Source organism: Photorhabdus sp. RM323S, from assembly GCF_042879375.1.
Classification (GTDB): domain Bacteria; phylum Pseudomonadota; class Gammaproteobacteria; order Enterobacterales; family Enterobacteriaceae; genus Photorhabdus; species Photorhabdus tasmaniensis.
This window is the reverse complement of sequence record NZ_JBHFKZ010000003.1, coordinates 1-57,456: the sequence shown is the minus strand read 5'-3', so window position 1 is coordinate 57,456 and position 57,456 is coordinate 1. Positions and strand designations below refer to the sequence as shown.

Here is a 57,456-nt window from a genome sequence, read left to right as displayed (position 1 = left end):
TCATCACTGATAATGTCCAGAATAGAATAAAAATCCCGACGACCCAAAAACCGACATTGCCCATGTTGTCGTTTAATGTCCCGATGGTGTTCCAGAAAACGCCATGTAAATTCCACTGTTCAGCGATCAGCCCAAGTGCTTCCAGCCCACCAATGAATAGCGCTACGGCAACGGAAGCGGCGGTAATGGTCATGTTGTAGTAGAGCTTGCGTGTTGGTTGGGAAAAAGCCCAACCATAGGCTCCCACCATCACAAAATTATCCAGTGAGTCGATTAGCGCCATACCGCTGGCAAATAGCGCCGGGAACACCATCAACGACCATAAAGGCAGCCCACTGAGAGATCCAGCGGCAGATATACTCAACAGCCCAACTTCGGTCGCGGTATCAAAACCCAATCCAAACAGGAAACCGACCAGATACATATGCCAGCTTTTGTTTACCAGTCGGAAGACCGAGTGAAACAAGCGGGTCATTACTCCTCCCGGTGTTGTTTCCAGCACAGTTAAATCACTGTTCGCCAGCGCTCTTCCACGTTTGATCTCCTGAAACTTCTGATAAACGCTTTTCAATATCAGTAAATTAATCAGCGCTATCACCAACAGAAAGCAAGCAGAAACCAAGGTACCAACAATGCCGCCATAGTCATGAACCCAACCCATTTGATCTTTAAACGCCATTGAAGTCAGGACAATCGCCAGGCAGGCCAGAATGACAATGCTAGAGTGTCCCAGAGAAAAGAAAGCGCCGACGGCAATAGGAGATTTACCCTGTTGCATCAGTTTACGGGTGACGTTATCAATTGCCGCGATGTGATCGGCATCGACCGCATGGCGTAGCCCATAACCGTAAGCCAACAGAGCCGCTCCCATCATGACTGCGTGATGGCGGAAAGCGATAAATGCCCAAACCCAGGCAAGTATGTTGGCGGCAATCAGAACAACAAGAAGAGAAAGTGCGTGTTTTTTATTCATATAAGAAACCTGTCAGTGTTAAACCCGCTTGCGGATGATTTCTGAAAAACAAAAACGGTAAGCATCCTCTGTACGCAATAATGTACGGTCTTTTGCTAAATCATAATACTAATTAACTTGTAATATTAACTTAGATAAACTTAAATAAAAGGTAAGAGGACTAACCTATTGTAAGGGGAGTAACTTAATTGACATATTATCATTCTGGTGTCAAAACTTTTCTACCAAAAGATATATTTTCCAATATTTAAATTGGTAAAAGAGCAAGTTTTGAATAAAGTTTGTTGGGAACAGCATATTAAGTTATAGCTTATTGACATGACAGTGCAACCGTATGGAATAACCAATTATTAGGGGGTTTTATGCAATTAACGCCAAGGGAAATTGAGAAACTCATGGTATATACACTGGCTGATGTCGCATTAAAGCGTAAGTCCCGCGGCTTAAAACTCAATTACCCTGAAGCCGTCGCTATTATTACCGCGGCTGCTCTGGAAGGGGCCAGAGAGGGGAAAACGCTGGAAGAAGTCATGGATGATTCAAGGCACGTTCTGACTAAAGAAGATGTGATGGATGGTGTCGCTGATCTCATTCCACATGTGCAGGTTGAAGCCATATTTACGGATGGCAGTCGTTTGGTGACTGTGCATGATCCCATCCAATAATTGCTGAAACAAATTATAAATAGCAGGAAAAGTTATCTGGACAAAATATTAATTTATAGTCTTGGCTCACGTATTGACGTGGAGATTTTCCGATGAAAGAAAATAATAAAGAAGATATTACTCCGTTGGGGGGATATATTCTTGCTGAAGGCCCGATATCCTTTAATGAAGATTGTCCGGCTATTCAATTAAGGATCCGTAATTCAGGTGATCGCCCTATCCAGGTGGGATCTCATTTCCATTTTTTTGAGGTGAATAAAGCCCTGCAATTTAATCGTGCGGCTGCGTTCGGCAAACGACTCAATATCACTTCAACAACCGCAATCCGTTTTGAACCCGGTGATGAAATTGAGGTGTCATTAATCCCTGTTGGTGGGAAACAAAACGTTTATGGATTTAATAATTTAGTCGATGGTTGGGTAGGTAAAATCCCGGTTGCCGCTGATGAGTATGTAGAAAAGACCTGGCTGCACGCCGGGTAATAAAACTGGGGTGATAAAACCATCAAATAAATTCAAGGTAGAGTTGACGAACATCGGAAAACTTTTCGAACAAAGGAATAAACTATGCCAACCATTTCCCGGCAGGAATATGTCGGTCTTTTTGGTCCGACTCTCGGTGATAAGATTCGCCTGGCTGATACCAATCTGTTTATTGAAATTGAGAAAGATCTGCGTGGTTATGGTGATGAATCGGTCTATGGCGGAGGTAAATCGCTGCGTGATGGTATGGGTGCCGATAACCGTATGACCAGTGAAAACGTATTGGATTTGGTGATCACCAATGTCACTATTTTGGATGCACGTCAAGGCGTCATTAAAGCCGATGTCGGCATAAAAGAGGGGCGCATTGTCGGGATAGGTAAAAGCGGTAACCCTAGTATGATGAATGGCGTTACACCTGGCATGGTGGTTGGTGTCAGTACTGATGCGATATCCGGTGAACATCTTATCCTCACAGCGGCCGGCATTGATACCCATATTCATTTTATCTCTCCCCAACAGGCTGAACATGCTTTGTCCAATGGTGTGACGACTTTCTTTGGCGGGGGTGTTGGTCCCACTGACGGAACTAACGGCACTACTGTTACCGCCGGTCCTTGGCATATTCATCGTATGTTGCGTGCTTTTGAAGGTTTACCGGTTAACGTCGGTATTTTGGGAAAAGGCCATGCTGCGGTGGCTATGCCGCTGGTAGAACAGATCAAAGCGGGTGTTGCCGGGCTGAAAGTACATGAAGACTGGGGTGCAACCAATTCTGCATTGCGTCATGCCTTACGTGTAGCGGATGAAATGGATATCCAGGTAGCGGTCCATACCGACAGTTTAAATGAAGGTGGTTATGTCGAAGATACCATCGACGCTTTCGAAGGTCGTACCATTCATACTTTCCATACCGAAGGCGCTGGTGGCGGACATGCGCCGGATATCATCAAAGTTGCCAGCCAGATGAATGTGTTGCCCAGTTCAACCAATCCCACGTTGCCTTACGGTATCAATAGCCAGGCGGAGCTGTTTGATATGATTATGGTTTGCCATAACCTTAATCCCAAGGTACCGGCTGATGTTGCATTTTCGGAAAGCCGTGTACGCCCGGAGACCATTGCCGCGGAAAATGTTTTACACGATATGGGCGTATTGTCGATGTTTTCCAGTGACTCCCAGGCCATGGGGCGGGTAGGCGAAAACTGGCTGCGGGTGATGCAAACGGCCCACGCCATGAAAGCCGCGCGGGGCAAGTTGCCGGAAGACGCGACACATAACGATAATTTCCGTGTCTTACGTTATGTCGCTAAAATTACGATTAACCCGGCGATTGCGCAGGGGATAAGCCATGTTCTGGGCTCGGTTGAAGTGGGAAAAATGGCTGATCTTGTGTTGTGGGAGCCACGTTTCTTTGGCGCAAAACCTAAACTGGTCATCAAAGGCGGTATGATTAACTGGGCGGTGATGGGTGATCCGAATGCCTCATTGCCGACACCACAGCCGACATTTTATCGTCCGATGTTTGGCGCATTCGGTAAAACCCTTCAGGAAACCTGTGTGACTTTTGTCTCCCAGGCGGCGATGGAACAAGGAGTGAAAGAGAAACTGGGTTTGGAGCGCCAGGTTATGGCGGTGCGCAACTGCCGGGCTATCTCCAAGAAAGAGATGGTGCGTAATGCTGAAACACCAACCATTGAAGTGGATGCCGAAACCTTTGCCGTCAAGGTGAATGGTGAATATGCCACGGTAAAGCCCGTCAGGACAGTAGCGCTCAATCAGCGCTATTTCTTTAGTTGATATATTTTTTGCTGTCCGGTCAGAGAATCGTTTTCTGACCGGATTAACCGATCCATGCGTTCAGAGGATTTATTTTATGATTGTTATTGAACAGATTCTTGGTAATGCCAAAAAAGATGCTTCTTGGCGAGATCGCTTGCAAGGCATCTCGCCGGATATCTTAGTACTTTCGCAATGGGAAGCGCAAAAAAGCCGTTGCCGCAAATCCACGCTTAACGGGTTGGATTTGGGGATTTCTCTTGACCGCAATCAAGTATTGTCGGACGGCGATATTTTGCTATGGGATGAAACTAAAAGGCTGGCCGTTATTGTGCAGATGAGCTTGCGTGATGTGATGGTGATTCATTTGAAGTCATTATTGTCGTTAGATTCAGAGACAGTAATGAAAACCAGTTTTGAACTTGGTCATGCTTTAGGTAACCAGCATTGGAAGTCAGTAATTAAAAATAACCAGATCTATATTCCGCTGACAGTATCAACCAAGGTGATGGATTCGGTAATGAAAACGCATGGTTTTCATGCGTTGCCTTATTCCTTTGTCAAGGGCGAAGAGATCTTGCCTTACCTCAACAATTCCGAGGCACGCTTATTATTTGGTGGCGCAGAGGATTCCGCGACACATGTTCATGTTGATAACACGTTTCTGAACCAGCATGTGATCAAATTAAAATGAATGCGCTGCGCTTAATCAGAATCATGCAGTTTGCTGATTCCGTGTTGCCTGTTGGCGCGTTTTCTTTCTCAAACGGCCTGGAATCAGCTATTCAGAGTAAAATCGTGCATGACGTGACAACGTTAAGCGATTTTACCCGGACGGCGTTGTTACAAGCGGTTAGCGGTGATGGACGGGCGGTAGCTGCTGCTTGTCAAGCATTGAATAGTGGACAGCGTGACGCTGTTATCTCCCATGATTGGGCCGTATTTAACCGTAAGTTGAATGAAGAAAGTCGCACTATGGTGACGCGGATGGGGAAAAAGTTAGCGGAAATGGCAGTTGAGGTAACTGGTGAGTCGTTGATTGCATGGTGGCTGGCGCAAATAAAGAGCGATATTGCCGCAGGTACTTATCCGATTACCCTGGCTATTGTCATGAGTGCATTAGGTGCTGCCCCGCGTGAAGTTATTGTCATGCATCAATATGGTGTGGCAATGACGATACTCAGTGCCGCTATACGTCTGATGCGCATTACCCATATTGAAATTCAACGTATCTTGTTCTCATTGAATCAGGATATTGAACTGTTTTGTGATGAGGCGGAAAAGGGGGGCGTTGAGCAGATGACATCCTATACACCGGTGACCGATGTATTGGCTGCACTGCATGTCGGTGCGTTTACCCGGTTGTTCAGTAATTAACAACCACGTCTTAATCGTGTGAGGAGATTTCTGTGAAAAAAATTACCCGAATTGGTATTGGTGGCCCGGTAGGTTCAGGCAAGACAGCTGTTATTGAAGTGATCACGCCTATTTTAATTCAGCGCGGAATAAAACCCCTGATTATCACCAATGATATTGTTACCACTGAGGATGCGAAACAGGTCAAACGGACACTAAAAGGCATTTTGGATGAGGAGAAGATACTCGGGGTGGAAACCGGCGCTTGTCCACACACTGCGGTGCGCGAAGATCCCAGTATGAATATTTCCGCGGTCGAGGAAATGGAAGCTCGTTTTCCTGATACAGATGTCGTGTTAATTGAAAGTGGTGGGGATAATTTGACACTCACTTTTAGCCCGGCATTGGCGGACTTTTACATTTATGTGATTGATGTGGCTGACGGGGAAAAAATTCCGCGTAAGAACGGGCCTGGATTGGTACAGGCGGATATTCTGGTGATCAATAAAATCGATTTGGCACCTTATGTCGGTGCCAGTCTGGCGGTGATGGAGAGTGATACTCAGGTCGTGCGTGGCCAGCGTCCTTATATCCTCACCAACTGCAAAACGGGTGAAGGCGTTGAAACGCTGGTAAATATGATCATGCGTGATTTCTTATTTACGCACTCGTTACAGGCGACACAATGACCTCTACCTGCTCGCAGAGAATCATTGGTGAAGCACATAAACGGGTTAATGAGCTTGGTTTCAACGCGCCGGAACTTGCCCTGTTTCAGGATGAACCTCCCCAGATGGCAAGCGGTGATATAGGTAAAAGCGGCTATCTGCGATTGGGGTTTGCCCGGCGTGGTGACCGCAGTATTCTGGCCCGCATGGAACGCCGGGTTCCTATTTGGTACAACGGGCGCTGTATTGGGATGAGGCGCTGCCGCAGATGCCGTGTGTATTTATGATCTCCACATCGGGATGCATATTGCAAGGGGACCGGCTGGCGCTTGACATTCATGTTGCTCAAGATGCGTTTGGCCATGCCACCACTCAATCGGCGACGAAGATTCATTCAATGGTGCATAACTATGCAGCACAGGCGCAAACTATCCAGATAGAGCAGGGAGGCTATTTGGAAATGATGCCCGATCCGGTGATACCTCATAGTGGCTCCCGGTTTATCACTGATACCCAGATAACCATTCACCCAACTGCCACGTTAATTTATTCCGAGATAATTATGTCTGGCCGCAAATACCATCCAGCTGATCAGGGGTTTAAATTTGACGTTTACTCATCACGAATTACGGCAACGGATTTCGATAACAAAATATTATTTGTTGAGCGTTATGTACTTGAGCCTAAAAAACAACCGTTGAACAGTGTCGGGGTGATGGGGCCATTTCATGTGTTTGGTAACGTGATCTTACTAACACCTCCGGTTCACCATGATCGTATTCTGGCGCGTATCACGCCTCAATACGATGCTGAAACCGGCATAGCCAGTGGTGCCAGTCGTTTACCTAATCAATGCGGTCTAATCTTCAAAGTGTTGGGAAAAGAAACTCATCAAGTTAAAGCGGGTATTCGTCTTTTCTGGCGTATAGCACGCGAGGAGATCCTTGGCGTTACACTGCCTGAACCGTTTATCTGGCGTTAAAACTTTATATCAATAAAACCCGGGACATAAAATCTGCTCCGGGTTTTAACACCAAATGGATACTTATCATTTTGTTACTGTGACTCTTTAGCCGCTTTGACAGGATATGCGAAACCGTCAGGTTTGATAGCCAGAAGGTCACATTTTAGATGGTCGATCACATGTTCTGCGGTGTTTCCCAAAAAAGCAGCAGACAACCCTGTTCTGCCCAAGATACCAAAAACGACAATACCCGCGTTCATCTCATCACACATTTCAGGAATAACATTCTCCGGTAACCCTTCATGGATATGAGTGTATTTCTCATCAATGCAGAATTTCTGGCGAAGTTCTTTCATTGAGATAAGATGTTGACCACGCAGTGCATGGTTATAAACGCTTGGGTCGAAATCAGGTAGTTCAATAGCAATATTCAGCGGTGCGACAGGATAAGCGCTGACCAAATGAATTTCGGGATCTGGCATTATCTGGCGTGCCAGTTCCTGGGTTTCTCTGACCAGTTTTAGGTTCAGTTCATAATGGTACGATTCTTCATTAGATAAATTAACCGCAACCAGAATAGAGCCCTGATCCGGCCATATCTGATCTTTTACCATCCATACTGGGCACGGGCATTTGCGTAGTAACTGCCAGTCAAGCGGGGTGAAAATCAAGGACCCCAGCTTGTCATGCTTATGTGTCATTTTCAGAAGCAAATCGTGTTCACCCGTAATGACCTCCTGGATAATGGCTTCATAAGGCCGATTGTGCCATACCACTTTTATTTCAATATCAATACCGGCTTTCAGATAGTAGTGCGCTTGTTGTTTAAGCCAGGCGGTGCGCTGGCTGGTAACACCTTTGCGCATAGCACTGGCTTCTTCAGGGGAGAGCAAGGTTGTCATTTCATAGGAGAGATCATAAATAGGTAAAAAAGCTTTAATCCGGCCACCACTACGTTGCACTATATAAACTGCACGTCTTAATGCCGGCTGATCGTCCTGACTTGGATCAATTGCAACTAAAAGGTTTTGATAGTTTGCCATAATAGTACCCTCATAGAGGCTAGACAAAATACGCTTCAATACTAAAGATAAACCAATATAGGCAAACCGAACAGGTCAGAGGAGAACCAGATCAAAAAATTAAAATGATCTGGTTTTAAGATCAGGTAACTGAAACAGATTTTTTCCCGACTAAGTCGGCCAGTTTATCCATATCTTCAATAGTGATGTATTTGCCTTTTACGCCGAGAGTATTATTGTTCTGGAAGCGTCCAAGCAGACGACTAATGGTTTCAACAGTCAGACCAAGGTAATTACCAATATCACTGCGAGTCATGGTTAAACGGAATTCTCTTGGTGAGAAACCACGTTGAGCGAAACGACGGGAGAGATTATAGACAAATGCAGCTAATCGCTCTTCCGCGTTTTTCTTAGACAGCAACAATATCATTTCTTGGTCGCCTTTAATTTCCCCGCTCATCAGACGCATCATTTGCTGGCGAAGATTAGGCATTTTACCGGACAGGTCATCCAGTGTTTCAAACGGAATTTCACAAACCATCGACGTTTCCAGGGCCTGAGCGAAACTTGGATGCTGAGTATTGAGGATGGCGTCAAAACCCACTAAATCCCCCGCGAGATGGAAACCTGTAATTTGTTCATCACCTTCTTCAGTGATGGTATAACTTTTAATGGTTCCAGAACGGATAGCATAAAGAGATTTCAACTCATCTCCTGCTTTAAACAAAGTTTGCCCTTTCTGGATAGGTTTCTTACGCTCAATGATATTATCGAGCTGGTCAAGCTCGTGCTCATTCAGGGTGAAAGGGATGCACAGCTGGCTAATGCTGCAATCCTGGCAGTGGATCGCACAACCACCAGACTGGATTCGACGAATGACACGTTTTTCCTGGATCATATGGTATGCTCATTAGAAATATTGATATAGCTCAACTTTAGCATCTCTTGATGATTCTGGTAAGAGCTATAATAGTTTTCTGCGATTTATTCGGGAAATAATGTACTATCTTAATATATTGACTATAAGAAATTATTACATTGCGTAAAGTTGATGTTCGGTCATTGCCATAGCAAGACTGTATTCAATACCTATTTTTCCGTTCTCCATAGCAATTATCTTTTAAAATCCATCTATTTTTTATTTTTCTGATAAGTCAGATTATGGCTCCATATAAAGGTTTATAGAGGAATAAGACAAATCTGAAAACATGGCTTGAATTTAAGAGCCTATTTTTGATTTTATTGCTAAATACAACTATTTAAATAATAAAGTAGTAGTATATAAAATATTCTGTAGATTCGGCCTATTGCATTAAGAGAATGGATATGAGAGTTTATCTTTTAATCGATATGTGGATGTTCTCAATAGACACGTTGATGGTCGCGGGTTTATTTGAGATCAAACACAACTGAATAACATTTACCTATAAATATTAGTTGGAGTTATAATGGATAATTATAAAAACGTGCATGTTTTGCCGAAAAGTCAGTATTTGACTTCTTTGCATACAAAAGCGCGTAATCGTAAAGCCGAACAATCGGAATTTGTATTTTATTCTGATCGGATCATTCGTTTATTATTAGAGGCAGCATCTGAGTTGCTACCCTATATCTCTCATAATATTCAAACCCCAATTGGGGATATTTATAATGGAGCGATTTTAAATACTAAGCTTTGTGGTGTGTCGGTAATACGTGCGGGAGAAAGTATAGAGGGCGAGTATCGAAGAATGTATCCTGATTCCCCAACGGGAAAAATTCTTATTCAAAGAGATAAATTGACAAAACTTCCTCATTATTATTATTCGAACTTACCTGATGATATTGCAGAGAGAACTATTTTACTTTTTGAGCCTATGTTGGCGACGGGAGGATCATTAGCTAAGGCTATCGATTTATTAAAAGAAAGAGGAGTACCGGAAGATAATATTATTGTTGTTAATTTTCTTTCTTCTCCTGTTGGTCTTAATAGAATCATGACATCATATCCTAAAATTCAACTGATTACTTCTTCAATTGAGAATGGGCTTAATAAAGATGCTTTTATGAATCCTGGCATAGGTGATTTTGGTGATCGATATTTTGGAACGTATAAACCATCGTGAATGCGATATAACAAAAATAGATTAATTATCTTTTAGATCTGAAAGGATGACATATGCCACATATTAATATAAAACATTTTCCTGCCAATCTCCCACAAGAAGATAAAGATATCTTATCTTTAGAATTGACGAAGGTGGTAAAAAAAGTGTTTGGTTGTAAAGAGGATGTTATTTCCATTTCATTAGAGCCGATCGAAAAGGCTAAATGGAATGAAGAGGTTTATTTTTCTGAAATTAAATTTAAAGAAAATTTGTTGATTAAGTCTCCAGGTTATTAAATTATTTTAGTCATTATTTTTATAATTAATAATTTTTTAAAGGTATTTTTTAATGAATAAAATAATCATTTTCGATTTAGACGGTACATTGTTTGATACTTCTCGAGCAATAGTGGAAACATTCAATGCTGTTTTTAAGGGATTAAACATTCCATTAGTAGGAAATGAAAACATCTGTACTACAATTGGTCTTCCTTTAGAGAAAGCATTTGCAACGCTCTTAAATATATCGCCTGAAGAGGCGTTAATCTCTAAAGCTGTTGAACAATATCAATTACAGTATCGTCGATGTATTCTACCGAAAGCAAAGGAATTGTTATTTCCTGGTGTTGAAGATGGATTAATCTCTTTAAATAAAAAGGGAATAAAATTATCTGTAGCGACCAGCAAATTTACCGCAAGTGCGACAGCATTACTTAAGGCTGCGGGAATAGACGCTGTGTTTGACAGGGTAATTGGTGCTGATCACGTTTCAAAACCTAAACCTGATCCAGAATCAGGAAGGAAAATTTTGGAATATTACGGTGCTGTACCAGAGATGGCTGTTATGGTAGGTGATACCACTCACGATATTTATATGGCAAGTGCAGCTGGCATGCGATCAATAGCAGTGACATATGGTATACATAGTATCGGTATGTTGGAAGAAGCTAGGCCAACCTGGATTGCTGATTGTTTTGATGACGTACTCCATATTATTGAGGAGAATATACTTAAGTGATTAATACAATAAGAAATATCTTATTGGCAGTTATTGGTGGAAGTCTACTGACGTTGATGATTTACACCAATAGCATACTGTCGGAAAGTACAACACCCTTTTTTGCATCATGGGTAGCTCATGGTATTGGCGCGCTTGTTGCTTTGATATTGTTTATTATTGTGGCTAAATTCTTTTCTAGGAAAGAAATAGATGAAAAGAAACATAGGAAATCGAATATTCCTATATGGTTTTATCTTGGTGGTATTCCTGGTGCGCTTACTGTTGTGCTAGCGGCTGTTGCAATTAATGGTGGGTTACCCTTGTCTAGTACAATTTCATTAGGATTAGTTGGGCAAATAGTTTTTGGTTTGGTTGCTGATCATTTTGGACTTTTAAGAACAAGAAAAAGAAAGATAGTGATACAAGATTTATACATTATTTTCTTTGTTCTATTTGGCAGTATGTTAATTCTGTTTGGGGGAAGCAACTAATGCTAAGTTTGATTTTTATTGCCTTTTTAAATGGCATATTTATAGCGGCGACAAGGACGATTAATGGGCAGTTAAGTGTCTCAATTGGTTCTTTTGGTGCTTCGCTTTGGAATCATATAGGTGGTTTTTTTCTCTTAACAGTGATATTGACACTTTTATCGAGCTGGCAATGGAACGAATGGGATTTTGGCTCTATCCCAATAGCGGCTTATATGGGTGGGGTGTTTGGCGCTCTGTTTGTGGCAGTCAGTAGCTATATTTTTCCTAAACTAGGGGCGATGAATGCCGCTATCCTTGTTATTGCAGGGCAAATGTTATCAGCGGTACTGCTGGATTGGCTATATCAGGATATGACTCCTGGATTGGCAAAGATTGTTGGGGTACTGTTTGTATTAGTGGGAATTTATCTAACTAGAAAAACAACTGAGTCAAAATAAGAATAGAATCAACGATAAGGTAAAAAAATGATTAACAAACTACTTAATGATCGTTCATATCATATTGAATTTAACGGTCACCTTACTAATCACGTTAAACAGGCTGTTATAGCGCTGCATGGTTTAGGGATCAGTGCTGGCAGAATTAAAGACTATTATGATAATTATGCTAAATTGACGCCTTATGGTATGGGACTGGAACCCCCTAAAACATTAAAGCATGTGATAGATAGTACGAACTGGAGACATTTCTTGGGTAAGCGAACAAGTTATTCTTCTTACTGTGATTATTTTGAAGAGGAGATTAAAAAGAAAGGGATTGAGCAGGTATTGCAAGAATATATGCCGACGCTTTTGTCTGGGTGGGCTGGTGCATTAACTCACGGTACCATTCATTTAGGTTGGGCATTGGATATTGATCATCCTTGGATGATTATTGAAGGGCTTGCTTACATGGCATTCTCATACGTTCCTTGTTATTCAGAGCGCGCTTTTATTGATAGTTCGCTAAACGATAAGAACGCTTTTGATTCTATATTGAGAATTTCAACGCTGTGGGAGGGGAGAAAAGCAGAATTGACCGATTGGGTGAATTCGTTGATTGATAATGAAGATCTGGCCGATACTGATTTAACACATCCTGAATTAAAGAGATCGGGACTTCAATATCGTATTGCGCGTATCTTAATGCAAGGACACCCAGAAATATATCGTTTGCCGGTTTGGATTGAGACACAAGATGTAGAAGAAAGTTGGGCTCAGTTATTCTATGTCGTAACATTGATTTATCTCGCTAAACCCGGTGATTTTCTGTTTCTTCATTTGGTTACCTCATTGTTTGCAATGAAAAATATCGCTTCACGTTTACCTGTTGAAGAAAGTAAAAATATTATTAAATGTTATTGGGTTGGCATGTTGTGCATTCTGTTTTCAACAACTGATTTATCGAAGCCTGCCAAATTTTCTGCACTTAATCAGGCTTATTCATTCAGGCAAGACGAAATAACTTATCCTGTCTGGGAACAGGAGTGGTCGCATATTATTGCCAGGGCATTAGAGGAAGAAGAAGAACATAACCCGAAACTGGTTTATGTCATGAATCAATTGTGGAAAAAATATGATCTAACCATTTATAGGGCAGCAGCAAATCAATTTACAAGTACCCCTTTGCTTCCTCCTTCTTTCGAAGAAGCACCGATTGAATAATAATTGCTAGGAATAGTCGTATTCTTTTTATTTTTCAGGAGTTATTGAATAATCACAATTTAAATTTTTTGATTTCATAGTCTAATAAATTAATTTTTTTAGATAATCTTTAAGGTATTGTCTTATACAAATGCCAGATTACTTATAGTAATTGGTAGGGATATTCATTTGCCTAGAAGAATGTGTCTTTGTTGAAACTAATTGATTGAGTGATTTTAGTGAAAAATAAACCATAAATCATGAGTAAAAAGACACTTATAATTTCGTAGATAAAATTTCATTTTTAACTACGGCGATATTCATTTTATTATTATATAAAGTTATTGAAAATGTTAGAAAATAATATTACACAATGTGACTCAATTACTGATGTTTATCTTGAAGAAGAAGCAATAACATTGATGGATATGCTTGAGAGTCAACTTAAGCACCAGGCAGATGGATATGCTGTTATTGATAAAGAAGAATCGCTCAGTTACGCTGATTTCTATTTGAGAGTAAAAGAGATTGGGTATTGTCTGTCAGAAATTGGCTCAAAAAATTCGGTGGGTATTGGGCTTTTTTGCGACCCTTCTATAGATTTAATTTGTGGTGCATGGGGTATTTTATCAGCGGATAAAGCCTATTTACCGTTATCGCCTGACTATCCAGCTGAACGCCTCAAATATATGATAGAAGATTCTGGCATTGATGTGATTTTTGCGCAATCGCATTTAAAAGCACAGTTACAGGACATTGCACCAAAATCAGTATTAATTATGACACCGGAAGATGTCGCTCTGACGATAAAAACACGAACAATAGAAGACATTCTGGGTACGGTTCAAGTTCCTAAACCCACCAGTCTGGCTTATATTATTTATACCTCTGGTAGCACGGGTAAGCCAAAGGGAGTCATGATTGAACATCACAGTATTGTAAATCAAATGAGATTTCTTGCAAAAACGTTCAGGTTAGGATCTCATTCTCGGATTTTACAGAAAACACCAATGAGTTTTGATGCGGCTCAATGGGAAATTTTAGCACCGGCAATAGGTGGTCAAGTGATTATGGGTCCTTTAGGATGCTATCGCGATCCGGATGCAATTATCAAAACTATTCTTCAACACCAAGTGACGACTTTGCAATGTGTTCCTACTTTGCTACAAGCGTTACTGGATAATCCTAATTTTTTGGATTGCTTATCACTGACTCAAGTATTCAGTGGGGGAGAAGCGCTGACAACCAAATTAGCCGCGCAATTTTTGAATAGTTTTACTCACTGTGAATTAATCAATTTATATGGTCCAACAGAATGTACGATTAATTCATCGTATTTCCGGGTGACAAATGAGACTTTGCCGAATTATCAAACGTCTATTTCAATTGGTACACCTGTAGATAATATAGAATACTACGTTCTTGATGATGATAGATTACCTGTGGCGGTTGGAGAAATTGGTGAACTTTATATTTCAGGTGTTCAGTTAGCACGTGGCTATTTGCATAAACCAGAAATGACAAAAGATAAATTTATTTGTAATCACCTTGTATCAGGAACTCAACATCAGTGGTTATATCGAACGGGAGATCTGGTGACCAGAGGGGCTGATGGTAATACTTATTTTGTTGGTCGGGCTGATAGCCAGGTCAAGTTACGAGGTTACCGTATTGAGCTTGATGAAATACGTCATGCGATTGAAGAACATAGCTGGATAAAGACGGCGGCAATGTTAATTAAGAAGGATGCCAGAACGGGTTTCCAAAATCTCATAGCCTGTGTGGAATTGGATGAGAAAGAAGCCGCGCTGATGGATCAAGGTAATAGTAGCTCACATCACAAATCAAAAGCCGATAAACTACAGGTGAAAGCCCAACTTTCTAATTCTGGTTGTCGAAGTGAAGAATTGTGTGAAAATCGTCCTACAGTCTTACTTCCTTATCAAGAAGGGGAGATAAAACAAAGAGAATATGCATTTGGGCGCAAGACATATCGCTATTTTGAGGGAACAGAAATAACGGTAGAGAAACTAAAAAAATTGCTGACAGCCACTCAATCGAATGAAATTTACTCTTTGTCACTGAGTCATTTAACCCTCAAAGATTTCGGTTATGCGTTGCGTTATTTTGGTCAGTTTACCAGTGATCAACGTTTATTGCCCAAATATGCCTATGCTTCACCGGGCGCTCTCTATGCGACACAAATGTATTTTGAATTGCATAATGTTCTCGGTTTGGATGCAGGGATTTACTATTATCATCCCGTGACACATAAGTTAATAAAGATTTCAGCATTGCGTCGTCGGCAAAAGCCAACGATAAAAGTGCATTTTATTGGCAAGTATGAAGCCATTGAGCCCGTTTATAAGAACAATATACAAGAAGTTCTGGAAATGGAAGCGGGTCATATGATGGGTCTTTTTGACGACGTATTACCGGAAATTGGCTTGAGTATTGGTAAAAGTGAATATCAAGATGAATGTCCGGAGTGGTATGATGGTGATATTCAGGATTATTATCTTGGTGCATTTGAAATATGCAGCTATGAAAATGGATTGCCGCTATTTGAGACTGACATTTATTTACAAACACATGCCAATAAAATACCTGAGATGCCGTGTGGTTTATATCACTTTTCTAACGGAGAATTTGTACGAATAAGTGATGATATTGTCCGGAAAAAAGATGTTATCGCGATTAATCAGCAAGTTTATGATCGTTCCAGTTTTGGTTTGTCAATTATTCCACGTTGTGTTCCTGAATGGCATTATTATATGACACTGGGTCGTCGGTTACATACGTTACAAAGTAATCCATTGTATATTGGATTAATGTCATCTGGTTACAGTTCGGAGAGCAATAACGATTTACCTTCGGCGAAAAGGATGCGATCTATTCTCAATGCACTTGATAAACCTATGGCGGCATTTTATTTCTGCATAGGTGGGGGTATTAGCCAAGTGCAATATATGTGTGAAGGCATGAAAGAAGATGTTGTTCATATGAAAGGGCCAGTTGAGATCATTAAAGATGATCTTCATCAACAACTCCCTCAATATATGATTCCAAATAAGGTATTAGTTTTCGATAAATTACCCTTGACAGCCAATGGAAAAGTAGATTATCAGTCTTTATCAGAGTCTAAAGCCGTGGAAAATGTTTCAACACAGCGTCCATTGGTGCCATTACATACAGATACTGAATTAAGGCTTGGAAAAATTTGGATGGAAGTACTGAAATGGGATTCAGTATCTGCTCACGATGATTTTTTCGAAAGTGGGGGTAATTCTTTGATGGCTGTTGCTATGGTTAATAAAATCAATGCGACCTTTAATATTCGCTTTCCGCTACAGATACTTTTTCAATCTCCTAATATAGCAGAATTGGCTAAGTGGATTGAACAAACAGATTCTAAAACAATATCAAGATTAATTTTATTGAATCAGGCAAGCAAGGACCCCATTTATTGTTGGCCGGGTTTGGGCGGATATCCTATGAGTTTGAGATTGCTTGCTAATAAAGTTGTCCCGGGCCGGGCATTTTATGGAATACAGGCATATGGGATAAATGAGAGTGAAATACCATTTTCTTCTATCCAGAGAATGGCAGAGGAAGATATTAAAGAGATAAAGAAAATACAACCAGAAGGGCCATATACATTATGGGGATATTCATTTGGTGCTCGAGTAGCATTTGAGGCTGCATACCAGCTTGAACAAGCGGGAGAAGAAGTTAACGCGTTGAATTTATTGGCACCGGGATCTCCCTATCTTCATATGAAGCAAGAGAAATATACGGATAAAGGCGCTGAATTTACTAATCCGGCTTTTGTTCAAATACTTTTTTCTGTATTTTCTCGTTCAATCAATAGTCCAATGGTTAAAACTTGCTTAGAACAGGTGAATAGTGAAACGACATTCATTAACTTTATATGTAGTCGTTTTAAAAACTTGGAGCCATCATTAGTAAAACGTATCGTTAGGATTGTGACTTTGACTTATGATTTCAAGTACAGTGTTGATGAGCTTTATTACCGATACCTAAAGGCACCTATAACTATTTTCAAGGCGAATAGAGATAATGATTCATTTATCGAAAAATCGGATGTGGTTTCATTAATGTCTCCTAAAATAATTGAATTAATATCGGATCACTATCAACTGTTAGAAAAGGAAGGGGTTGCTGAGATTGAGAAAATAATCTAGATTTTAAATTTACCGTAATATAGAAATATAAGCTGAAAGATTCAATAAATAGATATATTATCTCTAATGTTATATTTGGTTGATAATATCAAGAAAATTAAAAGGTATATATAGCATGAATATTAGCAATAAAGTTCCATTTAAGTTCAGCCTTGAGGTAAAAGAAGCACTTGAATTAGGAAAGCCTGTTGTTGCTCTGGAATCCAATGTGATTACCCATGGTTTGGATTACCCGGATAATGTCACAACAGCTAAGAATGTTGAGCGGGCTGTTCGTGAAAGTGGGGCAATACCCGCAACGATAGGAATAGATAAGGGGGAATTTTTGATTGGGATGTCAGATGAGCAAATTGAGAAATTTGCGACAGCATCTCACGTGCCAAAGGTCACGAGTCGAGATATTCCGGTCGTGTTAGCGAGTGGCGGTATGGGGGCGACAACCGTGGCATCGTCAATACTTGCAGCAGAAATAGCGGGTATTAAATTCTTCTGTTCTGCGGGTATTGGTGGGGTACATCGAGGTGCAGAGACGAGTATGGATATATCAGCAGACTTGACTCAGTTAACGCGTTCCCGTGTTGCTGTAGTATGTGCTGGCGCAAAAAATATCCTCGATATTGGATTAACATTGGAGTTTTTGGAGACATGGAATGTGCCAGTCATATCCTATCAGTCGGATGATTTTCCGGCATTCTATTGCCGTTCCAGCGGATTCAAAAGCCCGCAACGTGTTGATGAGCCTGCCGTAATGGCTAAAGCGATTGAAATAAATTGGATGTTGCCGGGAGGAAAAGGAATATTAATTACGACGCCAACCAAGCCCAAGGATGCGATAGAGAGTCAAAAGATTGATATGATTATACAACAAGCGGTATTAGAGGCTAAGAAGAATAATATTGTTGGTAATTCGTTAACAAAATATCTGATGAGAATGATTGACCGAGAAACGGATGGCATCTCGGCGAAAGCTAATATGGCTGTATTAGTGAATACCGCAGAAGTTGCGGGAAAGTTAGCGGTAGCCCACGCCTTTTATAAAAATAGAGGTTGGTCTTAGCCATTATTTTCATCATTTTGGCGTGCTGATTATCATATTTAGCGATTTTCTAATGTGTTAACTTTTCCGTAATGCAGGTAAAAGTCTCATTCAGTGCTGAGGGAGTAAAATCAGCGGTAAATGGCGTGCAAGATCGCCAATATACCGTTGATATCCTCAGCGGTTGATAAGGAAATTAATCGCTGTTTTTGGCATTATGCTTTCTCTGGTACATTTTGTTTAACCACCATAAACAGTTGTCTTTTATATAAGATCGTCAACTTGCCCGCTAATTTTTCAGGTGAAACTTACCTTGGCAGATCCCAAACCGAGTAAGTTAATTTTCAACTGATCACCGGCATGAACAGGCACCATAGTAGCAAGGGAACCTGAGAGAATAATTTCTCCCTGGCGTAGCGTCGTATCCAGCGTTCCTAGCATATTCGCCAGCCAAGCAACGGCGTTGGCTGGATGCCCCAGAGCGGCGGCGCCAATGCCCGTGTCAATTAGTTTACCGTTTTTCTCCAGCGTCATTGTAACGGCAGCTAAATCAATTTCTGATGGCAGACGGGTTCCATTTCCAATCACAAACAATCCTGAAGAGGCATTATCAGCAATGGTATCGGTGATTTTTATTTTCCAATCACGGATACGTGAATCGACAATTTCGATACAGGGCACGACATAATCTGTTGCTTGCAGTACATCTTCTGCGGTAATACCAGGACCACGTAAGTTGCGTTTCAGGATAAAGCCAATTTCACCTTCAGCCTTCGGAGCAATTAACTGTTCAATGGGCACAGTAGCATTATTTTCGTAATACATATCTGAGGTGAGAATGCCAAAGTCTGGCTGATCTACGTCCAATATATCCATCACTGCCTGGCTGGTGATACCAATTTTCTTACCGACAATTCGTTCATCGGTTGTTTCCAGACGGCGGGCAATAACTTTTTGCTGGATGAGATAAGCATCGTGTAATGTCAGTTTTGGATATTCATCAGAAATCGGGGTGATAGCCTGATTATTCCGCCATGATTGAAACAATTTTTCGCCAAGATAGTTTATTACGTTATTCATTGGTTGTTGCTCCTGATCAGGCGACAAAAGTGATATTCCGGGGGGAATATCACTCGTCTGCAAGTAACATTATTTGTTGCCGTTTAGCAGAAAATCGATGTGAATTCGATTGAACGTGTCTGGATCCTCATATTGAGGCCAGTGACCACATTTTTCCATCACGACAAAACGGCTGTTTTTGATAAGTCCGGCAAGTCGCTGGCCTACGGAAACCGCGGCGGTTGGATCGTGAGTTGTCCATAGCACCAGAGTTTCGGCCTGAATTTTTGCCAGCTCATCTTCGGTCAGAAGATTACGCAGGCGGGTATCCATGTCTTGCAGGCATATAATGTTTTCCATTGCAGGTAACATATCCGGCTGACGATAAATTGCAAAACGGGATTCAACCAGGTCTTCTGTCACCATCGCAGGATCTTCCATCAGGAATTCAAGGCGTTTGCGGGTGGCTTCCAGATCCGGGTTTTTCACTGCATTCAGGCTCAGAGTGCGCAAGCGTTCCATCACATTTGGATCGGCAATCATACCTCCCGCGGTATTCAGCACCAGACGGCGAATATATCGCGGATATTTTGCCGCAAAGCGGGCGGCGACCCATCCACCTAAAGATTCACCGGAAAGGTGAATTTTCTTCAGATTTAATGTTTCGACAAAATCCCGCAAGTGTTCTACATAATCGATAATTTCATAAGAGCGGACAGGTTTATCAGTGAAACCATGTCCTAACATATCAATTGCCAGTACGCGAAAATGTGCAGCATGAGGCAGAACATTACGCATATAGGCTTCCAGATGACCACCAATACCGTGCAAGAAAATCAGGGTTTCAGGGCCGCTGCCAGCTTCAAGTACGCGGGTTTTTATCCCTTTCACATCAATATGGTGTAAATGAACTTCACCACCAGCAATGGCTGACCAAAGCGATCGTAACTCAGGTTGTACAGATTTATGTTGACGGCTTGTCGTTGACATAACAATATTTTCCTTACTTGTTTCGGGTTAATTTAATGTTAATATAACGACAACGAGCAATATTAACTAATACTTAGTATGTCTAATCTGAAATGTAAAAACGATAATGCTTACTTTTTATAGATATTTATTTTCAACAATATCTATTAAATGTGATAATAATTCTGATGTGTTGTCTTTTCGCCATGCCATTATTAGCTCTATTGTCGGTGAATATCCTGATAATGGCCGGCAAACAACAGCATCTGTCATGATGCTGGTAATATAGAATGGCACTATGGCACACCCTAAATTCAGGCTGACCATGTTTAAAATTAATAACAGATTGTTAGCTGTTTGAATAATGTTTGGTGAGACATTATATTCAGAAAAATAATTTTCTATAGTCTGTTGTAATATGCCGGATTGTGCTGGATCAGGAATAATAAAATTTTCACCATGTAAGTCTTCGACTGAAATTTTCTCACAATATCTTAGCCTATGATTAGCAGGCATTAGCACTACCAATGGTTCATTAAGAATAACTTTAAAATCAATATAATCACTCTTTATTGGTGAGCGCATAAAAGCGACATCAATGTCACCTTGTAGTAATTTCTCTTCTTGCCCTGGATTAAATAAACTAATAAGTTCTATTTTAGCTTCAGGATGAGAAAGGCGAAACACTGGGATCACTTCAGGTAATACTTTAACTTCTGCTGATGGGACAAATCCAATGGTAAGCACAATTTGTTCTTGTGCTGCTCTGCGTGCCATTTTTTTTGCTTTTTCTGCATTATCAAGAATAATCCTAGCCTGTTGGAGAAAAACTTCCCCGGCTTTGGTTAAAGAGACTCTGCGTTTATTTCTTTCTAATAATGTAGATCCAATATAGTCTTCTAAATCTTTTATTTGCTGGCTTAATGAGGGTTGTGCGGTATGCAATTTTTTTGCGGCTTTAGTAAAGTTTAATTCTTCTGCTACTGCAATAAAGTATCGTAAGTGTCTTAATTCCATTGCCGTTTCCTCTACATATCGAAAAAAAGTCTCAATTTAAACAAACAATGTATTTCACAAATTATTAATCTATTAATAGCATTAATTTTGCATGTTGGCAAAAAGTCAACTTTTCTTTTACATGAGGATCAATAATATGACATTGAGCAAAAACTCAGATATTTACCGCCTGATTGATGCCCGAGCCGGTCGTGTAACTCCTCAGATTTATATTGACCCTGAGCTCTATCAGTTAGAACTCGAAAGAATATTTGGTCGTTGTTGGCTCTTTTTGGCTCATCACAGTCAAATCCCGCGTCCGGGAGATTTTTTTAATACTTATATGGGAGAGGACAGTGTTGTTGTTGTCCGGCAGAAAGATGGTTCCGTTAAAGCCTTTCTAAATCAATGTCGTCACCGCTCAATGCGGGTTTGTTACGCGGATAGTGGTAATACCCGTGCGTTTACTTGTCCTTATCACGGTTGGTCATACGGTGTTGATGGGCGATTAGTTGACGTTCCACTGGAATCGTGCGCCTATCCACATGGGCTTTGCAAAGAGAAATGGGGACTTCAGGAAGTTCCGAGTGTGGAAAGTTATAAGGGTTTGATTTTCGGTAATTGGGATACGACAGCGCCCTCCTTGATTGATTATCTTGGTGATATGGCCTGGTATCTTGATGGCGTGCTTGATCGTCGTGAGGGAGGAACAGAAGTTATCGGTGGTGTACAAAAGTGGATCATCAACTGTAACTGGAAATTACCTGCTGAACAGTTTGCTGGCGATCAATACCACGCTTTATTTAGCCATGCCTCTGCTGTACAGGTCTTGGCTGTAAAAGAGGGCGACAATGAAAAAGCGTTAGGTGCCGGTCAGACTTCCCGGCCGGTTTGGGAAACAGCAAAAGATGCAGTGCAATTTGCTCAAAATGGTCACGGTAGTGGATTTTTCCTGACTGAAAAACCTGATGCCAACGTCTGGGTTGATGGTGCCGTCGCCCATTACTATCGTGAAACCTACGCCGAAGCAGAGCAACGACTGGGGAAAGTCAGGGCACTGCGTCTTGCGGGCCACAACAATATTTTCCCGACACTTTCCTGGCTTAACGGTACAGCGACAATGCGAGTGTGGCATCCACGTGGACCAGGCCAAGTGGAAGTATGGGCATTTTGTATTGCAGACAAAGCGGCTTCACCAGAGGTAAAAGAAGCTTTTGAAAATAGTGCAACCCGTGCATTTGGTCCGGCAGGTTTTCTCGAACAGGATGATTCAGAAAATTGGGTGGAAATCCAGAAGGTACTCAGAGGCTACAAAGCCCGTAACAGCACGTTGTGTATGGAAATGAGGCTGGGACAAGAAAGAGTACGGGACGATGGTATTCCAGGCGTGACCAACTATGTTTTTTCCGAAACTGTCGCTCGTGGCATGTATCAACGCTGGGCTGACTTACTGACCAGTGAAACTTGGGATGAGATAGAGGAAAAAAGCCGGGCTTATCAGCAGGAGTTGGTCAAATGAAAGAGTTAATTGTCAATCAAGAAAAGCGAGTATCGCTAGAGCTGCATTATGAAATAAGTCAGTTTTTGTATTACGAAATAGCGTTACTGGATGACTGGAAATTTCGGGACTGGCTTGAGCTGTTATCAGAAGATCTTAGTTATACCATGCGCACCATTGTTAACGCCCAAACCCGCGACCGCCGCAAAAGTATCCAGCCTCCAACCACTTGGTTATTCAATGATAATAAATTTCAGCTTGAACGCCGGATTGCCCGGTTAGAAACCGGTATGGCATGGGCAGAAGAACCGCCATCCCGTACTCGTCATCTACTGACAAACTTGGTGATTACTGAAACCGATTTGCCAGACCAATTTCATGTTCAGTCCAATTATCTGCTGTACCGTTCACAAAAAGAGAAAGATGAAGCTTTTTATGTGGGTAAACGGCTGGATTGTGTTCGCCGCAATCTGAATACGGGTAGCTGGCTGGTTTGCAGACGTGAAATTACCTTGGATCAAGCCGTCTTAACTTTCCATAACTTGAGTGTCTTATTCTGATGAGCCAGTTATTTGCATGTACTGTTGAAGAATTGCCCGATGGAGAAGCGCGTAAGGTGGAATACACACCGGATATTGCGCTGTTTCACTATAACGGCGAATTCTTTGCTGTTGATGACAGGTGCAGTCATGGTAATGCCTCTATATCCGAAGGGTATCTGGAAGACAATGCGACAGTTGAGTGTCCACTGCATACGGCCAGTTTTTGTCTTAGAACCGGGAAGGCGCTTTGTCTTCCTGCAACAGATCCATTGAAGACGTATCCTGTTGTTGTTGAAGATGGAAAAATTTATATCACTGTTTTGGAGGAACAATAATGAGTTGGATTAAAGATCAAGTCATTTTATTAACAGGTGGTGGCTCCGGTTTAGGTTTGGCTTTAGTAGAACGTTTTATTGCAGAAGGCGCCAAAGTTGGCGTATTGGAGTTATCGGCGGAAAAAGCGACAGCTCTGGCCCATTGTTTTGGCAAAGATATCTGTGTTGTTCAGGGGAATGTCACCTCTTTTGCAGACAATGAGCGGGCAGTGGCTGAAACTGTCCGATATTTTGGCAAATTGGATTGCTTTGTTGGTAATGCCGGGCTTTGGGATCACAAAACCAGCCTGCTTGATGCGTCAGCAGAACAGATTGACAAAGGATTTGATGAACTGATGGGTGTTAACCTGAAAGGGTACATTCTGGGGGCCAAAGCGGCATTACCTGCGCTAACAGCATCAGAAGGCAGCATGATTTTTACGTTGTCGAGTTCATCATGGTTTTCTGGTGGAGGGGGGGTGTTGTATACCGCCAGCAAACATGGCGCAGTCGGGATGATCCGCCAGTTAGCATATGAACTGGCACCGGTTATCCGAGTTAATGGTGTCGCGCCGTGTGGAATGCCAAGTGATCTTCGTGGCCCGGCCACATTATCCCAACAGGATAAATGCATCACAGACAGTCTGCCACTGGAAAGTATTGGTGCAGTTTTACCTTTGCAATTCACGCCTCAGCCGGAAGATTTCACCGGCCCATATGTCATGCTCGCTTCCCGTACAAACAACCGTACCTTAACCGGTGTCATGATAACCGCTGACGCCGGATTAAGTATTCGCGGAGTTCGCCAGACCATTGCGGGGATTATGTCACCGGATAAAAAGGGGAATTCAGATGACCGTTAAATTGATTTGTACTTCACACACACCTTTGATGGATTTTTGTTCTCCACCTGGAACGACAGAAAAGCATGTTCGGCAGGTGTTTCAACAACTGGCTGAACAGGTGAAAGAATATGATCCAGACTTGATAGTGATTTTCGCACCTGACCATTTCAATGGTTTTTTTTATGACCTGATGCCGGCATTTTGTGTTGGGGTCAGAGCGAATGCAGTGGGGGACTGGGATATTGGCAACGGTCCACTCAATGTGCCTGAAAACACCGCGAAGGATCTCATTTCTGCTTTGTACGACACCGGTATTGATGTTGCCCAATCCTGGCGTATGCAGGCTGATCATGGTTTTGTTCAACCATTGATGTTGCTTTGCCAGGATTTACAGCGCTATCCAACTGTCCCAGTCTTTATTAACTGTGCCGCCAATCCATTACCGACATGCCGCCGTACTGTTGCGCTCGGTCGTGCGATTGGACGATTCTTGTTTAAAACAGATCAGCGGGTATTGTTGCTAGGTTCTGGTGGTTTATCACATGATCCACCGATATCGCAGATTGGACAGGCTTCGCCGGAAGTAGAAGAAGGTCTGATCGCCGGGAGAAACCCGACAAAAGAGGCGCGTCAACGACGGCAAAGCCGGGTGATTGCGGTTGGAGAATCGTTGGCTCGTGGTGAAAATGTTGCAGCTCCGTTGAATCCTCAGTGGGATGAAGAATTATTGAGTATTTTTTGCAGTGGCGATATACAGCGCCTTGCTTCATTGACGAATGGCGGGATCGCTATTCAGGGTGGTAAGGGGGGACAGGAAATCCGCTGTTGGATTGCTGCTTTTGCGGCGCTTTCTGTTTATGGCGAATATAAAGCCCAACGACATTATTACCAACCTATCAAGGAATGGCTGGCTGGAATGGCAATGGTCAGTGCTCAACCTGTGACCCAGATAGGAGCGTAATATGCGAGATCAGATTTTTATTATTGTCGGAGCAGGGCAAGCGGGGGCGATGGCTGCCGCAACCTTAAGGCAGCAACAGTTTGATGGCGATATTATTTTAATTGGTAAAGAATATCATGCACCTTATGAGCGGCCGACTTTATCAAAAGAGTATTTAATGAACGCGGAAGAGGAACCTAAATACCTGTTTTCCGAAGATTTCTATCTGAAAAACCGGATAGATTTGCGGATGGGGCAGCCAGTCGATCGTATTATTCCTGCGGAACATGGCGTAGTTTTGGAAAATGGCGACAAGCTCAGATATGACAAACTCCTGCTCACTATGGGGGCAAGAGCCAGACGGTTTCCGCTACTCGATCAACTGGGTGAAAATGTTTATACCCTGAGAACATTGGATGATGCGCAACGTTTACGTCAGGCGGTGAAAAAAGGTAAACGGGTTTTGATTGTCGGCGGGGGTGTTATTGGTTTGGAACTGGCGGCAACTGCCTGTGAACTGGGCGCGAGTGTGACGGTTATCGAACAAGCGGATAACATTATGGGGCGTTGCGCACCTCCGTTGTTGCAGGATTATCTTTTAAATCGTCATCAGGAAAAAGGGGTGCAATTCTTCCTTGATATTAATATTGTTTCCGCACAAAGGCAGGGGAATGAACTAGTTCTTATGCTGAACACTGGAGAAAGGGTGAGCGGAGATATTATTATTTATGGTATCGGTGCGGAATTCAGGGACCGGCTCGCTGCTGATGCCGGTTTGGTTACTAATGGTGGTATTGTCATTGACAGCCGTTGCCAGACGTCTGAACCAGATATTTTTGCCGCCGGGGATGTTTGCCTTCAAAGAGAGCCTTTAACAGGGGATCTCCAACGTCGTGAAACTTGGGAAAATGCTAACCGCCAGGCAACTATCGCTGCACATGCAATGATGGGACTGGAACCCCCACCGCCGGGAGCTCCGTGGTTTTGGACAGATCAGTGGGGCATTAATATCCAGATGGTCGGCAAAATGCAGGCTGAGAAATGGCATATTCAAGGTGACTTGCAATCAGATAAAGCCGTTTTGTTGGGTACAGAAAATGAAGTTTTAGTGGGTGCTGTCGCGATTAATCAGGGAAGAGAAATGCGGAATTTACGGAAATTACTCTCTAATCCTACGGTTATTGAGGTGTAATGTTTGAACAAGTCAATTTTATAGAGATAAGTAATGATGGTATGACTGGTAATGAACTGTGTTTTATTATCGAATATCGGTGACTGTCCAAGTGGTCACCGATAGTCATTACATGAATCTATTTTTTCTCTTTTCGCAACACTAAACCACAAGATGACAATTACACTATAATGCGCTAATTTATACCCATAATGTCTATTTTTCTATTTAATGTACTAAAATGAGAACACTATGGGATTTCTTGAAAGATCAGCCTCAGCAATTGCAGTAGAATTAGGAGAGCGCTTGAAACAAGCCCGGTTAAACAATGATCTCACTCAAGCTGAAATCGCTGAACTTGTAGGCGTCACAAGAAAAACCGTTCTGAATGCTGAAAAAGGCAAAGTCCAATTAGAGATCTTTGTGGCCATTATGGCCGCGTTGAACTTGACCGAACAACTGGAGCTTTTTCTCCCTAAACAAAACATATCACCAATCCAACTTGCTAAACTTCAGGGCAAAAAACGACAGCGAGCATCCAAGAACAGAAAAAATAGTGAAGAGGATACGCCAGAATGGTAATGGAAGTTATCAGTGTCACCTACAAACAACATGACGTGGGGGCAGTGAGTTTTGACACAAGTACAGGCTTGGGCGCATTTGAATACGATCCCAGCTTTATCAAAAAAGGGATCGAACTGTCTCCGTTGAAAATGCCCCTAGCAAAGCGAATCTACAGTTTTCCAGAACTCGACTTTAATACGTTCAGAGGGTTGCCTGGATTGATTGCAGACTCTTTACCGGATGAATTTGGTAATGCTGTACTCAATGCATGGGTTGCCACTCAGGGTAAGTCTCCTAATGACATTACACCTTTACAGCGACTTCAATATATTGGGAAACGGGGTATGGGTGCTCTTGAATATGTACCTGCTACCAAAATGAGAAGCCTCAATGCCTCACAACAAGTTGAGATTGAGTCACTGGTTTCGATCGCTCAAGAAATTCTTGACTCCCGAGGTGAATTTGCTGTCGAGTTGAATAAAGACGGTCAGGAAGATCGCGAGGCTATGATGTCACTGCTTTCTGTCGGCATGAGTGCTGGTGGAGCAAGACCCAAAGCTGTACTTGCTTTTAATGATGACTTCTCTCAGGTTCGCTCTGGTCAGGCTAAAGTTCCGGACAATTTTATTCACTATCTAGTGAAATTTGATGGTGTCAGCGAGCACAACAAAAACCAGGAAACCTTTGGTGATCCACTAGGCTTTGGCGCGATGGAATATGTATACCATTTGATGGCAAAAGACTGCGGTATAGACATGATGCCCTGCCGATTACTCCCTGAGGGTAACAGGCGTCACTTTATTACACCGCGTTTTGATCGTCTGGGGAATAAAAAAATCCATGTTCAAACATTAAATGGACTTGCGCATGTTGACTATAAAAAGCCTGGTTCCTTCTCCTATGCAGAGCTATTCAGTGTTGCAAGGCAGCTAAAACTATCGGCTAAAGATGCTGAACAGTTGCTGAGAAGAATGAGCTTTAATATCGTTGCCCGAAACCATGATGATCACGCTAAAAACTTCGCTTTCATATTAAAAGGAGAAAAATGGGCTTTAGCTCCAGCCTATGATTTAGCCTATAGCTACAAACCTAGCAGTAAGTGGGTAAACAATCACTGGATGAGTTTAAACGGTAAAAGAGACAACTTTTCTCGGCAAGATTTTCATTCATTGGAAAAACTCAGCCCACTGTTCACCAGAGAAATTATCAACGGAATTATTAATGAAACCATAGAAAAGGTCTCTACCTGGAGGAAGCTTGCTGTTGAAGTTGGTGTGCCAGATTCATTGATTAAGGAAGTCGACTCAAATTTGAGATTAAATATCTAATTGGAACCGTTGCACGCCATTGCCAGGATGCTACGCGAAGAAGGTGGCGGACGCCGACAGCCTGATGGCGTGCATAAATATAAAACAAAATGATACTGAGCGTACCATTTTGTTTTTAGTTGAGAAGAATTAAAAAATACACTCTCTTCTCTTTGTTTATTTAAGTGATACAATAAATTAAATACTGTCCTGTTAATGTTCGATAATATAAAGATCTTTCGATGATACAAAACCAAGCAGGTTGATATAATATCCACCAATATAAGGTTTTACCAGTCTGGCACTAACATAGTAATAAATGGGAATTGACGGTACATCTCTTGTAAGAATATCTTGTGCTTGTTGGAAATATTTCATATCGTTTGTTGTTTTGGCTTTTTTCATCAGATCATCGTAAATATCATTACTATATAATGATGTATTATTAGAGCTGTTGGTCACGAAATTATTTAAAAACGAGGCTGGATTATCGTAATCAGCTATCCATGCATGTCTCACCAAATCAAAATTACTTTGATGCATGGTGTCTAACATTGTTTTCCATTCTTGATTTTGTAAAATAGCATCTACCCCTAGATTTTTTTTCCACATTGAGGAGGCGGCTATTGCAATCTTTTTATGATCCTCTGATGTATTATAAAGAAGTTTAAATTTCAATGGGTTACTTCTGTTATAACCCGCTTCATTCAATAATTTCCTGGCTTTTTCAATTCTTTTCGCCAGTGTCCATGATGCATAATCAGGTTGTTTTAAATTCATTCCTCCAGTATTCGGCGGGGTATTATTATAAGCGGCTTTTTGACCTTGGCCTAATACCTTATTTGAAATGATGGTTTTATCTAAAGCCAAATTTAATGCCTGTCTGACTCTAATATCACTAAAAGGTGCTTTTTGGGTATTAAATTCGTAATAATAAACACCTAATTTAGGTGAAATGTGAACCTGGCTGCCTAATTTAGTTTTTAAGGAGTTAAATGAAATTGATGGGATGTTTTTTGTTATATCTATTTCCCCGGCTAAATAACGGTTCACTACTGCTGTTTCTGACGTGACGGCAAGATAGGTGACTTTATTAATAACGGTATGTGCATTATCCCAATATTGTGGATTTCTGATACCAATGACTTTCTCATTGACGATCCATTCAGCCAGTTTAAACGGGCCACTACCGACAAATACATTCGGCTGAGTCCATTTCTCACCATATTTCTCAACCGCTTTTTGACTGATAGGCACCATAACCGGATGTGCCACCATCTGTAAGAAATAGGCTAACGGCTGCTCTAATGTTACTTCTACCGTCATATCATCCAGTGCTTTGACTCCTAATTCATCGGCTTTTTTCTTTCCGGCAAGAATATCTTTGGCATTGGCTATATACATGTTTTCAATATAGCTGCCATATGGAGATGCCATGTGAGGATCAATCAAACGTCGCCAACTAAAAACCACATCATGAGCAGTAATAGGAGAACCATCAGACCACTTTATTCCTTCTCTTAAATGAAATAACCAGACTTTATTATCTTTGGTTTCCCAACTGACTGCTAAATCGGGATTTAACTTACCATCAATGCCTGTGTCAATTAATCCACTAAAGAAATCATGAATAATATCAAATTCAACATCACTTTCAACTTTATGGACATCAAGAGACGCTGGTTCTGAACCATTATGACGAGTAATATCCTGATTAATGGCCAGTTGTGTACCAGGTGGAATAATTGCTGCATGAGATAATGTTAAGCTTCCAAGTATAATTCCTGTGAATAATGATAGGTTTTTTATTGTCTTTTTCATCGTGATTTCTCCAATAAGATTTTGGGCTTTAATATTGACATTGCAAATTGAGCAATATCTGATATTGGCTCGATTGTAAATAACCCTGCCGAGGAATGGTCCGCCGAATCTTTTCTTCCAGAGCCGGAAGCGGCAGACCAAATTGAATCCGTTGGTTTGCTATATTAGCCGGTTAGTAAAATCTAAAATCCTCGATCCTGCTCACAGATTGGCATATTTTCCTGAACAGGAGTATCGGGAGTTATATCTATGTATCTAATTACTCTTTTGTTTTCACTTTTTAGTTTCAACAAAATTAACAGGAGAGTAACAATTGAATATATCAAATTATAAGTTATATTTTATATTATCTAATCTATCAGGAGGTAACCATGGCGGTACCAACGCTCAGGCATTTCATTAATAGTCAGTATGTTGAATTTAAAGGTTCCGAATATTTTGACCTAGTCAGCCCGGTCACTGGCGAAACCTATGCGCGTTCTCCTAACGCGGCTGTAGCAGATGTTGATGAAGCTTATGCATCGGCTAAAGAGGCGTTCAAAATCTGGGGGCGTAGCACACCGTCAGCACGTCAGCAGGCGTTGCTGGCCTTAGCCGATGCAGTGGAAAAAAACGCTGAACGTCTGATCGAAGCCCAAAGCCGCAATACAGGGCAGCTCAAGCATCTGATTGCCTCTGAGGAAGTTGCGACGTCAGTGGATCATATCCGTTTCTTCGCGGGTGCCGCCCGTTTTCTGGAAGGCAAAGCGACTGCTGAATATCTTCCTGATATGACGACTAGCATCCGACGTGAACCACTGGGCGTAGTGGGTCAAGTTACGCCGTGGAACTACCCGTTGATGATGGCAGTATGGAAGATAGCGCCTGCGCTGGCAGCGGGCAATACTGTGGTACTCAAACCAAGCGATACCACGCCGGAAAGTACTCTGTTACTGGCTGAACTGGCCGCTCCGTTCTTCCCGGCCGGTGCATTCAACGTGGTGTTGGGTAATGCTAGCGCCGGCGCTCTGGTCGTTTCACACAAAACGCCAGCTATGGTTTCCATCACAGGTTCCGTGCGTGCAGGTTTGCAGGTTGCCTCTTCGGCGGCGGCTAATCTTACCAGAGCGCATTTGGAGCTAGGTGGCAAAGCGCCAGTGGTTGTTTTCGCCGATGCAGATATGGACAAAGCGGTGGCGACCATTGCTACTGCGGGGTACTTCAATGCGGGTCAGGATTGTACGGCAGCCTCGCGTGTGCTGGTGCATGAATCTGTTTACGATACCTTCGTCGCCAAATTGGTGGCGGCAGCTAAAGCGACCCGCTTTGGTTCTCCGGAAGATGAAGAGGCGCTGTATGGGCCGCTCAATAATGTTCGTCAGCTGGAGCAGGTCAACGGGTTCATTACGCGTCTGCCCGCTCATGCCCGTATCGAAACAGGAGGCCGTCAGGCCGAACGTTCGGGTTATTACTTTGAACCTACGGTAATTACCGGTCTGGAACAGCACGATGAAGCAATCCAGACCGAGATTTTCGGTCCGGTCATCACGGTGCAGAAGTTCTGCGATGAACAGGATGCCATAGAGAAAGCTAACGACGTGAAATACGGATTGGCCTCCAGTGTCTGGACCCGTGACCATGGCCGCGCGTTGCGTCTGTCACGTGAACTCGATTTTGGTACCGTCTGGATCAACACTCATATTCCTCTTACGGCAGAGGCACCGCACGGCGGCTTCAAGAGCTCCGGATATGGTAAAGATCTGTCGGCTTATGGCTTCGATGAATATACGCGTATCAAACATGTGATGAGTTCCAACGACTGACACAGGACATCCGTAATGATTCAGAATAGATCTCCACGCGACTTGGTGTCGCGTGCGCACCACGAGCTGTTTACTGATCGTGATGTAGGAGCGCTTGAGCGTTATTTTGCGCCGCATTTTATCGAACATTCCCCGTTGGTCAAAGATGGTCTTGCCGGATTGCGTGAGCTGGTCTGGACACATCCTGAACTGCACCACGAAACGTATCGTGTACTACAGGATGGTGATCTGGTTGCCATCCACGGTCGTTTTACGGGATTAGACGACCATCCGTTGGTCGGTTTCGATTTGTACCGGGTTGCCGACGGCTTAATCGTAGAGCACTGGGACGGCCTGGTACCGCAGGCTGCACCCAATTCCAGTGGCCGGACTCAGTTAGACGGCCTGACTGAAACAGACCATGGTCATGACCGGGAGAAGAATCGCGAACTGGTGGTCAACTTTTTCACACGTACTTTGATCGAGGGTCACTACGAAGAGTTTGGCAACTACACCAATGGTGAATTGTTTCGCCAGCACAGCCCCGATATTCCCGATGGTACGGCTGCAGTCATTTCGTTTCTTAAGCAACTCAGGAATGAAGGGCAGGGCCTGCATTACGCCAAAATTCACCGTACGGTAGCCGATGGGCAGTTTGTTCTAACCCATTCGGAGGGGAGTATTGCCGGAGTGCGTCACGGCTACTTCGAGCTATGGCGAATTGAGAATGGCAAAGTGGCTGAACTTTGGGATGCTATCACCCCGGTACCAGAGGATGCGAAAGCGCTGCATCGCCACGGTATTTTTTAGCAAATTTCACTGTGCAGTGATCGGCCACAGCGCGAGGCTTCTTCCTCGGTATGTCATTAACCGGCAAAGTTGCACCGTACAAAATGGGGTTTGGCCCGCTGGTTAGCGACGTTTACCGTGTTCTGTTTCCGGTTGGGCTGCATTACCAGCGTGGTACGTCAGAAAGCGCTGGAGCGTGGTCTGATCCTGCTGATATGCGGTGTACACGGCAACGTGATCCGTTTCCTTCCACCGCTAACCATACAAAATAACGTTTTTGACGAAGCGCTCAACATTCTGGAGTCTGTGCTGCTCGACCTGACTGAACCGTAACGAGGGGCGGGGCGGCAGGGTAGAACCTGCTGCTTCATAAGAGAGGACAATAATGCACTGGTATTTAAATGTATTAAAGAACTATGCAGGCTTCAGGGGACGAGCCAAACGTAAGGAGTTTTGGTATTTCGTTCTGTTCCAGATCCTAGCTGTATTTATTATCTCTTTCCTTGAAAGCTACTTTGCCGTTGCCAATCCTGAAGTTTATATGGGCTGGTTCAGCGCTGTCTATCTGCTGCTCACGTTTTTGCCCGCGCTAGCAGTGAATGTTCGCCGCCTGCACGATATCAACTGTAGCGCTTGGTGGTTACTGCTGCATCTCATACCGTTTATCGGCACCGTTATCCTGCTGATTCTCGCCGGTCTGAAAGGGAGCTCTGGCAGCAATAAATACAGCTCAGAGAGCCGGATTCACTCACAGGGAAACGCTCCGGACCAGGCCAGCGGGTGATTTCATCATGACAGGAGTGCTGAAATGACAATGAATAGAAGAGACTTTATCTCTACCGCCGCGACGCTCGCGGGGGTGGGAGTGCTTTCATCCGTACTTCCCAACTTATCCCTGCTTGCTCGAACCTTAACCGCGGCCGATGCTCCTGCCGTCAATGTTGATAAGCTCCGGCCGATACTGTTGGCGGATGCGCAGCACAGAGCCAGCCGGTTGGGGCTGGATCCGCGCATCTGGAGCTGGCATAAAGACGCTGCTGCTAACACCATGCCAGCCAACTATTATGAAGCTTCTCTGGCTGACTGGCCAGCTTTTGGAAGCCTGCCTGGAGACCAGAACTGCGAGGTTGTGGTCATCGGCGGTGGGTTGCTGGGTGCTTCCACCGCATTGCATCTTGCTGAAGCGGGCGTAGACGTGATTCTGGTTGAAAAGGATAACATTGGTTCAGGCGCTTCTGGCCGCAACGGGGGGCAGATGACCCCCGGGCTCGCACGCTGGGAAGCTGAAACCATGCTGGAAAAACTTTCGGCCGATGAGGCTAAACGATTGTGGCGTTTTGCATCGGTTGAAGCGATGAATCTCGTGGATGAACTCCGTGAGCGTTACAGTTTCGAATGTGACCGCAAATATGGTCATATCACTGTTGCGGTGCACGCAGGCCACATGGGGCCGCTGGTGGCGAATGCCGATGCCCGGCGCCAGATGGGAGATACGGCGATGAAGGTTATCGGACCGCATGAATTGCAGGAAGAGTATGTGCGTTCGGCCATCTACCATGGAGCAAATATCGACAGTATCGGCGGGCAAGTCCAGCCTCTGGCACTGTTGCGGGGCCTGGTTTATGGTTTCGCCAGACTAGGTGGGCGAATCTATGACAGCACGAAAGTGAAGGGCATCAGGCAGGATACTGGTGGCACAATCGTAGAAACTGAGCGGGGGGCTATCAGGGCAAGTAAAGCCGTGGTGCTGGGTGTGCATGTCTCCACGAGTGAGTTTATCTCCGGCCCTTCCACCACGGTGCCTTTTTTCTCCTACGTGGCGGTAACGCCACCGTTGCCAGTGGATGTCAAAGAGCTGATCCCGTCAGATCTGCCGGTCTACGATACACAGTTACAGGTTGACTACTATCGTGCGGTGCGCAACAACCGCCTGCTATTCGGTGGACAGGGTACTGGCAACTCTTGGTCACCGCGTGATGTGAACAACTATCTGCTTGAACGTATCAGAACCGTGTTCCCGCAGTTGGAAAAAACTGAACTGGAATATTCCTGGGGCGGGATCAGTGATCTGACTCTGAACGGTGCCACCGATGCCCGCAAGAGCGGCGACAGCGTACCCGTGTATATGGTGCATGGTTGGAGTGGTCATGGCGTGGTGCAGACGGTGCGCATTGGCAAAGCGATCAGCGACGATTTTATCAGACGCAACGACGACTTTACCATGCTTACCCGCATTGACCACGCGAGTATCCCGCTGGGTTCCTATCTCTCTCCGGTAGCCATTCCGTTGGCTAAGGGTGTTCTGGGAGTGATAAGCACGCTTAATCCGGCAGAGATGATTTCGTTCTGAGCAGCAGGGCGTGGGGTTTCGGGGGCCAATATCGGTTATATTTGCATTGGTTAATGATTGTATGTGTATTCTTTATGCTATTAATCGTTAACTTGAGGTGCATTATTCAAACTCTACATAGGAAAACCAGACTCGATAACAACATGGCGGCACCTCATCATGAGTACGACGATGCTGATGCAGCGGCTGATCGCCTTGAAAATATTATTAAGGAGCTGCATCAAGCGCCAACTGGCATTGCCGGACAATCAGTTTCTGATGAATATGTTATTTCTGGCTATGCCAGCACAGGCACTTGCCGAACTGACACCGGAAAAGAAAAGGTTGCAAAAAATGGAGAAAAGGATATAAAAAATGATAAAATATGTGATCTATATTACATTTATATATCAATTTAATACTTCTAATTCTTTAGCTAGTTATTTGTAATTTTAGTTCTAATAAATTATTATCTCATTATTAAATTACAATAAATTTTTTTAAAATCATATTTTTGAGTTTGTTTTTTTAATCCGGGTTATGTTTTAATTTATTTGTTTTACAGTATGTTTTGGCCTGTCATATGAATGAGCGATGATATAATGACTCCTTGCTATTCCATCATTCTGATCTATTCTTTTTTTATCTACCTCTCTATTTATTCCTTCGCTATCATCAAAAGGCGGAATCACATATGAACGCTTATATTAAACACGTTAAAAAATTTAATGAGGTTTGTGAGCATTATCAGATACATAAGATAAGAGAAGATGAGCAGACTTACGATCCGGTTAACTCACCTGTGATTATGCCTGCTAAATTGATAAAAGAAGCTTTTAATCCCGAGTTGTTTTCTGATGATATTTTATTTTCACTGTTTAATATTTTGAAAAAAGAGATGATAGCTTCTCAGGAATCTTTATTTCGGGTGTATATAGAGGGTAGATTAAGTGCGGAGCATATTGATCCTATCCTCTATACCGATCCTCATGAAAACGAGACGTTTGAGAGCTGGATATCGCGAGCGACTGGGGGTGAACGGTTCTGTGTTATTGTCAATGATACTGAACGTTGGTCTGATGATATTTCTCAAGCAGTTTCTTCAATTTTTGCTCCTTTGCGAAAAATTCTTGGGGAAAGAAACACTTTAATAGGAACTTGTCTGTTTATTGGTAACTATGGATACACACCGTTTGGTGTCCATCTTGATGATCCTTATAGCTCAGTGGTGCATTTTCATCTTGGGCCTAACGCCAAATAAATGTCTTTGTTTAATAAAGATATTTTTGAAAAAATAGAGGGAATAAGATATCGGTTTGATATGGAGAAACTACGGCCCTATGCCGATAACTGGATAATAGAAGCCGGTGATATATTTATTCTGCCACCACATCATTATCATATTGGAAATACACCACAATATTCAGTTGGAATGGGAATTGTAGTGAATAAAGAAACAGAAGACCGTTTGGAAAATATGCTCATTAATAAGGGTATTGCCCATTTGATCGCTGAAAAAGGCATTGATAATCTTATTTCTGAGGCGGAAGAAAAAAATATCTCTCTGTCAGACTGGTTACGTGATTCACGTGATAGTTATTTTACTGCTTTACATGAAAAAAATGGGTTACCAAAAGCAAGAAAGTGTAAATACTTACATTTTGATGAACAGAGCACAGAAGAAATTTTAAAATTAGATCAGTTGGAAAAAATAATCTCCAAGACGATGGAGAGTAATGGTGGGGATTTCTGGTCGATAGGTGAGGTTTTAAATAGGTTATCACGTGATAATATTATCGAGATATTGAATGATCTGTTAGAAAAGAAAGAAATCACTGATAAATATGAACTTCTCTCTGAAGATAGCATTTATATTCACCGACAGAAAAACTTTAATTTACTTATTCGCTTTATTGGTAAAACAAATAATGAAAAACTGTACGTCAATGAGTTCGATACTTTCATCATCAATCCATCACAAGAAGCAATAGAAATTCCTTATTATAAATGCAAAATTAATCATGATGATCCATTTATGCAACCAGAAGCATTGACTTCATTAGGCGTTTTCACTTTCGAGCCAAATAAGTTATATCGCTTTAATGCTTACGAGAATATTCTTGATTTCGGTTGTGATAATCATGATAGCTCTTTTTTACTCATTGCACATTCAGGTGCCAAAGGGTGGATCAGTTGGATTTACGATCGTATGAGCTTACAACCAATCGAAACTATTTGCACTAATTTAAGTGCGTCACGTATTCAACTGTATGTCCGGCTATTGGGAGCGATGAAATATCATGGCGCAAGGGCTGCACTGGCGAAACTTGCAACGTCTGATTATGCCAATTTTGTTCGTTGGGAGGCCATAGAAAGTCTGGCGCAGATTGATAGTGCTGCATGTCTGGAATTGTTACACCAGATAGCCCGCGAAGATACCGATACGATGATGCGTGAAACGGCAAAAAATAGTTTACAGCTCAATGGACTTGACATTGCAAGGGAGGATTAAACATGGCTGTAAAATTGGCAGTTGAACCTGATACGCAAATTACTTTGGCGGCTTTAATCGAATATCTGACCGATTCCGGCGTAATCGAGCGGTTGAGTGCATCCTGTTATAACCAGGATGATATGTTAAATACGGCATCCCGCCTTAAAGGCTTCGCGCTTAATCATCATGAAGTATTGCAACATGTGAGTAACGCCTTAGCGACTCCTGAAACTTTTCAGTATACCAATAATGGACAATCACAAAGTTATGTTCTGTACACTTGCCCGGTTTTTGTACTGCGCCTGATGGTCTGGATCCCTGTGGGATTTCAGGCGCGGAGTATCCCTTTTTCCTACCGTTATGCCCATGATCATGCATTTGACCTGATGAGTGTTGGCTTTTTTGGCCCTGGATATCGTACCTCTTTGTATGGTTTTGATTACGCCCATATCGAGCAGAGCAACAATGGGGAAACACCGCTCAGTTACGCAGGCGATATGTTTCTGGAGGAAGGGGATATTATTTATTATTACGCCAATAAGGACGTGCACATCCAGCACGAACCTGTTTCGTTGTCAGCTTCTTTGAATCTCATTATTCCTAAAAGTGTTCCTTCCGCTCGTCAAACGATTTTTGAACTATCGGAATCAGAGGGACGTATTGTCGGCAAACCAAAATTCAATAGCTTGCAACGGGTAATTTCACAGCGGTCAATCTTCTCAGTCATGGCATATCAGGGGAATCCACGAACACAAAGACTGCTGATCCATATTGCTAAAACTCATCAGGCGGAGGAAGCTAGGGCGATGGCATGGGCTGCTATTCTTCGTCACCAGATCTCACAATCGTTGATTGATAGCGCGTTGGATGATAACAGCAACTACGTCCGTAATGCGATTCAGACAGTGTTGGCAACTTTGCAGGAGAAAAATTCATGACTCTTGAATTCTCACCTAAACCAGGTAAGCCATTGGTATTGCCTGAGCTGGTTCAGCTTTTGAAGACCAGCAGTATGGTGGACAACGTTTCCTGTGGCCGTTACCAACGGGAAGAAATAGAAATAGCCAGTCAATGGTTAGTAGATTTTGCGGCTAACAAGCAGGAGATATTGGACATCATCTGTAACCAATTAGAATTTCCTAACCAATTTCAATCTGGAAACAATGTTCAGCCACCGACATTTATCCTATACAGCGACCGGAGATTTGCTATTCGTATGGTTCTATGGTTACCACCTGGACCTCAGTCCGCACCTGCGCCATTTTCCTGGTTAGAACCTCATGACCACGATTTTGATTTTTTGACAACTAACTTCTTTGGTGATGGCTATACTACACGTCTTTATGAGTATAACTATGATAGTGTTGATGGCGTTGAAGGTGAAGAAGTCGCTATGAATTACTTTGGCGAACAGATGTTATCCCCAGGCAAAGTCATATTTTTCTTTCGCAGTAAAGATATGCATATCCAATTTCCACCACCAAACTTATCCATCTCTATCAATATCATCATTCAACCCAGAGGGCGTGAACAACGACAATATGAATTTGATCTGGATAGGGAAGATAACTCTGGCTTACAGATTGCACGAATTAAAAAAGGGCGGTTTGAACGATTCCGTGCACATAAAGTCTTGTTTTCTGTTTTGATGAAAGAAGGCAATGAACGTAGCAGAAAACTACTGCATAGAATTGCTGGTAGCCATGCCCGTGAAGAGTTACGTTCTATCGCTTTTGTTTCCATGCTGAGTTTTTCTACCAATACACAATATCGTGATGAGGTATATCACCTTGCCATGTGTGATCCCAGTAGTTATGTCCGTGCACAGGCTCAGCAATGTATGTTAGCGCTGGCTTAGCGAGCGTTAATAGTACCGCGTCATTTCGACGCAACTTTACTATCTAATATAAAAAAAGAGGTAGGTCATATGAAAAACACAAATCTGGGCAATACTGAAACTGATCAAACAGAGAATTCTCTCCGGCTAGCGACTTTTTCACAGCCAGTTAGCCTGGCTGGGGCAGTACCACGCACCTTATCGGGTAGTGAAGCAGGCAGAGTACTTGGTTTTGGTTGTCGCTCCTGCACCGAATCATCAAAAAACGAATGATAAATAATTCTGTAGCTATTTGATGACAATATAAAGTTAAGCGGATTTCTAATCGGCGAATAATACCACCGGATGGGAGTCCGCTATTTCGTGTTATTAGGGAGGAAAGATGTTGCATAGTCAGCGTGTGTTACTCACCGGTGCTAGTGGTTTGCTTGGTTGTGCAATTACGGAAATGCTGGCAAGCAATGGTTTTCGAATGGTGGTAACCGGCAGACGTGATAATCGGCTTAAGGAATTGTCCCAACAATATCAGGATAATCACGAAATATATTCACTTGCGGGGGATATACGTCATGATAATTTCCGCCAGCAACTGATAGATTTCACCTGTGAAAAGTTGGGTGGATTGGATGTATTAATTAATAATGCCGGTACTTTCCATTTCAGCAATCTGATGGATATGATGCTGGAAGAAATTGATCAGGTTATTACGACTAATGTCACCGCTTTAATTCATATGACATATCTGGCTTTGCCACATCTATTATCAAGTACTCAGTCTTCCATTATTAATATTTGCTCTCTGGCAGGGAAGGCCAGCTTGCCAGGGGCTAGTTGCTATGCAGCATCAAAATGGGCAGTCGTTGGATTTACTGTAGCGTTACAGCAAGAACTATGGAAACAAGGCATACGTGTATGCGCAATTTCGCCAGGTCAGCTTGAGCAGTTAGGAATTAAATTATCAGAAGATGTAGGAACTATCCCACTTTCTGCTGTCACTGATGCAATTGCCTTTATCCTTCAGCATCCAGCCGGTAGTTGCCCGTCAGAAATTGTTTTGCGGCCGATGGTGGGCGGTTCATAACTTTTAATGCGTTGCCTTTTTATTCGCACATGGGGATAATCTTACTGTATATTATTTTAATATTGATATCGGTGCTTATAATAATTTTTCAATAGGTGAATATTTTGCGCTTGTCATAATTTGATTCCCGAATTTTCCGGTTGTTTTTTTATAAATGTGGCAAACATTAAGCAATTTTGGCAAATAATTAGCGGCAATCCCATTATGGTTGTATACTGTGAAGAAGAGATAATAAACAAGGTGGAGCTATTGAGCCAAGTAAATCAATTAAAAAATGAGGCGCAATTATGACTAATATTTATATAAACAAATATGCTCAAAATAGTATCGTTGCGAAACTCCCATTAGCATCTGATAAGAAAATAGAAAAATGGAATGCGGAAAATTTGGATTTTCGCATATGGACCCCGGGATTTATATGGTTGGATGGTCAAAGCATTTCAGAGTTTCGCAACTTATTTCGTTATCCAGGTATTACAAATCTTTATCTTGCATTCACGTTTAAAGCGCAGTTTCTCACTCCATTAAGTTCTACAGCAGAAATGTCAAGGGTACAGCCAATTCAGGATTGGTTTTTCAATAATGGGGCATATATTGAGAATGGTTTTGATAACTTCGGTATATATTCCAGTGATACAGGGCGTGGAGAATATAGTGTAAATTTCATTGATCCCTGTTTTTATCTTATGAAGAATGGTGAATTGAGTTATAGTGATAAGAATTCCGCTTTCCCAAACCTTGTCCTTCGGGTGAAAAATAAGGTCACTTCAAATTTTCTGGCAAATTTAATTCCTACGGATTTTAAAGTGATTATTAATTAGTTTCATATTATATTGAAACCCTCTTTCGGGTGGCTGCTCTGAGTGAACACACCCAAAAGAGGATTCGCTTTATAAACTGGTTTCCTTAACTACCTCATTTTCCCTATATTTTTCCATAATAATCAGCAAGTTAAGCATGATGACAATACCTTTAGATGCTTCGCGGGCCTTGCGATGTGATGTTCTCGATTACTTTGCCTCAGGGAGTTTAGCGAGCTTAATCCCCAGAAGCAGAGCTAAAAGGATGAGAATGGTAATAAATAAAACAACCCCGTTCCAGCCCCATTGTAGCCAGAATATACCACCAAAAGTACCCGCTACACTTGAGCCGGCGTAATAACAGAAGAGATAGAGAGATGACGCCTGTGCTTTGGCCCGACGAGCACGACGTCCAACCCAACTGCTGGCGACAGCGTGTGCGGCAAAGAAACCGGAAGTGAGTATGACCATCCCAATTATAATCATCACAGTAGAGGGCAGCATGGTAATAAGAGTACCAATTAGCATCATACTAATCGTCACTATCAGCATTTTCCCTAGTCCATATTGACTTGTTAATCCACCCACTTTAGATGCGCTGTATGTACCGGCCAAATAGACAATGGATAACATACCTACAGTCGATTGACTGAAATGATAGGGTGAGTCTAATAAACGATAACTGATATAATTAAACATCGTAATAAAACCACCCATGAGCAAAAATGCTTCAGAAAATAATAATGGCAACCCTTTATCACGAAAATGTAATCTCAGATTTATTAATAAAGATTTTGGTTTGAGGGAGCTTGGCCGAAAACGACGGGATTCAGGTAACATACGACAAAACATAATTGCAGCAATTAAGGAAAATAAGCCTAATACGATGACAGAAACCCGCCATGAGAAATGATCCGTTATCACACCTGATATTAATCGCCCACTCATTCCGCCAATAGAATTACCGCTGATATAAAGCCCCATTGATAAAGCAACAAAGTTAGGATGAATTTCCTCACTAAGATAAGTCATTGCAACGGCTGCTACGCCACTGAGAGATAAGCCAACCAGAGCGCGCGCAATTAGAATTCCATGCCAACTGGTCATAAATGCACTGAGTAAAGTGAAAAATGCGGCGGCAGATAGCGCGGTTACCATAACATTTTTACGGCCAATAGCGTCAGATAAAGGACCGGTTATTAATAACCCCAGTGCCAGCATCCCGGTCGAAAGCGATAAAGATAAACTGCTGGTGGCCGGAGAGACACCAAAATCTTCCGATAATATAGGTAAAATGGGTTGAACAAAGTAGAGTAGGGCAAATGTTGCTAATCCTACGGTAAAGAGTGACAACGTCACTCTGATATACAAAGGATCTGCCTTCTGAATATAATCTCTCTTATTTTGAGTATTTTGGACAAGACTATTATCGGGAGTTGGATTTTCGCTGATGCTACGGGTGGTGCTCACATGATTTCCTTACTTAACTCATAATAAGTAACTTGCGTTTTGATGTAGATCAAGCATATGAATTGCAAAATATTTTGTCTAATATATTAATCATTAATAATGATATGTATTAGATCTCAAAGGTGATTATGGCTATTGAATTACGGCACTTACGTTACTTTGTTGCAGTGGCAGAGGAATTACATTTTGGTCGTGCAGCAGAGCGGCTTAATATTTCACAACCTCCGTTAAGCCAACAAATTCAGTCGCTTGAAAATAGTATCAACGCACAGTTATTAGAACGTAATAACCGGAATGTGAACCTGACCCCGGCAGGTAACATGTTTTTGGAGGAGGCTTATCAGATTCTGGCTCAGGTTGATGCCGCGGCGACAAAAGCTGCCAGAATGCAAAAAGGAGAATTAGGTGAAATATCTATCGGTTTCACCTCTACAACACCTTTTATGCATAAAGTCACTTTGAGTTTACGGCAATTCCGCGAACGATACCCGGAGGTGTCTATTCATATGCATCAAATGAATACCAAGCGTCAGATTGCTCCGTTGCTGACTGGACGGTTAGACATTGGAATTATGCGTAATACGCAATTACCGGATAGTCTAGAGCATCGGCTATTATTCCGTGAATCTTTTATGCTTGCTGTTTATGATGGACACCCGTTATTAGACTATGCCCAACAGGGAATAAAGCTCGAAATGTTGGCGGGCTATCCGCTGGTATTTTTTGAACGTGAAGTTGGAACTGCTTTGTATGATGAAATCATCACGTTATTGACTCAGGCGGGTGTGACACCGATGATTTCACAAGAAGCAGGCGAGGCCATGACCATTCTTGGTCTTGTCTCGGCAGGGCTTGGGATCAGTGTTGTAACTGAGTCCTTTACCCGTATGAAAGTCGATGGTGTTCAGTATATTTCCTTCGCTGATAACCGATCTTTCTCTGAGGTTTGGTTAGTCAATCATAAAAGCCGACCAGTATCAGCCGCAGCAAACAGACTGACAAGACTACTCATCTCTAATGTTCTGAATGAAAAAAATGAGTAAAGATCAGCTAAATTTCGTGCTTAATATCACATATTGATTGAAAGAATGATACCTTTTGCCTAAAACATCGACATAATCAGCCGACAATTATTTCGAAGCTCAAATTAATTAAAGAGCAGAAGGGTGAGTATGGATGGACAACCAGGTCATATTGATCAAATAAGACAGACTAATATTGGTGCTGTTTATCGGTTAATTGATCAATATGGCCCAATTTCCCGTATTGAGCTATCTAAAAAAGCACAACTTGCTCCAGCCAGTATTACTAAAATTGTTCGTGAATTGGTCGATACACACTTAGTGATGGAGACAGAATTTCTGGATTTGGGATTCAGGGGCCGCCCAGCGACTGGACTGAAGCTTGATTCTCAAAACTGGCATTTATTGTGTGTCAGTATTAGCTTGGGAAGTTTAATCTTGGGCCTTCGTGATCTCAGCAGCAAGTTAATTGTTGAAGATGTTTTGCCATTATCTGCTGGCAATAAAAAATCCTTTTTAGACCATATTATTCATGAGATTGACGCATTTTTCGGTCGTTATCAATCCCGTCTTGAGCGTCTGACGGCAATTAGCATGACTATAAATGCGATTGTTGATCCGACTAAAGGTTTAATCTGCAATTTTCCTTATTATCAGGTTCAAGAGTTGGCAATAGGAGAGTATCTGCATCGTCGCACCGGATTACCGATATTTCTCCAACATGAAATCACCGCCTGGACGGTAGCTGAATCATTATATGGTGCGGCAAAAAATTGTCAGAATATTATCCAGATTGTCATTGATGAAAATGTTGGGTGCGGCGTTATCATTGCAGGACAAACATTACATGCGGGCAACGGTAGTGTTATGGAAATAGGACATATTCAGGTTGAACCTGATGGTGAATGCTGCAATTGCGGGAATCTGGGCTGTTTGGAAACAGTTGCCGGTATTAGTCACATTTTATCCAGAGCAAAGCAGCAGTTAATAACGGCACCAGATTCGTTACTTAACGGTGAACCATTAACGGTTGAATCATTCTGTCAAGCCGCTAATAAAGGTGATACTCTGGCAATTAATATTATCCATGATATAGGGCTAAAAATTGGTCATATTGTTGCAATTATGGTGAATTTATTTAACCCCGAAAAAATTCTGATTGGTTCTCCACTTAATGCTTCACAGCAAATTTTGTATCCTGTCATTAATGGATGTATTCAGCGACACTCTTTGCCTACTTATAGTAAACAGGTTGAGTTGGTTGCAACAGAATTTAACAACTCAGGAACATTATCTGCGGTGTCATCAGTTAAAAAAGCTTTATATGATGGTTCATTGTTGATCAATTTAATGAAAGGATAATAGACTTGATCAATGTTCTCTGATTGTAATATTTGCTTTATATAAATTTTTTCTTACTCAGTTTACGCAATAATTAAACAAAACATTGAGCTAACGCAATCTCCCTTATAGCCGTACCCTCTAAACTTAAGTGTTCATTAACTGGATTTTATCTGTCATTATGGAAAACAGAATTTATGTTAACTCGCCTATTTGTTACGGGGACAGATACCAACATCGGTAAAACAGTTGTTACCCGTGCATTATTACAAGCTTTTAATCGTGACGGAGCAACAGCTGTAGGTTATAAACCTATAGCCACAGGAGGGTATGAAACAGAAGAAGGAATGCGTCATCGAGATGGTCTGATTTTGCAAAAATCCTCTCCTGTTCAATTTAAATATGAAGAAATTAACCCGGTTATCTGGAAAAGCAGTTACTGTGAAGCAAACCAGGTTGATTTCGATCAGATGAAACAAGGATTAAATAATCTTAGCAATAAAGCAGATTGCGTTATTATTGAAGGTAACGATGGTTGGCGTGTGTTGCTGAATGATGAAACTTTTTATTTTGATTGGGTGATTCAGGAAAAAATTCCAGTCATTTTAGTAGTAGGCATTCAACCTGGCTGTGTAAACCACTCAATTTTAACCGCGCAGGCGATCATAAATGATGGATTGCAGTTAATTGGGTGGATAGCAAATAGAATTAATCCTGGTATATCTCATTATGCGAAAATTATGGATAGGTTACGCTGTCACATTAATGCACCACAGTTAGGTGAAATTCCTTATATTTTACGTCCGGAAGAAAAAGATCTATCCTGCTATCTGAATATTTCGACTCTATTAAAACCAGTTGTAAAATAGTCATGGGCTGAAATCGACAAATATCTTGACTATGATCAAACCTCGTTTAAAAGAACGGGGTTTGTTTTTTTCATGATGAAAAATGTTGTGGCCAAGAAGATTCGCTGGGGTCGCAAAGGGATGGGAAAGCGCGGAGGGGTACGAGTTATTTACTATGTTAGAATGTTAAGTGGCCGATTGTATCTAGTGTTTGCGTATCCGAAAAATGAACAAGAAGACCTGACACAAGATCAGAAAGCACAATTAAAAAAGGTTGTTCAATATATGAAATAAAATACCACCTTAGGGCGGTTAACTTCTCCAAGTTTATATATAAATTTTCATAAAATAATCTAATTGAGGGCAAGTTATGGAAGAAAATATGTTTCAAGAGCTTTTGGTTTGCGGAGGTGTTAGGAGTCACCACTAGGCAGGTGCGAAGCTGGGAACAAAACCAGCGAGTTCCATCAGGGGCGGCATTGAAAATGCTATTTTTAATAGAGAGGAATCCGAATATTGTAGACACATTAAGATCTCTTTAAGCAAGAAAATCATTGCTAATGATCTGAAAAAATTATTATGCCTGTTTTATCTGCATTAGGGCAATTATGGCTTAATACCATAATTGCCCAGTAAACGTAATTCTTGCAATTTTGGCATCGTGCTGATCTCACTTTTAAAAACGTATGGTTGGTTAAACAAAGGTCGAAGGCGTACAGCCTCGACCGTTATTTAGGTTGGAAAGTATTTGCGTAATATTTTTTCTGAATTCCGCGTATCCCCCAGAAAAACAATAAGAGTTTATTCTGTGACTGGCGGGATTGTGGATTGACTCCCTTGCCGGGTATACACAATCTTTTTGGTATTATTTTCACAATGACCAACGATCTTACCACCGTCTTGTTCGGTTTGGTCATTAGGAATAATTTCCAATTTAAAGCCCGATTCCGGCACACCATTATGGATAATTTTCTGCGCAATCTGCTCTTTCACGCTTTCGCATGAAGCTTGGGCAGCAAGCGCGAATGGAGATACAGTAACGATCAACGCACTGAATAAAAGTGCTTTTTTCATCTTCATTATCATCACCTTATTATTACGGTCTGATAGGCATACCAGTATTGCTGTCTAGGCAACGTTCGGTATTGGGTTCCCAATAAGCATTGATATTGGTACTTTTCATACATGTGTCGCGAGCATCAATCGCTTTATCGAACTTATCAAATTCCTTCTCAGCACGTTTATTAACTTTGGTACGAAGATTCTTGGTTTCATCCCATTGCTCTTTACTTTGACGGGCCGCTTCTTTACTTAGCGCAGTATCTCCGTTGCCATTTACTGTGACGCAGGTTCCCCCGGAAGAGCAGGTTGCCGCCAATGCCGGCGCTTGCCATAACAAAGGAATTGCCAGAGCGATAGCAGGCATAGCTTTTAATATCAAAGAATTACAAAAATTCATCTTTTATCCTCTTGGAAGAAAGTGGAGCCAAATTCGATGGCACAATAGGAAATTATCAGATAGATAAATTATAAGATAGCATGAAGATGTTCAACAAATTATCAAGAAGAATATGATTATATATTTCTATGCACGTTAAGCCCAGCAAATGACTGACAAACCGGCATCATTTCTAATGTATTAATGTTGACATGTGCAGGTAAGTTAGCAACCCAAAAAACAGCCTCTGCGATATCTTCGGCTGTTAATGCCTGAGTTCCATCGTAGGCTTCATTCACTTTGTTATTGTCACCTTTAAAGCGGACTAAAGAAAACTCGGTACCGCCAACTAAACCAGGTTCTATATCAGTGACACGGATATTTTTTCCCTGTAAATCTGCCCGTAAGCCCAGACTAAACTGTTTGACGAAGGCTTTAGTTGCGCCATAAACATTCCCACCTGAATATGGCCAATTCGCAGCGGTAGAACCGATATTAATAATATGCCCATGATTTCTTTCCACCATTTCAGGCAGCAGGGCACGGGTCATATTCACAACGCCTTTAGTATTGGTATCAATCATTATTTCCCAGTCACTTTGGTTAGCCAGATACGCGGGTTCTAATCCAAGCGCCAAACCTGCGTTATTAACTAAGACATCAATATTACGAAGTGACTCTGGCAATTGTTGAATAACCTGGCTGATAGCAGCCCGATCAGTGACATCAAGTTGAACAGGGTAAAAATCATCACCCAGTTCAACTTTTAATTTTTCTAATCGTGCTTTACGGCGGCCAGCCCCAATCACTTTAGCGCCATTTTGAATAAATTTTCGGGTGATCGCTTCACCAAAACCTGATGTTGCTCCTGTTACGAAGATAATCATACAAAACCCCTTGTTTACTGATACTGTTTTTATTGCAGTAAATGGGGTTCTGCATTTTTAGTCAAGAGATCATTGAAAATTTTCAGTCATTTTCTTTTTACTCTTCCAGAATAATCTCTGGCAGTGGGAGTTGATCATTAATAATTGCATCTGCAATTCGGATTATATCCTCATCTAATGCACGATCGGTTACTAGAGGAGGGCTGATTTCACGTATTGCATGGTAAAATTTTGCTGTTTCAGGCGCAATTTGACTAATATTGCCACGGAGATAAATTGCCTGACAAACGACCAAAATTGTCATTGATACAATATTGCGTAATTTCTGCTCCATTTCTAAAACATCTTGTGCAGCATGTAATCCTAAACTGACAATATCCTGGTTATATTGCTCTGTAGCGAGGGTATGAATACCAGATGCAGCACAATCATGGCGGATTGCAGCAACTAAAGCGGTTTGAGAAAGTTGGACACCTTTAAAACCTTGATGCATGCCGGGAGTTGGGCTAAGTGAATTGGGTAACCCACGGGAAAAACGGTTATCCATCATAAGTGCCATAATTGCATGGAGGTGATTGGCAACTAAAGCGATATCCAGTTTTAGTGCATCCATTGTTCGGGCGACATATTGTCCCATAAAATTCCCGCCATGCAAAACATCGCCATTTTCTGGATCTACCAGTGGGTTATCATTCGCAGAGATAACTTCCCGTTCTAATATTTTTCGGGCTGAGGCTAAAGATTCTGGCACTATACCTAATATTTGTGGCGCACAGCGAATTGAATAAACTTCCTGTAAGGTATCATTTAGTTGGGTAACTTCTTGGTGACGACAAGCTTTATTTGCCTGTTCTTTAATTCCGGATAATAAATTAATCTGAGTCGAACCTGCCAATAAATTACGTAATGCACTTGCCACTGCTTTCTGGCCGGGATGATTTTTTACTTGCTGAATCCGAGCATCATAATGTTCATGAGATGCAAGTAATGCCTCAACAGCTAGGGCAATAGCAGAGATTGCTGCTTTAAATAGTTTTTCCAGTTTGATAACGGCAACTGCGCTGATACCTGACATTACTCGAGTGCCATTAATGAGGGCAAGACCTTCTTTTGCCTGTAATGATAATGGCGTCAATCCTGCATGTTTAATTGCTTCAGCCGCGCTAATTTCTTTTCCCATATAATAAACTTTACCAATGCCGCATAATGCGCGTGCGATATAAGATAAGGGAATCAAATCACCGCTTGCACCCACTGAACCATAGCGAGGAACCAGAGGAACAATGTCATGATTAATATGATCGGCTATCGTTTGAGCGACAATTGGTCTGGTTGCAGACCAACCTTTGCAAACGGAAAGTAACATAGTAAATTGTGACGCTTTAATACAAGTTTTGGACATAAAGTCCCCAGTGCCGGCAGAAAGAAAAGTCAACAGATTTTTCTGATGCTCTGAGATTTTATCAAATGGCACAACTAAATTAGCATTCCCGCCAAACCCTGTATTAATTCCATATATAACCTCTCCAGAATTTAATTTTTCCTCTAATTTTTCACGACCACGGCTCAAAAGCTCAATGATATCCTTTGATATTTCTACTTTTTTTTGTTTTATAGCAATATTATAGATGTCTTCCAGAGAGATAACGTTATTATTATTAATAATAATGGTTGTCTGAATATCTTTAGATTTCATTTTAATCTCCATATATAAGAGTGATAATAATAAATTAAAGAAACAAATACCCTTAGTGATACAAGTTAGTATAGGTATAAAATAAAAAAATAGTCATTTGAAAATAAAATCAAAATAAAATAATCGTAAAAATTAATTTACAAAACTTCATTAATATTGGTGATTATAACAATAATGATATAATATATTTTCAATTTGAGATTATTGCTTTTAGTTTTACCTTATTATAATAAAGAGATGATAATGTACAATGTGTTGACATAAAATTAAGTTGATCATTGATAATCAAACAAATAGCAATTATTTGTTTTCCTAAGAATACGAGCTAGAATGTAATAGAGTTACCACGCGAAGTAAAATAATTTGAATGTTCATCGAAAAATAAATTGATATCTAGTCGAGGTGATTTTATGTCAAAAATAATCCAGACAGATTCTCTCAGTGAACAATCTTATAAAATAGATAATTTTAATCCATCAACTGAAACAATAAATTTCAGTTACACATCGGGGAGGATTGCATTACCAGTTTATAATAAGTATGACACACGAAATAAACCTAAAGTTTTTGGCTATTATACAGATTGGTCGCAATATGACGGCAGATTACAAGGAAATCAAGATCCAGCCAGTCGTGGTAGAGGAATAGATTTACAGCACCTTTTAGATAATCCTTTTGCGTATGATAAATTAGTTATTGGTTTCTGTGGAATACTTGGTGATGAGGGTGAAAAGAAGCAGCAAATTAAAGAACAAGCACCATTATTTTCCCGTACCAATAACGGTGAAGTCACATTTACAGATGCCTGGGGTGATTGCCAGTCTTATCAGAATTGTACTTATTCTGGTTGGCAAGATATCCAAATGCCAAGGGATTTTGATCAATCTAAAAGTATGGGCGTATTAGGTGGATTGGCTAAGATCCAACAGGCTGCAAAAGCCCAGGGCCATGACCTTATTATGTCGTTCAGTGTCGGTGGTTGGACCATGAGTAATGGCTTTTATAATATGGTCAGAGACGAAACATTGAAATCCTATTTCTGTTCGAGTCTGGTTGATATATTCCGACGTTTCCCTATGTTTACCGAAATTGATATTGACTGGGAATACCCAGGTGTTGCCGGAAATGACGGTAATATCTATGCTCCAGACGATGGCGATTATTATGTTAGTTTAATTCGAGACTTAACTGCTGCTTTTAAAGAAGCGGGGCGCTCGGATATAAAAATAAGTATAGCCTGTTCCGCAGTACCAGAAAAAATGGAGAAATCAAAAATACCCGAATTATTAAAGGTTGGACTATATGGTATTAACGTGATGACCTATGATTTCTTTGGTACTCCGTGGGCTGAAAAATTGATGCATCATACGAATCTTCGTAATTATCCTGGAGGTGAAAATAGTGTAGAAAAAGCAGTTGAATATTTATTGAGTATCGGTGTTCCTGCATCTGCAATTAATATTGGTTATGCTGCATATTCACGTAATGCCAGAAATGCGGTTGTTGATAGTTATTCTCCATTATCCGGCAGTTATGATCCAGGCTATATTCCGAAAAAGGAGCCAAAGATTACGACAACCGGCTCATTTGAATCAGGAACAACAGAATGGTACGACACTATATATAATTATCTGGATTTGGAAAGTAAAAAAGGGAGAAATAATTTTGATTTTTGTACTGATGATATAGCAGACGCTGATTATCTTTATAATAAGGAAAGCAAGTTGTTTATTTCTATTGATACCCCTCGTTCTGTTAAAGCTAAGGCTCAATATGTATTGGAAAAGAGTCTGGGGGGAATATTTACATGGACTGCGGATCAAGACCGTGGCTTATTAGTCAATGCAGCCAGGGAGGGTCTTGGTTGTGAGTTAATCACGAAAAAGATAGATATGACACCATTCTACTTCAAAGGCTTCAATGTTGATCCGGGTGATCAAGGTAAGGGCGGTGATTACCCGGCATGGGATGCAAGCAAGGAATACAAGGCTGGTGATAGAGTCAGTTGGAAAGACCAAAATTGGGAAGCTAAATGGTGGAATAGGGGCACAGCACCAGATGACGCTGGAACATCTGATGCTTATCCCTGGGTTAAAATTTCATAATTAGTTAAATGAAGCCACCAGTATGATATATGTACTGGTGGCGGATTACTTATCTTTATTTCTTCCTTAGCGCTTTCGGCTTAAATGCCGTTGTTTTAACGGCGGGATGGCAAAATGTTCTACAGCGTTTTGTGCGCTGCGCAACGAAATCCCAACGATTTGATTAGCGTATATGCGCATCTGTTGCTCATAATCTGAAATTGCCTTGACTAATTCTTCCTGCCCGGACGCTACGCGGGTAAGTGTTTGTGTGAGTAAAAGTGCATCTCGCAGCGCTGTGTTCGCTCCTGCGCCTGTCATTGGCGTCATATTATGAATAGCATCCCCAAGTAATGTGATAGGGCTGGATTGCCACGGTGGAAGATAGGGCATGCTGCGTAAAGGTATCAGAGACACGTTTTCCATATCACTCTGTTGAACTAGAGCATGCAGGTTTGGATCCCATGAAATCATGCGGGACCGGACTAGATTGCAAAGAGCTTCAGCAGAAAAATCAGTCACATTATCAGGAAAACTATCTGTTGCTGCTACGTAGACCCATACTATGAAATTATCGATTTCTGCCAAAGTAGCTTCTACATGAGTATCAACTGGAGCACGCCACATAGAAATAAACAGCCAGTCCGGGCTTTTCGGTATGATACTGTTGGGTGCTCCATCCAGGAAATTTTGTGGCAACATGGCTGTAAGAGCTGGAGTAAGACGCGAACGACCCACAACGATACTAATACCTACACTAAATCTTTCTATTGAGGGAAGGTACTGTTTACGTACTTTTGAGTTACTGCCATCCGCACCGATAAGAACATCGACATCATCGTGACTTCCATCAGTAAAAAAAACCCTGACTCCTCCGTTTTTAATATTTGCATAACGAACAAATGTTTTATTCCACTGAATTGTATTTGAAAGTCCCTTGCTTAGTATATCTTTAAGTTCAGTTCTACTGATTGATAGGCGCTGCTCGGAAATGATCAGCCCATTCATTGGAGAAATACCACCCTGAACGGCAAGAAGACGCAGACGTTCATTATAAAACCGTGATTGCCCGCCAATATATCTTGACTCCTTCTTAAAGGTTAGCCAATTTACATCTGGAAGACATTCTTGCAGTGCCTGCTGGCCGAATGTATTAAGATGAATTCCATAACCGGGAAGTTCGGATAACGCGGCAGGGTTTCGTTCATAGACTGTCACTTTTATGTTATTTTTGCGTAAGCCGTGTGCCAGACATGCACCACCAATCCCGGCACCAATGATACCAACATGCATTATATTCCCCCCATTTTAATAATATGAACGATTCTGGATAAGTCGTGGTAATATATTTACCTGATATTATTTATTTACTGCTATTACTTGTATTATAGTATTCGAAGTGAAAATATACTTTACATAGAAAACGAGCAAGAAATATTTGTCTTTATTGATGAAAATATTTCAAAAAATAATATATGCTTATGTTTTTAAATGGTATTTTATTATTATGTAAATTTTTAAATTATCTAATTAAGTTACTTTTTCGATTTTTTTATTTTATGGTTTTTCATGAGTTTAATATTTTACAGCAATGAAAATATTAAACTTGTTTAGTGTTTTGTTTATTGATAAATACATGCATGAACGTATTCGGTGCATGTTTCTGCGTTATCTTGGGCGTTCTCCACAAGCGTACAGGATGTATCATAGAAAAAAATAATGACCGGTTTTAAACCGGTCGGCAAAACGAATCGGCATAACCTTTAACACCAAATCCTGATTTGGCTGAGGTTACAGCGTCTAAAACCGCAGCAGCCATGACCTCAGCCGCAAGTATACCAACAATATTCACCGATGAATCTATACCACCTGTTGTTGCTGCAAAAATAGTATCCCCGTCACTCATGGTATGAACGGGGTATATTGTCCTCGCAAGACCATCATGAGCCATTTGGGCAACTTTTTTCATCTGACTTTTATTCATATTTGCGTTACAACAAATTATGCCAATGGTCGTATTTGTCCCCTGGGTGAAATTGTTATCTTTATTTTCTATAACATAGGAAATGAGATCGATAATATGACCATTTTCATTACATGCACCTGCAATAGTTTTACCATTTTTAGGATCTCTAATTTCACCAACAGCATTTACAACTACCATTGCGCCAACTATCAGTCCTCCTGGTAATTTAACAGATGCTGTCCCAAGTCCACCTTTCATGGCTTTGTCAAAACCGGCCATCTTACCTATAGTGGCCCCGACGCCTGCGCCAATATTTCCCGATGGAAAAGAGTTTGCAGACGCGTTTTGCGCGGCAATATAACCCATCTTAGCGTCAGGACGAACAGCAGGATCGCCGAAATTCAGGTCAAAAATTACTGCGGCAGGAACGATAGGGACGACAGCGATACCGACATCAAAACCTTTTTTTCTTTCTTCAAGATAGCGCATTACGCCAGAAGCGGAATCTAATCCAAAAGCACTACCTCCACTCAGCACTACGGCGTTGACTTTCTGAACAGTATTAATGGGATCTAAAAGCTCGGTTTCCTTTGTCCCCGGAGCGGCACCTCTGACATCAACGCCACAAACAGCTCCATTGTCGAAAATAATTACGCTACAACCGGTTTGTTTCAATTTATCTTCAGCATGCCCAATCCTGATACCCGGTATATCCAGGATTGTTCCATTTGTTTTTTTATACATAAATGCCTCACTTAATCTTCTTTTTTGATCATTAATCCAAATAAAGGATTATTGACAACAGGGACAACAGCAATATCGAATTTGTCTGGTTCTGGCAAAAAATCAATATCTATCAGTGCGGCAAACCTTGACGTGGCTAAATGGGCTTCTGCAATATCGTCTGTATAAATCACCAGCCCAAACTCATTTTTATTCAGCGTAGCAAACCGGCGGTTACGTGTGTTAAATAGGGTATAACCGATTACGTCGGGATTTCTTTCAGCAAGTCCTAACATACCGAGTGCATTCTGTAGCTTTTTTATTTGCTTTTTTTTCATAGTGAATTTTGTCTATTATGTGGCATTTTGTTGCTGCCGGGTCACTTCGAGTGCTGCCCGGTAGTTTAATCGAGGCTTCTTTTTGGGCTGCCAGATCTTGTTTATCGTTAAAGATTGGTATCGTACCATTTATATGACAAATTTCGTCTGGGATTTATTGCTGGCACTGAAGAAATGGTGTTTGATTCATGTAATCCAGACTGGGACCTTGCAAGATACAAAAGTCACTTTTATTGGAGCTTGGACGCAAAGCCAATTCTGGTTAGTAGTAAAAAGACTGGTTAAAAGGTCTTTTGAAGCATAAAATTAAGACCTGTTCCTGTTTTATGGTCTCTAAAGGTGTACTATGCCAAATATTATTCTAAGCGATACAAGCGCCAGCGTCAGCGAACTGAAGAAGAACCCAATGGCGACAGTCAGCGCCGGTGATGGATTTCCTGTCGCAATACTGAACCGTAATCAGCCTGTTTTTTACTGTGTTCCAGCAGAACTATACGAAAAGATGCTTGATGCCCTAGATGATCATGAACTAGCTAAATTGGTGATTGAGCGCAGCAATCAACCATTGCTTGATGTGGATCTGGATAGCTACGTATGAGCTACACCGTCAAGTTCAGGGAAGATGCGTTGAAGGAATGGCAAAAGCTGGATAAAGCCATTCAACAGCAATTTGCCAGAAAATTGAAAAAATGCTGTGATAACCCACATATCCCGTCAGCAAAACTACGGGGAATAAAGGATTGCTATAAAATAAAACTCCGTTCATCAGGATTTCGTCTTGTATATCAGGTAATAGACGATAAATTAATTATCGCAGTGGTTGCCGTGGGTAAACGTGAGCGTAGTGATGTTTATAATCTGGCAAGCGAACGGATGAGGTAATATCAATGACTGGCATGATAGGTAGCGGTCTGAAATTCAGAATGGTTTATGAAAATGACGCTGGAGAAAAGAGGATTGTTGTTTCTGTTACTGATTCTGTTGTGACATGGAAAACCGCAAACTCAGACCTCCCGGAAGGTGCAAAGTCACAGACTGGGGTAGTGACCGGGTAGCTGCGATAACTGCCAACAAATGCAGGGCTGGCGTAGCCCCGCATTTACTATTCTTAATGCTTTGAGATGACCTGCGACATTTCGTCCTGTTCGCCATATAAAACGATCCCGGACGTGCCGATTTGATTTTCCAACTGACGCAGGTCATAAGCGCTCTGGAGACGCAACCAAAACTCAGGTGTACTTCCCAGCGCTGCGGCAATACGAATTGCCAGTGGTGGAGTTAACGCAGTTTTACCGGCAAGAAAACGCGATACCGTAGCGGGTGTTACTCCAATATTGAGTGCAAAGCGATGACCACTAACACCCATGTCCTCTAAATCTCTGGCTATAATCTCTCCAGGATGGGAAATTTTAAACTGTCTCATTAGTGATAATCCTCATAATTCAAAATGTAAGCATCACCGTTAATGAACTGAAAAGTAATGCGCCAGTTAGCCCGGACAGTAATAGACCAGTAACCTTCGCGATCTCCTTTCAACGGGTGAAGTTTATAGATTTGACGGTTTAACTCGCCTATTTCATTTGCCGCATCAATAGCGGTTCTGTCGCATTAAGGTGTGGTCGGATAACATGCTGTTTTTTTTATAATGTTGTCTGACTATGTCACTGACCCGAAAAGCCTTCAAACGCCTGCATTACCCCATTGATGTTATCGCGCAATGTGTACGCTGGTACCTCGCCTATTCACTGAGCCTGATTGCGCTTCTTTCGCAAGGCTATTCGTCATCATGGCGAACCCGAGGTGGTCACTATCGATAAAAGTGGTGCTAACACCGCAGCTCTGGCCACGCTCAACGCCGATAAACCTGATGAGGAAGCGATTACCGTCAGGCAAAGTAAGTACCTAAACAACCTGATTGAGCAAGACCATCGGAACATCAAACGACGGATTCGACCGATGCTGGGATTCAAATCCTTTCGACGGGCCCAGACCCTGCTGGCAGGCATTGAGCTTATACAGATGATACGTAAAGGACACCCCTCGTTCCGTTAAATCCAAGGCTCAATATGCATTGGAGAAGAACTTGGGTGGAATATTTACATGGACCCCGAGGTTTGTTAGTCAATGCCGCAAGAGAAGGTCTTGGCTGTGAGCTAA

The 57,456-nt window shown here is 41.7% G+C and carries 58 protein-coding genes and 4 pseudogenes (1 of these 62 only partly in view); 45 read left to right on the top strand and 17 right to left on the bottom strand.

Translation table 11 applies throughout. The annotated features are described in order from the left end of the window. Positions 1 to 973, bottom strand: the 5' portion of a protein-coding gene (locus ACGF7G_RS02300) for a HoxN/HupN/NixA family nickel/cobalt transporter (protein ID WP_387463276.1). 41 nt of this gene lie to the left of the window's left edge; 973 of the gene's 1,014 nt are visible here — the first part of the coding sequence; it begins with the start codon at positions 971 to 973; the stop codon falls past the left edge of the window. Between the two features lie 362 nt (positions 974 to 1,335). Here ACGF7G_RS02300 and ACGF7G_RS02295 point away from each other — a divergent pair, with 362 nt between their 5' ends. The 7 genes and pseudogenes from ACGF7G_RS02295 (at position 1,336) to ACGF7G_RS02265 (ending at position 6,905) form a co-directional block, all read left to right on the top strand. Beyond that, on the top strand, positions 1,336 to 1,638 hold the full coding sequence (locus ACGF7G_RS02295; RefSeq protein ID WP_011146425.1) for an urease subunit gamma: 303 nt from the start codon (positions 1,336 to 1,338) through the stop codon (positions 1,636 to 1,638). Between the two features lie 92 nt (positions 1,639 to 1,730). After that, entirely contained in the window at positions 1,731 to 2,120 is a 390-nt protein-coding gene (locus ACGF7G_RS02290; RefSeq protein ID WP_133813100.1) for an urease subunit beta, read from the top strand. Between the two features lie 84 nt (positions 2,121 to 2,204). Next, a complete protein-coding gene (locus tag ACGF7G_RS02285) occupies positions 2,205 to 3,920 on the top strand; it encodes an urease subunit alpha (protein ID WP_387463275.1) in 1,716 nt (571 codons plus the stop codon). Between the two features lie 76 nt (positions 3,921 to 3,996). After that, positions 3,997 to 4,593 carry an urease accessory protein UreE gene (gene ureE / locus ACGF7G_RS02280; RefSeq protein ID WP_387463274.1) on the top strand — a complete coding sequence of 199 codons (597 nt, stop codon included), beginning with the start codon at positions 3,997 to 3,999 and terminating at the stop codon, positions 4,591 to 4,593. After that, the gene (locus ACGF7G_RS02275; protein WP_387463273.1) at positions 4,590 to 5,276 is read left to right on the top strand and encodes an urease accessory protein UreF; all 687 of its coding nucleotides are present in this window, start codon (positions 4,590 to 4,592) and stop codon (positions 5,274 to 5,276) included. The genes ureE and ACGF7G_RS02275 overlap by 4 nt, the downstream gene beginning before the upstream one ends. Positions 5,277 to 5,308: 32 nt before the next feature. Next, positions 5,309 to 5,944: an urease accessory protein UreG gene (ureG, locus tag ACGF7G_RS02270; RefSeq protein WP_036847376.1), complete on the top strand. Its 636-nt coding sequence runs from the start codon at positions 5,309 to 5,311 to the stop codon at positions 5,942 to 5,944. Next, positions 5,941 to 6,905, top strand: a pseudogene (locus tag ACGF7G_RS02265) (urease accessory protein UreD). Before ureG ends, ACGF7G_RS02265 begins: the two are co-directional and overlap by 4 nt. 74 nt (positions 6,906 to 6,979) lie before the next feature. On the opposite strand, the gene uspE reads toward ACGF7G_RS02265, so the two are convergent. After that, on the bottom strand, positions 6,980 to 7,930 hold the full coding sequence (gene uspE / locus ACGF7G_RS02260; protein ID WP_387463271.1) for a universal stress protein UspE: 951 nt from the start codon (positions 7,928 to 7,930) through the stop codon (positions 6,980 to 6,982). A gap of 121 nt (positions 7,931 to 8,051) precedes the next feature. Next, positions 8,052 to 8,807: an FNR family transcription factor gene (locus ACGF7G_RS02255; RefSeq protein ID WP_387463269.1), complete on the bottom strand. Its 756-nt coding sequence runs from the start codon at positions 8,805 to 8,807 to the stop codon at positions 8,052 to 8,054. A gap of 550 nt (positions 8,808 to 9,357) precedes the next feature. On the opposite strand from ACGF7G_RS02255, the gene upp reads away from it, so the two are divergent. The 8 genes from upp (at position 9,358) to ACGF7G_RS02215 (ending at position 18,370) form a co-directional block, all read left to right on the top strand. Next, the gene (gene upp, locus ACGF7G_RS02250) at positions 9,358 to 10,014 is read left to right on the top strand and encodes a uracil phosphoribosyltransferase (protein WP_387463267.1); all 657 of its coding nucleotides are present in this window, start codon (positions 9,358 to 9,360) and stop codon (positions 10,012 to 10,014) included. A gap of 53 nt (positions 10,015 to 10,067) precedes the next feature. Beyond that, a complete protein-coding gene (gene pptA, locus ACGF7G_RS02245) occupies positions 10,068 to 10,292 on the top strand; it encodes a tautomerase PptA (protein ID WP_387463265.1) in 225 nt (74 codons plus the stop codon). A 52-nt stretch (positions 10,293 to 10,344) separates the two neighbouring features. Continuing rightward, entirely contained in the window at positions 10,345 to 11,013 is a 669-nt protein-coding gene (locus ACGF7G_RS02240) for an HAD family hydrolase (RefSeq protein WP_387463263.1), read from the top strand. Next, positions 11,010 to 11,486 (top strand): DMT family transporter, encoded by a 477-nt coding sequence (locus ACGF7G_RS02235; protein WP_387463261.1) that lies wholly within the window; start codon positions 11,010 to 11,012, stop codon positions 11,484 to 11,486. Before ACGF7G_RS02240 ends, ACGF7G_RS02235 begins: the two co-directional genes overlap by 4 nt. Then, complete coding sequence (locus tag ACGF7G_RS02230) at positions 11,486 to 11,923, top strand: DMT family transporter (RefSeq protein WP_387463259.1); 438 nt, start codon at positions 11,486 to 11,488, stop codon at positions 11,921 to 11,923. Before ACGF7G_RS02235 ends, ACGF7G_RS02230 begins: the two co-directional genes overlap by 1 nt. Before the next feature lie 27 nt (positions 11,924 to 11,950). Continuing rightward, entirely contained in the window at positions 11,951 to 13,129 is a 1,179-nt protein-coding gene (locus ACGF7G_RS02225) for a questin oxidase family protein (RefSeq protein WP_387463257.1), read from the top strand. 329 nt (positions 13,130 to 13,458) lie between these two features. After that, entirely contained in the window at positions 13,459 to 17,313 is a 3,855-nt protein-coding gene (locus ACGF7G_RS02220) for an amino acid adenylation domain-containing protein (RefSeq protein WP_387463255.1), read from the top strand. 115 nt (positions 17,314 to 17,428) lie between these two features. Beyond that, on the top strand, positions 17,429 to 18,370 hold the full coding sequence (locus ACGF7G_RS02215; RefSeq protein WP_387463253.1) for a pseudouridine-5'-phosphate glycosidase: 942 nt from the start codon (positions 17,429 to 17,431) through the stop codon (positions 18,368 to 18,370). A 276-nt stretch (positions 18,371 to 18,646) separates the two neighbouring features. Here the strand turns inward: ACGF7G_RS02215 and ACGF7G_RS02210 are convergent, their stop codons facing one another. From ACGF7G_RS02210 to hcaR, 3 genes are all read right to left on the bottom strand, one after another. Next, positions 18,647 to 19,429, bottom strand: a complete 783-nt coding sequence (locus tag ACGF7G_RS02210; RefSeq protein ID WP_387463251.1) for a fumarylacetoacetate hydrolase family protein — start codon at positions 19,427 to 19,429, stop codon at positions 18,647 to 18,649. Positions 19,430 to 19,498: 69 nt separating this feature from the next. Then, positions 19,499 to 20,398, bottom strand: coding sequence for an alpha/beta fold hydrolase (locus ACGF7G_RS02205; protein WP_387463249.1), 900 nt, complete (start codon positions 20,396 to 20,398; stop codon positions 19,499 to 19,501). Between the two features lie 117 nt (positions 20,399 to 20,515). Further along, positions 20,516 to 21,394, bottom strand: a complete 879-nt coding sequence (hcaR, locus tag ACGF7G_RS02200; RefSeq protein ID WP_133813090.1) for a DNA-binding transcriptional regulator HcaR — start codon at positions 21,392 to 21,394, stop codon at positions 20,516 to 20,518. A gap of 136 nt (positions 21,395 to 21,530) precedes the next feature. Between hcaR and hcaE the strand changes: the two genes are divergently transcribed. The 8 genes from hcaE (at position 21,531) to ACGF7G_RS02160 (ending at position 28,575) form a co-directional block, all read left to right on the top strand. Then, positions 21,531 to 22,892 (top strand): 3-phenylpropionate/cinnamic acid dioxygenase subunit alpha, encoded by a 1,362-nt coding sequence (gene hcaE, locus ACGF7G_RS02195; RefSeq protein WP_387463246.1) that lies wholly within the window; start codon positions 21,531 to 21,533, stop codon positions 22,890 to 22,892. Beyond that, positions 22,889 to 23,431, top strand: a complete 543-nt coding sequence (gene hcaF / locus ACGF7G_RS02190; protein ID WP_387463244.1) for a 3-phenylpropionate/cinnamic acid dioxygenase subunit beta — start codon at positions 22,889 to 22,891, stop codon at positions 23,429 to 23,431. Before hcaE ends, hcaF begins: the two co-directional genes overlap by 4 nt. Next, complete coding sequence (gene hcaC, locus ACGF7G_RS02185; protein ID WP_387463242.1) at positions 23,431 to 23,748, top strand: 3-phenylpropionate/cinnamic acid dioxygenase ferredoxin subunit; 318 nt, start codon at positions 23,431 to 23,433, stop codon at positions 23,746 to 23,748. Before hcaF ends, hcaC begins: the two co-directional genes overlap by 1 nt. Then, positions 23,748 to 24,590 (top strand): 3-phenylpropionate-dihydrodiol/cinnamic acid-dihydrodiol dehydrogenase, encoded by an 843-nt coding sequence (hcaB, locus tag ACGF7G_RS02180; protein ID WP_387463240.1) that lies wholly within the window; start codon positions 23,748 to 23,750, stop codon positions 24,588 to 24,590. Before hcaC ends, hcaB begins: the two co-directional genes overlap by 1 nt. After that, on the top strand, positions 24,580 to 25,533 hold the full coding sequence (locus ACGF7G_RS02175) for a 3-carboxyethylcatechol 2,3-dioxygenase (protein ID WP_387463238.1): 954 nt from the start codon (positions 24,580 to 24,582) through the stop codon (positions 25,531 to 25,533). The genes hcaB and ACGF7G_RS02175 overlap by 11 nt, the downstream gene beginning before the upstream one ends. Position 25,534: 1 nt before the next feature. Further along, positions 25,535 to 26,704: a phenylpropionate dioxygenase ferredoxin reductase subunit gene (gene hcaD / locus ACGF7G_RS02170; RefSeq protein ID WP_387463236.1), complete on the top strand. Its 1,170-nt coding sequence runs from the start codon at positions 25,535 to 25,537 to the stop codon at positions 26,702 to 26,704. Between the two features lie 231 nt (positions 26,705 to 26,935). Further along, positions 26,936 to 27,265 (top strand): helix-turn-helix transcriptional regulator, encoded by a 330-nt coding sequence (locus tag ACGF7G_RS02165; RefSeq protein WP_387463234.1) that lies wholly within the window; start codon positions 26,936 to 26,938, stop codon positions 27,263 to 27,265. Continuing rightward, complete coding sequence (locus tag ACGF7G_RS02160) at positions 27,259 to 28,575, top strand: type II toxin-antitoxin system HipA family toxin (RefSeq protein ID WP_387463232.1); 1,317 nt, start codon at positions 27,259 to 27,261, stop codon at positions 28,573 to 28,575. Before ACGF7G_RS02165 ends, ACGF7G_RS02160 begins: the two co-directional genes overlap by 7 nt. A 192-nt stretch (positions 28,576 to 28,767) precedes the next feature. On the opposite strand, the gene ACGF7G_RS02155 is transcribed toward ACGF7G_RS02160, so the two are convergent. Then, positions 28,768 to 30,375 (bottom strand): ABC transporter substrate-binding protein, encoded by a 1,608-nt coding sequence (locus tag ACGF7G_RS02155; RefSeq protein ID WP_387463230.1) that lies wholly within the window; start codon positions 30,373 to 30,375, stop codon positions 28,768 to 28,770. 371 nt (positions 30,376 to 30,746) lie between these two features. On the opposite strand from ACGF7G_RS02155, the gene ACGF7G_RS02150 reads away from it, so the two are divergent. From ACGF7G_RS02150 to ACGF7G_RS02090, 13 genes and pseudogenes are all read left to right on the top strand, one after another. Then, positions 30,747 to 32,177 carry a gamma-aminobutyraldehyde dehydrogenase gene (locus ACGF7G_RS02150; RefSeq protein ID WP_387463228.1) on the top strand — a complete coding sequence of 477 codons (1,431 nt, stop codon included), beginning with the start codon at positions 30,747 to 30,749 and terminating at the stop codon, positions 32,175 to 32,177. Positions 32,178 to 32,222: 45 nt separating this feature from the next. After that, complete coding sequence (locus ACGF7G_RS02145) at positions 32,223 to 32,966, top strand: nuclear transport factor 2 family protein (RefSeq protein WP_387463226.1); 744 nt, start codon at positions 32,223 to 32,225, stop codon at positions 32,964 to 32,966. 153 nt (positions 32,967 to 33,119) lie between these two features. Continuing rightward, positions 33,120 to 33,278, top strand: a pseudogene (locus ACGF7G_RS02140) (4-aminobutyrate--2-oxoglutarate transaminase); the annotation flags it as partial. Positions 33,279 to 33,330: 52 nt separating this feature from the next. Next, positions 33,331 to 33,729 (top strand): DUF805 domain-containing protein, encoded by a 399-nt coding sequence (locus ACGF7G_RS02135; protein WP_387463224.1) that lies wholly within the window; start codon positions 33,331 to 33,333, stop codon positions 33,727 to 33,729. Positions 33,730 to 33,753: 24 nt separating this feature from the next. After that, entirely contained in the window at positions 33,754 to 35,295 is a 1,542-nt protein-coding gene (locus tag ACGF7G_RS02130) for an FAD-dependent oxidoreductase (RefSeq protein WP_387463223.1), read from the top strand. A 143-nt stretch (positions 35,296 to 35,438) separates the two neighbouring features. After that, entirely contained in the window at positions 35,439 to 35,693 is a 255-nt protein-coding gene (locus tag ACGF7G_RS02125; protein WP_387463222.1) for a hypothetical protein, read from the top strand. Between the two features lie 275 nt (positions 35,694 to 35,968). Continuing rightward, positions 35,969 to 36,535, top strand: coding sequence for a hypothetical protein (locus tag ACGF7G_RS02120; RefSeq protein ID WP_387463221.1), 567 nt, complete (start codon positions 35,969 to 35,971; stop codon positions 36,533 to 36,535). Continuing rightward, complete coding sequence (locus tag ACGF7G_RS02115; protein ID WP_387463220.1) at positions 36,536 to 37,786, top strand: HEAT repeat domain-containing protein; 1,251 nt, start codon at positions 36,536 to 36,538, stop codon at positions 37,784 to 37,786. It abuts the gene before it with no gap. Between the two features lie 2 nt (positions 37,787 to 37,788). Further along, positions 37,789 to 38,706 (top strand): hypothetical protein, encoded by a 918-nt coding sequence (locus ACGF7G_RS02110; RefSeq protein WP_133813074.1) that lies wholly within the window; start codon positions 37,789 to 37,791, stop codon positions 38,704 to 38,706. Further along, on the top strand, positions 38,703 to 39,626 hold the full coding sequence (locus ACGF7G_RS02105; protein WP_133813073.1) for a hypothetical protein: 924 nt from the start codon (positions 38,703 to 38,705) through the stop codon (positions 39,624 to 39,626). The genes ACGF7G_RS02110 and ACGF7G_RS02105 overlap by 4 nt, the downstream gene beginning before the upstream one ends. Positions 39,627 to 39,695: 69 nt before the next feature. Beyond that, positions 39,696 to 39,878, top strand: a complete 183-nt coding sequence (locus ACGF7G_RS02100) for a hypothetical protein (RefSeq protein WP_133813072.1) — start codon at positions 39,696 to 39,698, stop codon at positions 39,876 to 39,878. A 109-nt stretch (positions 39,879 to 39,987) separates the two neighbouring features. Then, a complete protein-coding gene (locus ACGF7G_RS02095; RefSeq protein ID WP_387463218.1) occupies positions 39,988 to 40,686 on the top strand; it encodes an SDR family oxidoreductase in 699 nt (232 codons plus the stop codon). Positions 40,687 to 40,973: 287 nt separating this feature from the next. After that, positions 40,974 to 41,507, top strand: coding sequence for a hypothetical protein (locus ACGF7G_RS02090; RefSeq protein ID WP_387463217.1), 534 nt, complete (start codon positions 40,974 to 40,976; stop codon positions 41,505 to 41,507). Positions 41,508 to 41,696: 189 nt separating this feature from the next. On the opposite strand, the gene ACGF7G_RS02085 is transcribed toward ACGF7G_RS02090, so the two are convergent. After that, complete coding sequence (locus tag ACGF7G_RS02085) at positions 41,697 to 42,938, bottom strand: MFS transporter (protein ID WP_387463424.1); 1,242 nt, start codon at positions 42,936 to 42,938, stop codon at positions 41,697 to 41,699. Between the two features lie 146 nt (positions 42,939 to 43,084). Between ACGF7G_RS02085 and ACGF7G_RS02080 the strand changes: the two genes are divergently transcribed. The 4 genes from ACGF7G_RS02080 (at position 43,085) to ACGF7G_RS02065 (ending at position 46,461) form a co-directional block, all read left to right on the top strand. After that, positions 43,085 to 43,999, top strand: coding sequence for a LysR family transcriptional regulator (locus tag ACGF7G_RS02080; RefSeq protein WP_133813068.1), 915 nt, complete (start codon positions 43,085 to 43,087; stop codon positions 43,997 to 43,999). A gap of 123 nt (positions 44,000 to 44,122) precedes the next feature. Next, entirely contained in the window at positions 44,123 to 45,340 is a 1,218-nt protein-coding gene (locus tag ACGF7G_RS02075; RefSeq protein WP_387463216.1) for an ROK family protein, read from the top strand. 176 nt (positions 45,341 to 45,516) lie between these two features. Next, positions 45,517 to 46,188, top strand: a complete 672-nt coding sequence (bioD, locus tag ACGF7G_RS02070; RefSeq protein WP_133813066.1) for a dethiobiotin synthase — start codon at positions 45,517 to 45,519, stop codon at positions 46,186 to 46,188. A gap of 72 nt (positions 46,189 to 46,260) precedes the next feature. Next, positions 46,261 to 46,461, top strand: a complete 201-nt coding sequence (locus ACGF7G_RS02065; protein ID WP_387463215.1) for a type II toxin-antitoxin system RelE/ParE family toxin — start codon at positions 46,261 to 46,263, stop codon at positions 46,459 to 46,461. A 507-nt stretch (positions 46,462 to 46,968) separates the two neighbouring features. Here ACGF7G_RS02065 and ACGF7G_RS02060 read toward each other — a convergent pair. The 4 genes from ACGF7G_RS02060 to stlA all read right to left on the bottom strand — a co-directional run bounded on the left by ACGF7G_RS02060 (position 46,969) and on the right by stlA (position 50,188). Next, positions 46,969 to 47,241: a DUF1161 domain-containing protein gene (locus tag ACGF7G_RS02060; RefSeq protein WP_387463422.1), complete on the bottom strand. Its 273-nt coding sequence runs from the start codon at positions 47,239 to 47,241 to the stop codon at positions 46,969 to 46,971. Between the two features lie 22 nt (positions 47,242 to 47,263). Then, positions 47,264 to 47,626 (bottom strand): DUF1283 family protein, encoded by a 363-nt coding sequence (locus ACGF7G_RS02055; RefSeq protein WP_387463214.1) that lies wholly within the window; start codon positions 47,624 to 47,626, stop codon positions 47,264 to 47,266. 116 nt (positions 47,627 to 47,742) lie between these two features. Next, positions 47,743 to 48,492: a bifunctional NADP-dependent 3-hydroxy acid dehydrogenase/3-hydroxypropionate dehydrogenase YdfG gene (ydfG, locus tag ACGF7G_RS02050; protein ID WP_387463213.1), complete on the bottom strand. Its 750-nt coding sequence runs from the start codon at positions 48,490 to 48,492 to the stop codon at positions 47,743 to 47,745. A gap of 97 nt (positions 48,493 to 48,589) precedes the next feature. After that, on the bottom strand, positions 48,590 to 50,188 hold the full coding sequence (gene stlA, locus ACGF7G_RS02045) for a phenylalanine ammonia-lyase StlA (protein ID WP_387463212.1): 1,599 nt from the start codon (positions 50,186 to 50,188) through the stop codon (positions 48,590 to 48,592). Between the two features lie 410 nt (positions 50,189 to 50,598). Between stlA and ACGF7G_RS02040 the strand changes: the two genes are divergently transcribed. Further along, a complete protein-coding gene (locus ACGF7G_RS02040) occupies positions 50,599 to 52,293 on the top strand; it encodes a glycosyl hydrolase family 18 protein (RefSeq protein WP_387463210.1) in 1,695 nt (564 codons plus the stop codon). A 66-nt stretch (positions 52,294 to 52,359) separates the two neighbouring features. On the opposite strand, the gene ACGF7G_RS02035 is transcribed toward ACGF7G_RS02040, so the two are convergent. From ACGF7G_RS02035 to ACGF7G_RS02025, 3 genes are all read right to left on the bottom strand, one after another. After that, complete coding sequence (locus ACGF7G_RS02035) at positions 52,360 to 53,565, bottom strand: stiblene epoxidase (protein ID WP_387463209.1); 1,206 nt, start codon at positions 53,563 to 53,565, stop codon at positions 52,360 to 52,362. A gap of 436 nt (positions 53,566 to 54,001) precedes the next feature. Further along, complete coding sequence (locus ACGF7G_RS02030) at positions 54,002 to 54,982, bottom strand: P1 family peptidase (RefSeq protein ID WP_387463207.1); 981 nt, start codon at positions 54,980 to 54,982, stop codon at positions 54,002 to 54,004. An 11-nt stretch (positions 54,983 to 54,993) separates the two neighbouring features. After that, positions 54,994 to 55,299, bottom strand: a complete 306-nt coding sequence (locus ACGF7G_RS02025) for a hypothetical protein (RefSeq protein WP_387463205.1) — start codon at positions 55,297 to 55,299, stop codon at positions 54,994 to 54,996. A gap of 346 nt (positions 55,300 to 55,645) precedes the next feature. Here ACGF7G_RS02025 and ACGF7G_RS02020 point away from each other — a divergent pair, with 346 nt between their 5' ends. The 3 genes from ACGF7G_RS02020 to ACGF7G_RS02010 are packed head-to-tail and all read left to right on the top strand — an operon-like array spanning position 55,646 to position 56,354. Continuing rightward, on the top strand, positions 55,646 to 55,897 hold the full coding sequence (locus ACGF7G_RS02020) for a type II toxin-antitoxin system Phd/YefM family antitoxin (RefSeq protein ID WP_133813059.1): 252 nt from the start codon (positions 55,646 to 55,648) through the stop codon (positions 55,895 to 55,897). Then, positions 55,894 to 56,181 (top strand): type II toxin-antitoxin system RelE/ParE family toxin, encoded by a 288-nt coding sequence (locus ACGF7G_RS02015; protein ID WP_133813058.1) that lies wholly within the window; start codon positions 55,894 to 55,896, stop codon positions 56,179 to 56,181. Before ACGF7G_RS02020 ends, ACGF7G_RS02015 begins: the two co-directional genes overlap by 4 nt. 5 nt (positions 56,182 to 56,186) lie before the next feature. Next, positions 56,187 to 56,354, top strand: coding sequence for a hypothetical protein (locus ACGF7G_RS02010; protein WP_166295578.1), 168 nt, complete (start codon positions 56,187 to 56,189; stop codon positions 56,352 to 56,354). 53 nt (positions 56,355 to 56,407) lie between these two features. On the opposite strand, the gene ACGF7G_RS02005 is transcribed toward ACGF7G_RS02010, so the two are convergent. Continuing rightward, positions 56,408 to 56,722 (bottom strand): HigA family addiction module antitoxin, encoded by a 315-nt coding sequence (locus ACGF7G_RS02005; RefSeq protein ID WP_387463203.1) that lies wholly within the window; start codon positions 56,720 to 56,722, stop codon positions 56,408 to 56,410. After that, positions 56,722 to 56,895 (bottom strand): annotated as a pseudogene (higB, locus tag ACGF7G_RS02000) (type II toxin-antitoxin system toxin endoribonuclease HigB); the annotation flags it as partial. The pseudogene higB and the gene ACGF7G_RS02005, both read right to left, overlap by 1 nt. 62 nt (positions 56,896 to 56,957) lie before the next feature. Here higB and ACGF7G_RS01995 point away from each other — a divergent pair. Next, positions 56,958 to 57,351, top strand: a pseudogene (locus tag ACGF7G_RS01995) (DDE-type integrase/transposase/recombinase). The last annotated feature ends 105 nt before the right edge of the window (positions 57,352 to 57,456 follow it).

Bases quoted from the DNA above. Each gene is read 5' to 3' on its own strand.
- stlA (WP_387463212.1), bottom strand. From the start codon at position 50,188: ATGAAATCTAAAGATATTCAGACAACCATTATTATTAATAATAATAAC.
- ydfG (WP_387463213.1), bottom strand. From the start codon at position 48,492: ATGATTATCTTCGTAACAGGAGCAACATCAGGTTTTGGTGAAGCGATC.
- ACGF7G_RS02210 (WP_387463251.1), bottom strand. From the start codon at position 19,429: ATGAATAACGTAATAAACTATCTTGGCGAAAAATTGTTTCAATCATGG.
- ACGF7G_RS02220 (WP_387463255.1), top strand. From the start codon at position 13,459: ATGTTAGAAAATAATATTACACAATGTGACTCAATTACTGATGTTTAT.
- ACGF7G_RS02160 (WP_387463232.1), top strand. From the start codon at position 27,259: ATGGTAATGGAAGTTATCAGTGTCACCTACAAACAACATGACGTGGGG.
- pptA (WP_387463265.1), top strand. From the start codon at position 10,068: ATGCCACATATTAATATAAAACATTTTCCTGCCAATCTCCCACAAGAA.
- hcaB (WP_387463240.1), top strand. From the start codon at position 23,748: ATGAGTTGGATTAAAGATCAAGTCATTTTATTAACAGGTGGTGGCTCC.
- ACGF7G_RS02205 (WP_387463249.1), bottom strand. From the start codon at position 20,398: ATGTCAACGACAAGCCGTCAACATAAATCTGTACAACCTGAGTTACGA.
- ACGF7G_RS02285 (WP_387463275.1), top strand. From the start codon at position 2,205: ATGCCAACCATTTCCCGGCAGGAATATGTCGGTCTTTTTGGTCCGACT.
- ACGF7G_RS02060 (WP_387463422.1), bottom strand. From the start codon at position 47,241: ATGAAAAAAGCACTTTTATTCAGTGCGTTGATCGTTACTGTATCTCCA.
- ACGF7G_RS02230 (WP_387463259.1), top strand. From the start codon at position 11,486: ATGCTAAGTTTGATTTTTATTGCCTTTTTAAATGGCATATTTATAGCG.
- ACGF7G_RS02065 (WP_387463215.1), top strand. From the start codon at position 46,261: ATGATGAAAAATGTTGTGGCCAAGAAGATTCGCTGGGGTCGCAAAGGG.
- ACGF7G_RS02005 (WP_387463203.1), bottom strand. From the start codon at position 56,722: ATGAGACAGTTTAAAATTTCCCATCCTGGAGAGATTATAGCCAGAGAT.
- ACGF7G_RS02255 (WP_387463269.1), bottom strand. From the start codon at position 8,807: ATGATCCAGGAAAAACGTGTCATTCGTCGAATCCAGTCTGGTGGTTGT.
- ACGF7G_RS02175 (WP_387463238.1), top strand. From the start codon at position 24,580: ATGACCGTTAAATTGATTTGTACTTCACACACACCTTTGATGGATTTT.
- ACGF7G_RS02010 (WP_166295578.1), top strand. From the start codon at position 56,187: ATGACTGGCATGATAGGTAGCGGTCTGAAATTCAGAATGGTTTATGAA.
- ACGF7G_RS02040 (WP_387463210.1), top strand. From the start codon at position 50,599: ATGTCAAAAATAATCCAGACAGATTCTCTCAGTGAACAATCTTATAAA.
- ACGF7G_RS02080 (WP_133813068.1), top strand. From the start codon at position 43,085: ATGGCTATTGAATTACGGCACTTACGTTACTTTGTTGCAGTGGCAGAG.
- ACGF7G_RS02240 (WP_387463263.1), top strand. From the start codon at position 10,345: ATGAATAAAATAATCATTTTCGATTTAGACGGTACATTGTTTGATACT.
- ACGF7G_RS02035 (WP_387463209.1), bottom strand. From the start codon at position 53,565: ATGCATGTTGGTATCATTGGTGCCGGGATTGGTGGTGCATGTCTGGCA.
- ACGF7G_RS02110 (WP_133813074.1), top strand. From the start codon at position 37,789: ATGGCTGTAAAATTGGCAGTTGAACCTGATACGCAAATTACTTTGGCG.
- uspE (WP_387463271.1), bottom strand. From the start codon at position 7,930: ATGGCAAACTATCAAAACCTTTTAGTTGCAATTGATCCAAGTCAGGAC.
- ACGF7G_RS02290 (WP_133813100.1), top strand. From the start codon at position 1,731: ATGAAAGAAAATAATAAAGAAGATATTACTCCGTTGGGGGGATATATT.
- ACGF7G_RS02055 (WP_387463214.1), bottom strand. From the start codon at position 47,626: ATGAATTTTTGTAATTCTTTGATATTAAAAGCTATGCCTGCTATCGCT.
- ACGF7G_RS02165 (WP_387463234.1), top strand. From the start codon at position 26,936: ATGGGATTTCTTGAAAGATCAGCCTCAGCAATTGCAGTAGAATTAGGA.
- ACGF7G_RS02275 (WP_387463273.1), top strand. From the start codon at position 4,590: ATGAATGCGCTGCGCTTAATCAGAATCATGCAGTTTGCTGATTCCGTG.
- ACGF7G_RS02120 (WP_387463221.1), top strand. From the start codon at position 35,969: ATGAACGCTTATATTAAACACGTTAAAAAATTTAATGAGGTTTGTGAG.
- ACGF7G_RS02105 (WP_133813073.1), top strand. From the start codon at position 38,703: ATGACTCTTGAATTCTCACCTAAACCAGGTAAGCCATTGGTATTGCCT.
- hcaF (WP_387463244.1), top strand. From the start codon at position 22,889: ATGAAAGAGTTAATTGTCAATCAAGAAAAGCGAGTATCGCTAGAGCTG.
- ACGF7G_RS02015 (WP_133813058.1), top strand. From the start codon at position 55,894: ATGAGCTACACCGTCAAGTTCAGGGAAGATGCGTTGAAGGAATGGCAA.
- ACGF7G_RS02215 (WP_387463253.1), top strand. From the start codon at position 17,429: ATGAATATTAGCAATAAAGTTCCATTTAAGTTCAGCCTTGAGGTAAAA.
- ACGF7G_RS02100 (WP_133813072.1), top strand. From the start codon at position 39,696: ATGAAAAACACAAATCTGGGCAATACTGAAACTGATCAAACAGAGAAT.
- ACGF7G_RS02135 (WP_387463224.1), top strand. From the start codon at position 33,331: ATGCACTGGTATTTAAATGTATTAAAGAACTATGCAGGCTTCAGGGGA.
- ACGF7G_RS02025 (WP_387463205.1), bottom strand. From the start codon at position 55,299: ATGAAAAAAAAGCAAATAAAAAAGCTACAGAATGCACTCGGTATGTTA.
- ACGF7G_RS02095 (WP_387463218.1), top strand. From the start codon at position 39,988: ATGTTGCATAGTCAGCGTGTGTTACTCACCGGTGCTAGTGGTTTGCTT.
- hcaE (WP_387463246.1), top strand. From the start codon at position 21,531: ATGACATTGAGCAAAAACTCAGATATTTACCGCCTGATTGATGCCCGA.
- ACGF7G_RS02225 (WP_387463257.1), top strand. From the start codon at position 11,951: ATGATTAACAAACTACTTAATGATCGTTCATATCATATTGAATTTAAC.
- upp (WP_387463267.1), top strand. From the start codon at position 9,358: ATGGATAATTATAAAAACGTGCATGTTTTGCCGAAAAGTCAGTATTTG.
- ACGF7G_RS02020 (WP_133813059.1), top strand. From the start codon at position 55,646: ATGCCAAATATTATTCTAAGCGATACAAGCGCCAGCGTCAGCGAACTG.
- ACGF7G_RS02115 (WP_387463220.1), top strand. From the start codon at position 36,536: ATGTCTTTGTTTAATAAAGATATTTTTGAAAAAATAGAGGGAATAAGA.
- ureE (WP_387463274.1), top strand. From the start codon at position 3,997: ATGATTGTTATTGAACAGATTCTTGGTAATGCCAAAAAAGATGCTTCT.
- hcaD (WP_387463236.1), top strand. From the start codon at position 25,535: ATGCGAGATCAGATTTTTATTATTGTCGGAGCAGGGCAAGCGGGGGCG.
- ACGF7G_RS02030 (WP_387463207.1), bottom strand. From the start codon at position 54,982: ATGTATAAAAAAACAAATGGAACAATCCTGGATATACCGGGTATCAGG.
- hcaR (WP_133813090.1), bottom strand. From the start codon at position 21,394: ATGGAATTAAGACACTTACGATACTTTATTGCAGTAGCAGAAGAATTA.
- ACGF7G_RS02150 (WP_387463228.1), top strand. From the start codon at position 30,747: ATGGCGGTACCAACGCTCAGGCATTTCATTAATAGTCAGTATGTTGAA.
- ACGF7G_RS02090 (WP_387463217.1), top strand. From the start codon at position 40,974: ATGACTAATATTTATATAAACAAATATGCTCAAAATAGTATCGTTGCG.
- hcaC (WP_387463242.1), top strand. From the start codon at position 23,431: ATGAGCCAGTTATTTGCATGTACTGTTGAAGAATTGCCCGATGGAGAA.
- ACGF7G_RS02125 (WP_387463222.1), top strand. From the start codon at position 35,439: ATGGCGGCACCTCATCATGAGTACGACGATGCTGATGCAGCGGCTGAT.
- ACGF7G_RS02155 (WP_387463230.1), bottom strand. From the start codon at position 30,375: ATGAAAAAGACAATAAAAAACCTATCATTATTCACAGGAATTATACTT.
- ACGF7G_RS02130 (WP_387463223.1), top strand. From the start codon at position 33,754: ATGACAATGAATAGAAGAGACTTTATCTCTACCGCCGCGACGCTCGCG.
- bioD (WP_133813066.1), top strand. From the start codon at position 45,517: ATGTTAACTCGCCTATTTGTTACGGGGACAGATACCAACATCGGTAAA.
- ACGF7G_RS02295 (WP_011146425.1), top strand. From the start codon at position 1,336: ATGCAATTAACGCCAAGGGAAATTGAGAAACTCATGGTATATACACTG.